The organism is Pseudomonas orientalis (assembly GCF_022807995.1).
Classification (GTDB): domain Bacteria; phylum Pseudomonadota; class Gammaproteobacteria; order Pseudomonadales; family Pseudomonadaceae; genus Aquipseudomonas; species Aquipseudomonas orientalis_B.
This window is the reverse complement of sequence record NZ_CP094351.1, coordinates 4,153,462-4,209,460: the sequence shown is the minus strand read 5'-3', so window position 1 is coordinate 4,209,460 and position 55,999 is coordinate 4,153,462. Positions and strand designations below refer to the sequence as shown.

General features: G+C 59.6%; 56 protein-coding genes and 1 pseudogene (2 of these 57 running past the window's edge). 23 read left to right on the top strand and 34 right to left on the bottom strand.

The window, feature by feature from the left end; genetic code table 11:
* The 4 genes from dnaX to recR all read left to right on the top strand — a co-directional run.
* Positions 1-661, top strand: partial view of a DNA polymerase III subunit gamma/tau gene (dnaX, locus tag MRY17_RS18660; RefSeq protein ID WP_243352670.1) — the 3' end only. The gene continues 1,394 nt to the left of window position 1, outside the view; the window shows 661 of its 2,055 coding nt (coding positions 1,395-2,055); the start codon falls outside the window, past its left edge; the stop codon is at positions 659-661.
* A 42-nt stretch (positions 662-703) separates the two neighbouring features.
* Positions 704-1,042: a YbaB/EbfC family nucleoid-associated protein gene (locus MRY17_RS18655; protein ID WP_057721228.1), complete on the top strand. Its 339-nt coding sequence runs from the start codon at positions 704-706 to the stop codon at positions 1,040-1,042.
* Between the two features lie 131 nt (positions 1,043-1,173).
* On the top strand, positions 1,174-2,208 hold the full coding sequence (locus MRY17_RS18650) for an NADP-dependent oxidoreductase (RefSeq protein ID WP_181283340.1): 1,035 nt from the start codon (positions 1,174-1,176) through the stop codon (positions 2,206-2,208).
* A 66-nt stretch (positions 2,209-2,274) separates the two neighbouring features.
* Positions 2,275-2,877, top strand: a complete 603-nt coding sequence (gene recR, locus MRY17_RS18645) for a recombination mediator RecR (protein WP_057721230.1) — start codon at positions 2,275-2,277, stop codon at positions 2,875-2,877.
* 185 nt (positions 2,878-3,062) lie between these two features.
* Here the strand turns inward: recR and MRY17_RS18640 are convergent, their stop codons facing one another.
* Entirely contained in the window at positions 3,063-3,611 is a 549-nt protein-coding gene (locus tag MRY17_RS18640; protein WP_065887882.1) for an adenine phosphoribosyltransferase, read from the bottom strand.
* 78 nt (positions 3,612-3,689) lie between these two features.
* Complete coding sequence (fnr, locus tag MRY17_RS18635; protein WP_124387697.1) at positions 3,690-4,424, bottom strand: fumarate/nitrate reduction transcriptional regulator Fnr; 735 nt, start codon at positions 4,422-4,424, stop codon at positions 3,690-3,692.
* 156 nt (positions 4,425-4,580) lie between these two features.
* Here fnr and MRY17_RS18630 point away from each other — a divergent pair, with 156 nt between their 5' ends.
* Positions 4,581-5,075 (top strand): hypothetical protein, encoded by a 495-nt coding sequence (locus MRY17_RS18630; RefSeq protein WP_191952192.1) that lies wholly within the window; start codon positions 4,581-4,583, stop codon positions 5,073-5,075.
* A gap of 6 nt (positions 5,076-5,081) precedes the next feature.
* Here the strand turns inward: MRY17_RS18630 and hemN are convergent, their stop codons facing one another.
* The 16 genes from hemN to ccoN (MRY17_RS18550) form a co-directional block, all read right to left on the bottom strand.
* Positions 5,082-6,464 carry an oxygen-independent coproporphyrinogen III oxidase gene (gene hemN, locus MRY17_RS18625; protein WP_191952191.1) on the bottom strand — a complete coding sequence of 461 codons (1,383 nt, stop codon included), beginning with the start codon at positions 6,462-6,464 and terminating at the stop codon, positions 5,082-5,084.
* Positions 6,465-6,567: 103 nt separating this feature from the next.
* Positions 6,568-7,251, bottom strand: a complete 684-nt coding sequence (locus MRY17_RS18620) for a sulfite exporter TauE/SafE family protein (protein WP_181283343.1) — start codon at positions 7,249-7,251, stop codon at positions 6,568-6,570.
* Positions 7,244-7,456: a cbb3-type cytochrome oxidase assembly protein CcoS gene (gene ccoS / locus MRY17_RS18615; RefSeq protein WP_057721235.1), complete on the bottom strand. Its 213-nt coding sequence runs from the start codon at positions 7,454-7,456 to the stop codon at positions 7,244-7,246. Before ccoS ends, MRY17_RS18620 begins: the two co-directional genes overlap by 8 nt.
* A 22-nt stretch (positions 7,457-7,478) precedes the next feature.
* Positions 7,479-9,923, bottom strand: a complete 2,445-nt coding sequence (locus tag MRY17_RS18610; protein WP_243352669.1) for a heavy metal translocating P-type ATPase — start codon at positions 9,921-9,923, stop codon at positions 7,479-7,481.
* Between the two features lie 112 nt (positions 9,924-10,035).
* Positions 10,036-10,575 (bottom strand): FixH family protein, encoded by a 540-nt coding sequence (locus tag MRY17_RS18605; RefSeq protein WP_181283345.1) that lies wholly within the window; start codon positions 10,573-10,575, stop codon positions 10,036-10,038.
* A 15-nt stretch (positions 10,576-10,590) separates the two neighbouring features.
* The gene (gene ccoG / locus MRY17_RS18600) at positions 10,591-11,994 is read right to left on the bottom strand and encodes a cytochrome c oxidase accessory protein CcoG (protein ID WP_181283346.1); all 1,404 of its coding nucleotides are present in this window, start codon (positions 11,992-11,994) and stop codon (positions 10,591-10,593) included.
* A 207-nt stretch (positions 11,995-12,201) separates the two neighbouring features.
* Entirely contained in the window at positions 12,202-12,612 is a 411-nt protein-coding gene (locus tag MRY17_RS18595) for a type II toxin-antitoxin system VapC family toxin (protein WP_191952187.1), read from the bottom strand.
* Positions 12,612-12,866 carry a type II toxin-antitoxin system Phd/YefM family antitoxin gene (locus tag MRY17_RS18590; protein ID WP_043048997.1) on the bottom strand — a complete coding sequence of 85 codons (255 nt, stop codon included), beginning with the start codon at positions 12,864-12,866 and terminating at the stop codon, positions 12,612-12,614. The genes MRY17_RS18595 and MRY17_RS18590 overlap by 1 nt, the downstream gene beginning before the upstream one ends.
* Before the next feature lie 152 nt (positions 12,867-13,018).
* Positions 13,019-13,996, bottom strand: coding sequence for a cytochrome-c oxidase, cbb3-type subunit III (gene ccoP, locus MRY17_RS18585; protein WP_243352668.1), 978 nt, complete (start codon positions 13,994-13,996; stop codon positions 13,019-13,021).
* Entirely contained in the window at positions 13,993-14,178 is a 186-nt protein-coding gene (locus MRY17_RS18580; RefSeq protein WP_003193169.1) for a CcoQ/FixQ family Cbb3-type cytochrome c oxidase assembly chaperone, read from the bottom strand. Before MRY17_RS18580 ends, ccoP (MRY17_RS18585) begins: the two co-directional genes overlap by 4 nt.
* A 5-nt stretch (positions 14,179-14,183) precedes the next feature.
* A complete protein-coding gene (gene ccoO, locus MRY17_RS18575) occupies positions 14,184-14,792 on the bottom strand; it encodes a cytochrome-c oxidase, cbb3-type subunit II (protein ID WP_025854274.1) in 609 nt (202 codons plus the stop codon).
* On the bottom strand, positions 14,792-16,234 hold the full coding sequence (ccoN, locus tag MRY17_RS18570; protein WP_181283350.1) for a cytochrome-c oxidase, cbb3-type subunit I: 1,443 nt from the start codon (positions 16,232-16,234) through the stop codon (positions 14,792-14,794). The genes ccoO (MRY17_RS18575) and ccoN (MRY17_RS18570) overlap by 1 nt, the downstream gene beginning before the upstream one ends.
* 445 nt (positions 16,235-16,679) lie before the next feature.
* Positions 16,680-17,627 carry a cytochrome-c oxidase, cbb3-type subunit III gene (gene ccoP / locus MRY17_RS18565; protein WP_181283351.1) on the bottom strand — a complete coding sequence of 316 codons (948 nt, stop codon included), beginning with the start codon at positions 17,625-17,627 and terminating at the stop codon, positions 16,680-16,682.
* Positions 17,624-17,824 carry a cbb3-type cytochrome oxidase subunit 3 gene (locus tag MRY17_RS18560; protein WP_065894413.1) on the bottom strand — a complete coding sequence of 67 codons (201 nt, stop codon included), beginning with the start codon at positions 17,822-17,824 and terminating at the stop codon, positions 17,624-17,626. The genes ccoP (MRY17_RS18565) and MRY17_RS18560 overlap by 4 nt, the downstream gene beginning before the upstream one ends.
* A gap of 3 nt (positions 17,825-17,827) precedes the next feature.
* Complete coding sequence (ccoO, locus tag MRY17_RS18555) at positions 17,828-18,436, bottom strand: cytochrome-c oxidase, cbb3-type subunit II (RefSeq protein ID WP_076017220.1); 609 nt, start codon at positions 18,434-18,436, stop codon at positions 17,828-17,830.
* 10 nt (positions 18,437-18,446) lie between these two features.
* A complete protein-coding gene (ccoN, locus tag MRY17_RS18550; protein ID WP_065887897.1) occupies positions 18,447-19,871 on the bottom strand; it encodes a cytochrome-c oxidase, cbb3-type subunit I in 1,425 nt (474 codons plus the stop codon).
* A 79-nt stretch (positions 19,872-19,950) separates the two neighbouring features.
* Between ccoN (MRY17_RS18550) and MRY17_RS18545 the strand changes: the two genes are divergently transcribed.
* Positions 19,951-20,643, top strand: a complete 693-nt coding sequence (locus tag MRY17_RS18545) for an alpha/beta family hydrolase (RefSeq protein WP_243352667.1) — start codon at positions 19,951-19,953, stop codon at positions 20,641-20,643.
* Between the two features lie 110 nt (positions 20,644-20,753).
* Here the strand turns inward: MRY17_RS18545 and MRY17_RS18540 are convergent, their stop codons facing one another.
* On the bottom strand, positions 20,754-22,319 hold the full coding sequence (locus MRY17_RS18540) for a methyl-accepting chemotaxis protein (RefSeq protein ID WP_191952182.1): 1,566 nt from the start codon (positions 22,317-22,319) through the stop codon (positions 20,754-20,756).
* Positions 22,320-22,522: 203 nt separating this feature from the next.
* The gene (locus MRY17_RS18535) at positions 22,523-23,314 is read right to left on the bottom strand and encodes a CPBP family intramembrane glutamic endopeptidase (protein ID WP_243352666.1); all 792 of its coding nucleotides are present in this window, start codon (positions 23,312-23,314) and stop codon (positions 22,523-22,525) included.
* 421 nt (positions 23,315-23,735) lie between these two features.
* On the opposite strand from MRY17_RS18535, the gene MRY17_RS18530 reads away from it, so the two are divergent.
* Positions 23,736-24,587 (top strand): DMT family transporter, encoded by an 852-nt coding sequence (locus MRY17_RS18530; RefSeq protein WP_243352665.1) that lies wholly within the window; start codon positions 23,736-23,738, stop codon positions 24,585-24,587.
* Positions 24,588-24,633: 46 nt separating this feature from the next.
* Here the strand turns inward: MRY17_RS18530 and MRY17_RS18525 are convergent, their stop codons facing one another.
* Positions 24,634-25,518, bottom strand: coding sequence for a DMT family transporter (locus tag MRY17_RS18525; protein WP_181283356.1), 885 nt, complete (start codon positions 25,516-25,518; stop codon positions 24,634-24,636).
* A 153-nt stretch (positions 25,519-25,671) separates the two neighbouring features.
* Here MRY17_RS18525 and aceK point away from each other — a divergent pair, with 153 nt between their 5' ends.
* Positions 25,672-27,387 carry a bifunctional isocitrate dehydrogenase kinase/phosphatase gene (aceK, locus tag MRY17_RS18520; RefSeq protein ID WP_191952179.1) on the top strand — a complete coding sequence of 572 codons (1,716 nt, stop codon included), beginning with the start codon at positions 25,672-25,674 and terminating at the stop codon, positions 27,385-27,387.
* Positions 27,388-27,494: 107 nt separating this feature from the next.
* Here aceK and MRY17_RS18515 read toward each other — a convergent pair whose 3' ends face one another.
* A complete protein-coding gene (locus MRY17_RS18515) occupies positions 27,495-27,902 on the bottom strand; it encodes a hypothetical protein (RefSeq protein WP_181283358.1) in 408 nt (135 codons plus the stop codon).
* Between the two features lie 554 nt (positions 27,903-28,456).
* On the opposite strand from MRY17_RS18515, the gene hrpA reads away from it, so the two are divergent.
* The 4 genes from hrpA (at position 28,457) to MRY17_RS18495 (ending at position 34,793) form a co-directional block, all read left to right on the top strand.
* On the top strand, positions 28,457-32,368 hold the full coding sequence (hrpA, locus tag MRY17_RS18510; protein WP_243352664.1) for an ATP-dependent RNA helicase HrpA: 3,912 nt from the start codon (positions 28,457-28,459) through the stop codon (positions 32,366-32,368).
* Positions 32,369-32,791: 423 nt separating this feature from the next.
* Entirely contained in the window at positions 32,792-33,913 is a 1,122-nt protein-coding gene (locus MRY17_RS18505) for a beta-ketoacyl-ACP synthase III (RefSeq protein WP_243352663.1), read from the top strand.
* A gap of 38 nt (positions 33,914-33,951) precedes the next feature.
* Positions 33,952-34,566 carry an RNA polymerase sigma factor gene (locus tag MRY17_RS18500; RefSeq protein WP_181283361.1) on the top strand — a complete coding sequence of 205 codons (615 nt, stop codon included), beginning with the start codon at positions 33,952-33,954 and terminating at the stop codon, positions 34,564-34,566.
* Positions 34,560-34,793 (top strand): anti-sigma factor family protein, encoded by a 234-nt coding sequence (locus MRY17_RS18495; protein ID WP_181283362.1) that lies wholly within the window; start codon positions 34,560-34,562, stop codon positions 34,791-34,793. The genes MRY17_RS18500 and MRY17_RS18495 overlap by 7 nt, the downstream gene beginning before the upstream one ends.
* A gap of 104 nt (positions 34,794-34,897) precedes the next feature.
* Here MRY17_RS18495 and MRY17_RS18490 read toward each other — a convergent pair whose 3' ends face one another.
* Positions 34,898-36,220, bottom strand: coding sequence for a putative porin (locus MRY17_RS18490; protein ID WP_124424544.1), 1,323 nt, complete (start codon positions 36,218-36,220; stop codon positions 34,898-34,900).
* Between the two features lie 284 nt (positions 36,221-36,504).
* Between MRY17_RS18490 and MRY17_RS18485 the strand changes: the two genes are divergently transcribed.
* From MRY17_RS18485 to MRY17_RS18475, 3 genes are all read left to right on the top strand, one after another.
* Positions 36,505-37,629, top strand: a complete 1,125-nt coding sequence (locus tag MRY17_RS18485) for a GNAT family N-acetyltransferase (protein ID WP_243352662.1) — start codon at positions 36,505-36,507, stop codon at positions 37,627-37,629.
* Between the two features lie 77 nt (positions 37,630-37,706).
* Complete coding sequence (locus tag MRY17_RS18480; protein WP_191952176.1) at positions 37,707-37,985, top strand: BrnT family toxin; 279 nt, start codon at positions 37,707-37,709, stop codon at positions 37,983-37,985.
* Positions 37,963-38,211 (top strand): BrnA antitoxin family protein, encoded by a 249-nt coding sequence (locus MRY17_RS18475; protein ID WP_191952175.1) that lies wholly within the window; start codon positions 37,963-37,965, stop codon positions 38,209-38,211. Before MRY17_RS18480 ends, MRY17_RS18475 begins: the two co-directional genes overlap by 23 nt.
* Before the next feature lie 122 nt (positions 38,212-38,333).
* Here MRY17_RS18475 and MRY17_RS18470 read toward each other — a convergent pair whose 3' ends face one another.
* From MRY17_RS18470 to MRY17_RS18460, 3 genes are all read right to left on the bottom strand, one after another.
* Positions 38,334-40,166, bottom strand: a complete 1,833-nt coding sequence (locus MRY17_RS18470; protein WP_191952174.1) for an ABC transporter ATP-binding protein — start codon at positions 40,164-40,166, stop codon at positions 38,334-38,336.
* Between the two features lie 82 nt (positions 40,167-40,248).
* On the bottom strand, positions 40,249-40,812 hold the full coding sequence (locus MRY17_RS18465) for a peptidylprolyl isomerase (RefSeq protein ID WP_057721259.1): 564 nt from the start codon (positions 40,810-40,812) through the stop codon (positions 40,249-40,251).
* Between the two features lie 167 nt (positions 40,813-40,979).
* Complete coding sequence (locus tag MRY17_RS18460) at positions 40,980-41,903, bottom strand: LysR family transcriptional regulator (RefSeq protein ID WP_124359342.1); 924 nt, start codon at positions 41,901-41,903, stop codon at positions 40,980-40,982.
* 49 nt (positions 41,904-41,952) lie between these two features.
* Between MRY17_RS18460 and MRY17_RS18455 the strand changes: the two genes are divergently transcribed.
* The 4 genes from MRY17_RS18455 to MRY17_RS18440 all read left to right on the top strand — a co-directional run bounded on the left by MRY17_RS18455 (position 41,953) and on the right by MRY17_RS18440 (position 44,580).
* Positions 41,953-42,267: a 3-phosphoglycerate kinase gene (locus MRY17_RS18455; RefSeq protein ID WP_181283365.1), complete on the top strand. Its 315-nt coding sequence runs from the start codon at positions 41,953-41,955 to the stop codon at positions 42,265-42,267.
* A 150-nt stretch (positions 42,268-42,417) separates the two neighbouring features.
* Entirely contained in the window at positions 42,418-43,017 is a 600-nt protein-coding gene (locus MRY17_RS18450) for an FMN-dependent NADH-azoreductase (protein ID WP_181283366.1), read from the top strand.
* Positions 43,018-43,220: 203 nt separating this feature from the next.
* Positions 43,221-44,096: a carboxylate/amino acid/amine transporter gene (locus tag MRY17_RS18445; protein ID WP_243352661.1), complete on the top strand. Its 876-nt coding sequence runs from the start codon at positions 43,221-43,223 to the stop codon at positions 44,094-44,096.
* A gap of 67 nt (positions 44,097-44,163) precedes the next feature.
* Positions 44,164-44,580 carry an Lrp/AsnC family transcriptional regulator gene (locus MRY17_RS18440; RefSeq protein WP_057721264.1) on the top strand — a complete coding sequence of 139 codons (417 nt, stop codon included), beginning with the start codon at positions 44,164-44,166 and terminating at the stop codon, positions 44,578-44,580.
* A gap of 36 nt (positions 44,581-44,616) precedes the next feature.
* Here the strand turns inward: MRY17_RS18440 and MRY17_RS18435 are convergent, their stop codons facing one another.
* Genes MRY17_RS18435 through MRY17_RS18415 form a run of 5 tightly spaced genes read right to left on the bottom strand, consistent with a single transcriptional unit; the run spans position 44,617 to position 49,196 of the window.
* A complete protein-coding gene (locus tag MRY17_RS18435) occupies positions 44,617-45,300 on the bottom strand; it encodes a phenylalanine--tRNA ligase beta subunit-related protein (protein ID WP_181283368.1) in 684 nt (227 codons plus the stop codon).
* 4 nt (positions 45,301-45,304) lie between these two features.
* Positions 45,305-46,531 carry an ATP-grasp domain-containing protein gene (locus MRY17_RS18430; RefSeq protein ID WP_243352660.1) on the bottom strand — a complete coding sequence of 409 codons (1,227 nt, stop codon included), beginning with the start codon at positions 46,529-46,531 and terminating at the stop codon, positions 45,305-45,307.
* Positions 46,532-46,534: 3 nt separating this feature from the next.
* The gene (locus MRY17_RS18425; RefSeq protein ID WP_243352659.1) at positions 46,535-47,716 is read right to left on the bottom strand and encodes an MFS transporter; all 1,182 of its coding nucleotides are present in this window, start codon (positions 47,714-47,716) and stop codon (positions 46,535-46,537) included.
* 5 nt (positions 47,717-47,721) lie between these two features.
* Positions 47,722-48,036, bottom strand: coding sequence for a Rieske 2Fe-2S domain-containing protein (locus MRY17_RS18420; RefSeq protein WP_191952171.1), 315 nt, complete (start codon positions 48,034-48,036; stop codon positions 47,722-47,724).
* Positions 48,037-48,047: 11 nt separating this feature from the next.
* Positions 48,048-49,196: an iron-containing redox enzyme family protein gene (locus MRY17_RS18415; RefSeq protein ID WP_243352658.1), complete on the bottom strand. Its 1,149-nt coding sequence runs from the start codon at positions 49,194-49,196 to the stop codon at positions 48,048-48,050.
* Positions 49,197-49,651: 455 nt separating this feature from the next.
* Between MRY17_RS18415 and MRY17_RS18410 the strand changes: the two genes are divergently transcribed.
* On the top strand, positions 49,652-50,209 hold the full coding sequence (locus MRY17_RS18410; RefSeq protein ID WP_191952170.1) for an RBBP9/YdeN family alpha/beta hydrolase: 558 nt from the start codon (positions 49,652-49,654) through the stop codon (positions 50,207-50,209).
* Between the two features lie 43 nt (positions 50,210-50,252).
* Here the strand turns inward: MRY17_RS18410 and MRY17_RS18405 are convergent.
* Both MRY17_RS18405 and MRY17_RS18400 read right to left on the bottom strand, forming a co-directional pair.
* A pseudogene (locus MRY17_RS18405) lies at positions 50,253-50,849 on the bottom strand (mechanosensitive ion channel family protein); the annotation flags it as partial.
* An 834-nt stretch (positions 50,850-51,683) separates the two neighbouring features.
* Positions 51,684-51,968: a helix-turn-helix domain-containing protein gene (locus MRY17_RS18400; RefSeq protein WP_243352657.1), complete on the bottom strand. Its 285-nt coding sequence runs from the start codon at positions 51,966-51,968 to the stop codon at positions 51,684-51,686.
* A 439-nt stretch (positions 51,969-52,407) separates the two neighbouring features.
* Between MRY17_RS18400 and MRY17_RS18395 the strand changes: the two genes are divergently transcribed.
* The 3 genes from MRY17_RS18395 (at position 52,408) to MRY17_RS26700 (ending at position 54,941) form a co-directional block, all read left to right on the top strand.
* A complete protein-coding gene (locus MRY17_RS18395; protein ID WP_243352656.1) occupies positions 52,408-52,794 on the top strand; it encodes a hypothetical protein in 387 nt (128 codons plus the stop codon).
* Between the two features lie 53 nt (positions 52,795-52,847).
* Positions 52,848-53,537, top strand: a complete 690-nt coding sequence (locus tag MRY17_RS18390) for a hypothetical protein (RefSeq protein WP_243352655.1) — start codon at positions 52,848-52,850, stop codon at positions 53,535-53,537.
* Between the two features lie 999 nt (positions 53,538-54,536).
* Positions 54,537-54,941, top strand: coding sequence for a hypothetical protein (locus tag MRY17_RS26700; protein WP_243352654.1), 405 nt, complete (start codon positions 54,537-54,539; stop codon positions 54,939-54,941).
* 168 nt (positions 54,942-55,109) lie between these two features.
* Here the strand turns inward: MRY17_RS26700 and MRY17_RS18380 are convergent, their stop codons facing one another.
* A protein-coding gene (locus MRY17_RS18380; protein ID WP_243352653.1) for an AAA family ATPase crosses the window boundary here: on the bottom strand, positions 55,110-55,999 show its 3' portion. It continues 2,242 nt past the right edge of the window; only the last 890 of its 3,132 coding nucleotides appear in the window; the start codon falls outside the window, past its right edge; it ends in the stop codon at positions 55,110-55,112.

Below are 55,999 nucleotides of genomic sequence, written 5' to 3'. Positions count from 1 at the left end.
AATGCCCGCGCCGACCCCGGACAGCGTGGTGCCGGATGCGCCGGAGTGGGTGTCCGCGCCTGTGCCGGAGCCGACTGTCGCCCAGGTTGAGGCAGCCACGCCCGGCATCGACCTCGACGACGAACCGCCGCTGGACGAAGACTACATCGAGCCGGACATGGATTCGGCCTACAGCTACCTGGACGAACTCGCCAGCGAACACACCGCCGAGCCCGCCCCCGAGCCGGAAGTGGAGCCCGCCGCAGCCCCGGCCACCGGCCTGGCCCTGCAATGGCTGGAATTGTTTCCGAAATTGCCGATCTCCGGCATGACCGGCAGTATCGCCGCCAACTGCACATTGATTGCCATCGACGGCGACCACTGGCTGCTGCACCTGGACCCGGCCCACAGCGCCTTGTTCAACGCCACCCAGCAACGCCGGCTCAACGATGCGCTCAACCAGTACCATGGGCGCACGCTGACGATCGCCATCGAGCTGATCAAGCCCGAGCAGGAAACCCCGGCCCAGGCTGCGACGCGTCGCCGCCTGAACCGCCAGCGCGACGCCGAGGCGTCGATCCAGGCTGATCCGCTGATCCAGCAAATGATGCAACAGTTCGGTGCGGTCGTCCGTCACGATACTATTGAACCTGTCGAAGCCCCGGCGCCCCAGGCGTCATGAACCGGGCGACTTTTTGATCCACGTACTTTTGAGGTGATTCCCATGATGAAAGGTGGCATGGCCGGCCTGATGAAGCAGGCGCAGCAGATGCAGGAAAAAATGGCCAAGATGCAGGAAGAACTGGCCAACGCCGAAGTCACCGGTAAAGCCGGTGGCGATATGGTCAGCGTGGTGATGACCGGTCGTCACGACATCAAGCGCGTCAGCATCGACCCAAGTCTGCTCGAGGGCGTCAGCGATGACGACCGTGAAGTGCTGGAAGACCTGTTCGCCGCTGCCGTCAACGACGCAGTGCGCAAGATCGAAGCCAGCAGCCAGGAAAAAATGGGCGGTATGACCGCCGGCATGCAGCTGCCGCCGGGCATGAAGCTGCCGTTCTGATCGGCAGGCTTCAGTTGCACTCCAATGCCAGGCCTCGTGCCTGGCATTTTTGTTTGTGCCCATAAGATCTGAACCCTGGCACAGCAAGCAGGGTCTGCACCCTATACGCATGCATCGCCAAGGAGTCCCTGATGCCTCAAGAACCGACACTGAACCAACGCATCGTCCTGGTCTCACGCCCTCAAGGCGCGCCGACCCCGGAAAATTTTCGCCTCGAACGTGTGAACCTGCCAGAACTGGCGGACGGCCAGGTACTGCTCAAGACACTCTACCTGTCCCTCGACCCCTACATGCGCGGACGCATGAGCGACGCGCCATCGTACGCAGCGCCCGTGGAAATCGACGACGTGATGACCGGTGGCGCGGTCAGCCGTGTCGAGCAATCGCGTAACCCGAAATTCGAGGTGGGCGACCTGGTCGTGGGCTCCACCGGCTGGCAAAGCCACAGTATCTCCGATGGCCGCAACCTGATGCCGGTGCCCAACGGCCTGGCCAGCCCGTCGATGGCCCTGGGGGTGCTGGGCATGCCGGGCATGACCGCCTACATGGGTCTGATGGACATCGGTCAGCCCAAGGCCGGTGAAACCCTGGTCGTGGCGGCTGCCTCCGGTGCGGTGGGCTCGGTGGTGGGTCAGGTGGCCAAGCTTAAGGGCTTGCGTGTGGTGGGCATTGCCGGCGGTGCGGACAAGTGCCGCTACGTGGTCGATGAGCTGGGTTTCGATGCCTGTATCGACCACAAGAGCGAAAATTTTGCCGATGAGCTGGCCCAGGCCTGCTTCAATGGCGTGGACATTTATTTCGAGAACGTCGGCGGCAAGGTATTCGATGCCGTGATGCCATTGTTCAACCCCAAGGCGCGGGTGCCCCTGTGCGGGCTGATCGCCGGGTATAACGCCCATGAAGCGCCAACCGGCCCGGATCGTCTGCCGGCGCTGCAGCGCACCTTGCTGACCAAGCGCGTGCGCATCCAGGGCTTTATCGTGTTTGACGACTACGGTGATCGCCAGCCGGAGTTCCTCAGCGCCATGGCGCCGTGGGTCCGTGAGGGCAAGATCAAGTTCCGCGAAGACGTGGTCGACGGCCTGGAGCAGGCGCCCGAAGCCTTTATCGGCTTGCTCGAGGGGCGCAACTTCGGCAAGTTGGTCGTGCGCGTCGCACAGGATTGAGCATTTGACGCTAATCCGGGGCGCGGGTATAAACCGCGTCTCGTTGTTTTGTCGGACCCTTCGCCCATGAGCTTCAGCCCCCTGATTCGCCAACTGATCGACGCCTTGCGTACCTTGCCGGGCGTCGGCCAGAAAACTGCCCAGCGTATGGCGCTGCAACTGCTGGAGCGTGATCGCAGTGGTGGCACCCGCCTGGCCCAGGCCCTGAGCCAGGCCATGGACGGCGTCGGCCACTGCCGCCAGTGCCGCACGCTGACCGAAGAAGAACTCTGCCCGCAATGCGCCGACCCACGGCGCGACGATACCCTGCTATGCGTGGTGGAGGGGCCAATGGACGTGTACGCCGTGGAACAAACCGGTTATCGCGGGCGTTACTTCGTGCTCAAGGGCCATCTGTCGCCGTTGGATGGCCTGGGGCCGGAAGCCATCGGCATCCCGCAACTGGTGGCGCGGATTGAAGAGCAGGGCACGTTTACCGAGGTGATCCTGGCGACCAATCCTACGGTTGAAGGCGAAGCGACGGCGCATTACATCGCCCAATTGCTGATCAACAAGGGTTTGATCACTTCGCGCATCGCCCACGGCGTACCCCTGGGTGGCGAGCTTGAATTGGTCGACGGCGGCACGTTGGCGCACTCGTTCGCCGGCCGCAAGCCGATCGCCCTCTAACAGCCACTACAAAACAATGTGGGAGGGGGCTTGCCCCCGATCGCGGTGGATCAGCCGCGAATTTGTTGCCTGGCACTCCGCTATCGGGGGCAAGCCCCCTCCCACATTTTGACCACATTCCAAACTTGGAACTCGGTCGAATGTGGGAGGGAGCTTGGCCCCGATGGGGCCAGTCCTGACAAAGACTACCGTTCGGTCAACCCGAATTGCGTCAGGCAGAACGTGGGAATCCCCATATCTTCCAACCGCTGCGACCCACCCAGCTCCGGCAAATCAATAATCGCCGCCGCTTCAAAGATCTGCGCGCCCATGCGCCGTACCAGGTTCGCCGCAGCAATCAGGGTGCCGCCGGTGGCGATCAAGTCATCGAACATCAGCACCGAGTCGCCTTCGCAAAGGCTGTCGGCGTGAACCTCGAGGAGCGCTTCGCCATATTCGGTCTGGTAGGCCTCAGCCAGCACGTCAGCCGGCAATTTACCTTGCTTGCGAAACAGGATCAGTGGCTTGTTGAGCTGGTACGCCACGATCGAGCCGATCAGGAAGCCACGGGCATCCATCGCGCCGATATGGCTGAAGTCGGCTTCGACATAACGCTGGGCAAAGCTGTCGGCGACCAGGCGCAGGGCGCGGGGCGATTGGAACAAGGGCGTGATGTCACGAAAGATCACCCCAGGCTTGGGGAAGTCGATGACGGGGCGAATCAGGGATTTGATGTCGAACGAATCGAAAGTCATCGTCGAAGAGTCCTGGGCGGAAAACGGACCCGAAGTATACCTGCGGCCTTGCGGATTCGCTCGGCCGCAGCCGCCGGATCACACTTCCAGGGAACCACCGGCCAGCGCGCACAGCTGGATGGGGTCGAGGATATGCACTTCCTTGCCCTCGGCGGCAATCAACGCGTTCTGCTGGAAGCGGGTAAATACCCGGGACACGGTCTCCACCGCAAGGCCCAGGTAATTGCCGATTTCATTGCGCGACATGCTCAGGCGGAACTGGTTGGCCGAAAACCCACGGGCGCGAAAGCGCGCCGACAGGTTGACCAGGAACGTTGCGATGCGCTCGTCGGCGGTTTTCTTCGACAGCAGCAGCATCATCTGTTGATCGTCACGAATCTCGCGGCTCATGACCCGCATCAACTGACGGCGCAGCTGCGGCAGTTGCAGGGCCAGCTCATCGAGGCGCTCGAAAGGAATTTCGCACACCGATGTCGTCTCCAGGGCCTGGGCCGACACGGGGTGCATCTCGGTGTCCATGCCCGACAACCCCACCAGTTCACTGGGCAAGTGGAAGCCGGTGATTTGCTCTTCGCCGCCGTCGCTGAGGCTGAACGTCTTCAGCGCGCCCGAACGTACTGCATAGACGGAATCGAACTTGTCGCCCTGGCGAAACAGAAACTCGCCTTTCTTTAGCGGGCGGCCGCGTTTAACGATGTCGTCCAGCGCATCCATGTCTTCCAGATTCAGCGAAAGTGGCAGGCAGAGGGGGGCCAGGCTGCAATCCTTGCAATGAGCCTGGCTGTGAGCGCGCAGTTTGACTGGCTCGGACATTTCTTAAATCCTTGTGGGAAAACACACATAAGACGTAAGGGTAACGCACTGGGGGTAGCTGAGGCCAGCGTGTACAAAAAAGCCTCAGGGGTATAAAGGTTCGTGTGTCATGGCCGATACAAAGTAACGATCCTCTTTGAATACGGAGCCAGACCCATGATTTCCATCGGTGCCAATACCTCGGCAAGCCTCAGCGCGCTGCCTTTGCCGGAGCCGAAAGATCTGGTGGCGGAGGCCAAATCGGCTGCGGATGCCAAGGAACTCAAGGATGCCACGTCGGCGCCCCTCAGCACCAAGCCGGAGGAAGGCGTGAAAGTGACGTTTTCCGGCGCGGCCCTGCTGGCGATCAGTGACACCAAGAAATCCAACAGTGATATCGAGGAGAGCGGCCTGCCCAACGATGTTCAGGAAGTCTTGAAGATGATCCGCGAGATCAAGAAACAGATTGCAGAAAAGCAGGCCGAACTGGCTGCTGTCATGGCCGATAAATCCCTTTCGCCGGAGCAGGCCAGGGTCAAGGTCAATAACCTGCAGAGTGCACTGGCCGCGCTGAACGCGAGCCTCGTCACGGCGCAGGGCTCGTTGAGCAAGACCATGAAGGGGCTCAGCGGCGACGACGCAATGAAGGCCGCCTCCCTGGCGATGGCGTAGGTAGTTTCAGATCACCCGCGAGAAACGCTGCCGGTTCTGGTGCTCGAGGTAGGCATCGAACACCATGCACACCGAACGCACCAGCAAGCGCCCTGCCGGCAGTACGCGGATGCCCTGGGCGTCCAACTCGATCAGGCCGTCGCCGGCCATCGTTTCCAGCTGCGGCCACAGCTCGGCAAAATAGCCGCGAAAGTCGATGTTGTACGCCTGTTCGATGCCCTGGAATCCCAGGCTGAAATTGCAGATCAACTGCTGGATCACATCCCGTCGCAAGCGGTCATCCGTGGTGCAGATCAAACCACGGCTGGTCGCCAGTTGCGCGCCCGCCAAGGCATTCTGGTAGCCGTTGAGATCGCTGCTGTTCTGGCAGTACAGGTCGCCGATCTGGCTGATCGCCGATACGCCCAATCCAATCAGATCGCAGTGCCCGTGGGTGGTATAGCCCTGGAAGTTGCGCTGCAGGGTGCCTTCTTCCTGGGCGATGGCCAGTTCGTCGTCCGGCAGGGCGAAGTGGTCCATGCCGATATAGCGGTAGCCGGCCTGGGTCAGCTGTTCGATGGTGGTTTGCAGCATCAACAGTTTTTCTGCCGGTGAGGGCAGATCATCGGTGTTGATCCGCCGTTGGGGCATGAAGCGCTCCGGCAGGTGTGCGTAGTTGAATACCGACAGGCGGTCGGGTTGCAGACGGATGACTTCCTCCACCGTGCGCGCAAAATTCAGCGGCGACTGCTTGGGCAGGCCGTAGATCAGGTCGATATTGATCGAGCGAAATTGCAGGGTGCGCGCCGCTTCGATCACTGCACGGGTTTCTTCCAGGCTTTGCAGGCGATTGACCGCCCGTTGCACCTCGGGGTCAAGGTCCTGCAGGCCGATGCTGACGCGGTTGAAGCCCAGTTCGCGCAGCAGGCCCATGGTCGCCCAGTCGGCTTCGCGAGGGTCGATCTCGATGCCGTAGTCGCCCGAATCGTCGTCGAGCAAATGGAAGTGCTGACGCAAGTGTGTCATCACCTGGCGCAATTCGTCGTGACTGAGAAAGGTCGGCGTGCCGCCGCCCAGATGCAGTTGCTCCACCGGCTGTTTCGGGTCGAGGTGGCAGGCCACCTGCTGGATCTCCTGCATCAGCCGCTGCAAGTAGGCCTGGGCGCGGCCACGGTCCTTGGTGATCACCTTGTTGCAGGCGCAGTAGTAGCAGATGTTCGCGCAGAACGGCACGTGCACATACAGCGACAACGGCCGACTGGCTTTGCGGCTGTCGCGCAGTGCATGGAGCAGGTCGAAGGTGCCGACCTGGCTGTCGAATTGTACGGCGGTGGGGTAGGACGTGTAGCGCGGCCCCGCCAGGTCGTAGCGGTGAATCAGATCGGTGTCCCAACGAATGGCGTCGAGCATGCGGGCGGTCCCCGGGTTTGGCTGGTGGGCCGAGTCTAGGGGCAGGGTGGGGAGGGCATGTTGATTTGCATCAACGGGGAGCGGCGCTATGCCACAGGGCCGGTCAATGCCCCATCAGCCAGTGCTGGTGCGGCCCGGGGAGGGTCCAGATCCCGAAGACAATGACCAGCAAGCCACCGGCCATGCGCACGCTGCGCTTGCGCAACAACGCGGTGACACGCTCGGCGGCCAGCCCGGTCGCCAGCAGTACCGGCCATGTGCCCAGGCCGAACGCCAGCATCAGCAGCGCGCTGTCCAGCGCATTGCCCTGGCTCGCGGCCCATAGCAGGGTGCTGTAGACCAAGCCGCACGGCAACCAGCCCCACAGCGCGCCCAGCAGTAAGGCGCGGGGCAGGCTGGAGACCGGCAGCAACCGGCTGGCAATCGGCTGGATATGCCGCCACAGGCCGCGACCCAGGCTTTCGATACGGGTCAGGCCGCTCCACCAGCCGCCCAGGTACAGGCCCATGCTGATCAGCAGCAGCCCGGCGAGCACCCGCATGAACATCGCCGCCGGGCTGTTGGCCACGGCCCAGCCGGCCAGGCCGATGAGCAACCCCGCCACGGCATAACTGAGGATGCGCCCCAGGTTGTACGCCAGCAGCAGGCGAAAACGGCGGCTGCGCTGTTCCCTGGGAATCGCCAGGGTCAGCGCCCCCATCAACCCGCCGCACATGCCCAGGCAATGGCCGCCGCCGAGCAGGCCGAGGATCAGCGCAGAGGCCAGCAAAGGCGCCAACTCAAGCATGCGGTGGTTCCTTGGGCGGCTGTTCGGCGCGGTTGGCTTCGTCGATGGCGGCCAGGTGGTTCGGGTCCTGGTCGTCGAACAGCACGCTGTGGGCCGGGCCGTCGAGGTCTTCGTACTGGCCGCTGTCCACGGCCCAGAAGAAGATATAGATGGCCACACCCACCAACAGCAGCGCCGCCGGAATCATCACGTATAGAGCTGGCATTTGCACTCCATGCCCGCGCGGCTCAAGCCGGCAGCGGGCGATTGATCAAGGGCGCGCCAACGGCCGGCGGACTCGGCAGACGAGTCAGGCGCAGGGCATTGAGCACCACCGTCAACGAACTGAGGGACATGCCGATCGCCGCCCAGATGGGGGTGATCCACCCCAGGGCCGCGAACGGCAGCATCAGGCCATTGTACAACCCGGCCCACAGCAGGTTTTCGATGATAACCCGGCGTGTGCGGCGCGCCAGGGTAAACGCCTGTACCAATGCCTCAAGGCGGTTGGACAGCAGCACCGCATCGGCGCTGGTCTTTGCCAGGTCGGTGGCCGAACCCATCGCCACGCTGATATCCGCAGCGGCCAGTACGGGCACATCGTTGACGCCGTCGCCGAGCATCAGCACTGTGCGGCCTTCTCGATGCAGGCGTTGCAGCACCTGCAGCTTGTCGTCGGGACGCAGGCCGCCGTGGGCTTCATCGATGCCCAGCTCAGCCGCGACACTGGCGACCATCGGCGAGCTGTCTCCCGACAGCAGCAGCGTGCGCCAGCCGCGCGCCTTGCACGCCGCCAGCAGGGCCGGCGCATCGCTGCGCAGGCGGTCGTCGAGCACAAACCAGGCGAGCGCGCCGCGTTGATCGCCCAGCAGCAGCCATTGGCCGGCTTCGTCCGGTGACGCCGGGATCGGGCAGGCGCTGAGTTCACAGACAAAAGCAGATTGGCCGATGCGCAACAGGTGTTCGCCCACACGTCCTTCCAGGCCGAGGCCGGGGCTGCTGGATACGTCATGGGCCGCCAGGGGCGCACGGCCAAAGGCGCGGGCAATCGGGTGTTCGGAGCGGTTTTCCAGCGCGGCGGCGAGGCCCAGGCACTGCTCGCTGTCCAGTTCGCCCAGGGGCCGGATGGCGCGCAACGCCAGGCGCCCTTCGGTGAGCGTTCCGGTCTTGTCGAAAATCACCGTGTCGATCTGGTTCAGGCCTTCCAGCACATGGCCGCGGGTCAGCAGCAACCCAAGGCTGTGCAGCGTGCCGGTGGCAGCGGTGAGGGCGGTGGGGGTCGCCAGGGACAGCGCGCACGGGCAGGTAGCGACCAGCATCGCCAGGACTATCCAGAACGCCCGTGATGCATCCAGCTGCCACCACACCAGGCCGATCACCGCAGCCGCCAGCAGGGAACCCAGCAAAAACCATTGCGCGGCGCGGTCGGCGATCTGTGCCAGGCGCGGTTTTTCGGCCTGGGCGCGCTCCAGCAGGCGCACGATGGCAGACAGGCGCGTGTCGTGACCCAGGGCGCGCACCTGGACGCTCAGCGCGCCTTCCACATTTAGGGTGCCGGCAGTGACCGGGTCGCCGACGTGCCGGGGCTGCGGCAGGTATTCGCCGGTAAGCAGGGATTCGTCGACGCTGGACTGGCCTTCGACAATCACGCCGTCCGCCGGCAGCACCGCGCCAGGGTGCACCAGTACACGGTCGCCCACGACCAGCTCGCCCAGCAGGATGCGTTCGCTCTGGCCGTCCGCGCCCAGGCGCAGGCACGAGGCGGGCAGCAGGTTGACCAACTGCGCGGTGGCCGCGGCGGTGCGCTCGCGGGCACGCCGCTCCAGGTAGCGTCCGGCCAGCAGGAACAGCGCGAACATGCCGACCGCGTCGAAGTACAGCTCACCCACGCCGGTGATCGCCGTCCAGATGCCCGCCAGATAAGCCCCGCCAATGGCCAGGGACACCGACACGTCCATGGTCAGGTGACGCGTGCGCAGATCGCGCAGCGCGCCTTTGAAAAACGGTGCGCAGCTGTAGAACACGATAGGAGTTGTCAGAAACATCGCAACCCAGCGCAGGATCACATGCAGTTCGGGGCTGAGGTCGATATTGAATTCCGGCCAGGTGGCCATGGTCGCCATCATGGCCTGGAACCACAACAACCCGGCAACACCCAGCTGGCGCAGGGCCAGGCGGTTCTCGCCGGCCAGTTGTTCGGCGGCACGGTCCGCTTGATAGGGGTGGGCGGCATAACCGATATGGCGCAGTTCACTGAGCACCTGGCTCAACGGTAACTGCCCGTCGGCCCAGCGCACATGCAGGCGGTGGTTGGACAGGTTCAGCCGTGCCTCGGCCACGGCGGGCAGGCCGCGCAGGTGTTTCTCGATCAACCAGCCACAGGCCGCGCAACTGATGCCTTCCATGAGCAGGGTGATTTCAGCGAGTTCGCCTGTGTGGCGCACGAATGGCTTTTGCACGTCGGCGCGGTCGTACAGCGCCAATTCATCGAGCAGTTGCACCGGCAGTGCTTCGGGGTTGGCCGAGGCTTCGCTGCGGTGTTGGTAATAGCCTTCCAGCCCGCCCGCCACAATCGCCTCGGCCACCGCCTGGCAGCCCGGGCAGCAGAGCTCGCGGCGTTCGCCGAGGATTTGGGCGGTGAACCGACTGCCGGCGGGGACGGGCAGGGCGCAGTGGTAGCAGGGGGTGGTCATGGTCGGGATCTTTGGTGGCTGGAAGGGCCTCATCGCGGGCATGCCCACTCCCACAGGGGTACGCGTTCCAATGTGGGAGTGGGCTTGCCCGCGATGCGCGAAGCGCGATCTTTTACTTTTTCAGGTCTTCGGCACCCTGCAACGGTTCGTCTCCGAGCAGCAAGTCCTTGTCGTGGCTGACCTCTTCTTCTTCGAACAGACGCCAGGTCTGGTCGCCTTCCACGCCGAGCAATTCCACGAAGCGCCGGCCTTCGACCTTGTCGGTAACCTGGCCGATATAGCGGCCAGGTTCGCTGTCGCTGCGGGTCAGGTTGATCTTGCGGTCCTTCTGCGGCTGGGTCGGGGAGATCAGGTTCAGTTCCAGCGTGTTCGGGTTGCTGTAGCCGGTCAGGCGCAGTTCGACTTCACCGGTCAGTTCGTCCAGGTGCAGCTTGCCGCGCAACTGGAGGGTCTGGGCCAGGCGTTCGCGGTCCAGGGAGCGGTTGATGCCTTTGCCGGCCTCGTAATAGTTGTCATTGACCAGGTTGTCCGGGTTATTCACCGCGATGGTCACCATGGACAAGGTCAGCGTCACCGAGCAGGCGAGGATGGCGATGATGATCCAGGGCCAGAGGTGCTTGTACCAAGGGCTTGCGGCAGTGGTTACGGGCATTCGTGTATTCCCTGTCTAACGAACTTGTGGGCCGATGAATCGGCTCTTGGCTTCAATGTGAACGCTGGTGTCGTCGGCATCCTCGAGGATGAACGTCACCTCGTTGGTGCTCGACGGCAACTGCTCGGGTGCACTCGACAACTCCACCGGCATGCTGACGATATCGCCGGCGGCCACCTTGATTTCGCGCCGGCCTTGCAGCTTGAGATCGGGCAGGCCGGCGGCGTCGAGCACGTAGGTGTGGTCGCGCTGGTCCTTGTTCATGATCTTCAGGCTGTAGACGTTCTCGATGCGGCCTTCGGCGTTTTCGCGGTACAGCACACGGTCCTTGCTCACGTCAAAGCCCACCAGCGAACGCATGAAGAACGCGGCCACCAGCAGGCTGATCATCGCCAGCAATACCAGGGCGTAACCGATCAGGCGCGGACGCAATTTATGGGTTTTCTGCCCGGACAGATTGTGCTCGGTGGTGTAGCTGATCAGGCCGCGTGGATAGTCCATCTTGTCCATGATGGTGTCGCAGGCGTCGATGCAGGCGGCGCAGCCGATGCACTCGATCTGCAGGCCGTCGCGGATGTCGATACCGGTGGGGCACACTTGCACGCACATCGTGCAGTCGATGCAATCGCCCAGGCCCTGGGCCTTGTAGTCGACCCCTTTCTTGCGCGGGCCGCGCACTTCGCCACGGCGTGGGTCGTAGGACACGATCAGCGTGTCCTTGTCGAACATCACGCTCTGGAAACGCGCGTAAGGGCACATGTAGATGCACACCTGTTCACGCAGCCAGCCGGCGTTGCCGTAGGTAGCAAGGGTGAAGAAGCCCACCCAGAAGTACGACCAGCCGTCGGCCTGTCCGGTGAAGAAATCCAATACCAGCTCGCGGATCGGCGAGAAGTAGCCGACGAAGGTCATGCCGGTGACAAAACCGATCAGCAGCCACAGCGTGTGCTTGCTGAACTTGCGCAGGAACTTGTTGGCGCCCATGGGCGCCTTGTCGAGCTTGATGCGCTGGTTGCGGTCGCCTTCGGTGACCTTCTCGCACCACATGAAGATCCACGTCCACACGCTTTGCGGGCAGGTATAACCGCACCACACGCGCCCGGCGTACACGGTGATAAAGAACAGGCCGAACGCCGCGACGATAAGGATGCCCGAGAGCAGGATGAAATCCTGGGGCCAGAACGTCGCGCCAAAAATAAAGAACTTACGCTCCGGCAGGTTCCACCATACCGCCTGATGACCGCCCCAGTTCAGCCACACCGTACCGAAGTACAGCAGGAACAGACCGGCACCGCCGAGCATGCGCAGATTGCGGAACAGGCCGGTGAAGGCGCGGGTATAAATCTTCTCTCGCGACGCGTAGAGGTCGACGCTTTTGGCAGGCGGGGTAACGTCGTGTACCGGTATCTGGTCGCTCATCATTGCATCCCACGGCGGTGGAGATTTGCCTCGGCCAGTACGTGCCAACCGGGGTCAAATTAAGGGTGTTGCAGTGGCTTAATGATACGCCCCCGATGGTGCGCAAAGGGTGCGACCTTTGGTCGCGTTGGGGTGAATCAATTGATGGTGTAAGTGATCTGGATCAATTGACTTGGGAAGTATGGTCGGTTTTTGCTCGCAGAGCGGTCATTCGTCCCATGGATTGATCAGCGCAACGCCGCTGGATTTGAAATCGCTGACGTTACGCGTGACCACAGTAAGCCCATGAACCAGAGCGGTTGCGGCGATCAGCGAGTCACTCTCGTTGGCCCGGTCTGGAACATGCAAGTGCGCACAACGCAACGCGACGGCCGCGTCGACGGGCAGGATTCTGGCATCAAAAGCGGGCATCACATGGCGCCTGAGCCAGGTCCTCAATACCTTCCCCTGAGCCGGGTCTCGCCGCTCGATGCGCAGAACTCCGGTTTCCAGTTCCTTCAGCGTGATCGCCGAGATAAACATACGCGGCGCTATCACGCTCTTGGCCCAGGCAACGACCTTTGCATCAGCCTGAGGTTTACGCAGTTCAGAGATTACGTTGGTGTCGAGTAGATACATCAAGAAAGGTCCACGGGTCGATGAATGATCACGGCACGTTCGGTTTCGAAGTCGATATCGGCCGCTTCCGGCATCACCAGCAGGTCAACGATGTCGGCATTCAGACCTGTGAGTTTCTGGTAGTCCTCAATGCTTAGCAGTACATGGGCAGGCTTGCCGCGATCGGTGATAAAAACCGGGCCGTTGCGGGCGGCTTTTTTGGCACCACTTGTGTCCTGGTTGAATTCGCGGCTGGAAATGGTCGTGATGGTCATGGGGTATTCCCCTTTGTCGGGCTCGATGTAGTTACGTTACTACTTGATGGTTGCGCGTGGCAAGTCATGAGGCCCTGGGAGCCGGAAACAAACAAGCCCCGCCAGTTTTCGCTGGGCGGGGCTTAGTTGTATTCGAAGCTGTATTCGAGGGCCTAATGCTCCTCGGCCTTCTTCTCCCCATGGGACAAGCTGTACACATACGCCGCCAGCAAGTGCACCTTGTCATTGCCCTGCAGTTGCTCCTGCGCCGGCATCTGGCCCTGGCGGCCATAGCGGATGGTCTGCTGCAACTGGGCGAAGCTCGAACCGTAGATGAACGCGCCTGGATGCGTCAGGTCCGGCGCGCCCATGGCGGGGGTGCCTTTACCCGCCGGGCCGTGGCAGGCCACGCAGTTGGCGGCGAAGAGTTTCTCGCCGTTGGCCACGTCGGCCTTGGCGCCTTCCGGCAGTTTGCGGCCGTCGAGGTTGGTCACCACGAAGGCCGCTACGTCCGCCACGCCTTGTTCGCCGATCACTTCAGCCCAGCCTGGCATGACCGCGTGGCGGCCTTGCATGATGGTTTGCTTGATGGTTGCCGGGTCGCCGCCCCAACGCCAGTCGGCGTCGGTGAGGTTGGGGAAACCGTAGGCGCCCTTGGCGTCGGAACCGTGGCACACCGAGCAGTTGGAGGCGAACAGCCGACCGCCCATCTTCAGGGCTTGCGGGTCCTTGGCGACTTCTTCAATCGGCATCGAGGCGAATTTGGCGAAGATCGGCCCGAATCTGGCCTCCGACCTGGCCATTTCCTTTTCCCACTCATGCACGCCGGTCCAGCCGGTCTGGCCGTTGGCAAACGGGGTTTGCTTGTCGTTGTCGAGGTAGTTGTAGCCCGGCAGCACGCCTTTCCAATTGCCCAGGCCCGGGTACAGCACCAGATAACCGAGGGCAAAGATGATGGTGCCGACAAACAGCATGAACCACCATTTGGGCAGCGGGTTGTCGTATTCCTCGATGCCGTCGAACGAGTGGCCGACGGTCTCGTCCGTCTGCTCGGCGCGCTGGCCCTTGCGGGTCGACAGCAGCAGCCAGGTCAGGGCGAAGATGGTACCCAGACTGAGGACTGTGACGTACAGACTCCAGAACGTAGTCATTCTTTGTTACTCCTAGACGCTTGCTCGACGTGCTTGATGGCTTCGGGATCATCTGCAAAGGGCAGCATGGTCGCGTCGTCGAATTCCGATTTGCGCCGGGGGCTGAACACCCACAGCGCCAGGCCGATAAAGGCCACCATCACCACAACAGTGCCCAGGCCGCGAATCATCCCGATATCCATGCCGGTCACCGTTTGCTTTTGATAAGGGTGCCAAGGCCTTGCAGGTAGGCCACCAATGCGTCCATTTCGGTCTTGCCCTTCACGGCTGCAGCCGCGCCGGCGATGTCTTCGTCGGTGTAGGGCACGCCCAGGGTGCGCAGGACTTCCATTTTTTTCGCGGTGTCCTTGCCGTCGAGCTTGTTTTCCACCAGGAACGGGTACGCCGGCATTTTCGACTCGGGCACCACGTTGCGCGGGTTGTACAGGTGCGCACGCTGCCAGTCATCGGAGTAACGCCCGCCAACGCGGGCCAGGTCCGGGCCGGTACGCTTGGAACCCCACAGGAACGGGTGATCCCACACGCTTTCACCGGCCACCGAGTAGTGGCCGTAACGTTCGGTCTCGGCACGGAACGGGCGGATCATCTGCGAATGGCAGCCCACGCAACCGTTGGCGATGTAGACGTCGCGGCCTTCCAGTTCGAGGGCGGTGCGCGGCTTCATGCCTTCGACCGGCTTGTTGGTCACGTCCTGGAAAAACAGCGGCACGATCTGGGTCAGGCCGCCGATGCTCACGGCGATGACCATGAAGAAGGCCAGTAGGCCGATATTCTTCTCGACAACTTCATGCTTCATCAGTGGGCTCCCACAACGGCGATCTTGGCGGCGGCTTCAGCTTGCGCCGGGTCGGAGGCACGCACGGTGCGCCAGACGTTGTAAGCCATGAACAGCATGCCGGCGGCAAAGAACGCACCGCCCAGGGCGCGGACGATATAGCCCGGGTGGCTGGCTTGCAGCGCTTCGACGAAGGAATACGTGAGGGTGCCGTCATCGTTGATCGCACGCCACATCAGGCCCTGGGTGATGCCGTTGACCCACATCGAGGCGATATAGAGCACGGTGCCGATAGTGGCCAGCCAGAAGTGCGTATTGATCAGCCCGACGCTGTGCATCTGCGCGCGGCCGAACAGCTTGGGAATCATGTGGTACAGCGCGCCGATGGAGATCATTGCCACCCAACCCAGGGCCCCGGCGTGTACGTGACCGATTGTCCAGTCGGTGTAGTGGGACAGCGAGTTGACGGTCTTGATCGCCATCATCGGCCCTTCGAAGGTCGACATGCCGTAGAACGCCAGGGACACCACCAGAAAGCGCAGGATCGGGTCGGTACGCAGCTTATGCCAGGCGCCCGACAGGGTCATCATGCCGTTGATCATGCCGCCCCAGCTGGGTGCCAGCAGGATGATCGACATGGCCATGCCCAGTGACTGCGCCCAGTCCGGCAGCGCGGTGTAGTGCAGGTGGTGGGGGCCGGCCCAGATGTACAGGGTGATCAGCGCCCAGAAGTGCACGATGGACAGGCGATAGGAATAGATCGGACGTTCGGCCTGTTTCGGCACGAAGTAATACATCATTCCCAGGAAGCCGGTGGTGAGGAAGAAACCTACGGCGTTATGCCCGTACCACCACTGGATCATCGCATCCGTCGCGCCGGAGTAGGCCGAATAGGACTTGAACAGGCTGACCGGCAGGGACGCGTGGTTGACGATGTGCAGCATCGCCGTGACCAGGATGAACGCCCCGTAGAACCAGTTTCCGACATAGATGTGCTTGGTCTTGCGCTTGACGATGGTGCCGAAGAACACCAAGGCGTAGGTCACCCACACGATGGCAAGCAAAATGGCGATCGGCCATTCCAGCTCGGCGTATTCCTTGGTGGTGGTGTAGCCCAGCGGCAGGCTGATGATGGCGCCGACGATGACCGCCTGCCAGCCCCAGAAGGTGAAGGCGGCCAGGCCATCGGAGATCAGGCGCGTCTGGCAGGTGCGCTGCACGACATAGTAGGAGGTGGCAAATAACGCGCAGCCGCCGAAGGCAAAGATCACCAGGTTGGTGTGCAGCGGGCGCAGGCGGCCGAAGGTCGTCCAGGGCAGGTCGAAATTCAATTGCGGCCAGACCAGTTGCGAGGCAATGAACACCCCGAGCCCCATGCCAAGGATCCCCCAGACCACCGTCATGATGGCGAACTGGCGAACCACCTTATAGTTATAAGCAGTCGGACTGATTGCTGTGCTCATTCTAAGGTTCCACGGTTTAGGTTTTTTTATAGGTAAAATCGGCCGCAAGTATGTAGAAAGCGAGGGGCCATTGCAACGCAATGACTGACCTGTATCAAGGCGTTCCACGCCAGATTCTGCGCCCTTTCCCTGTTTTGTGTAAGGACAAAGTCAGAAATCGAAAGCTGATCGAGTGGACAGGAAATTTAGAGGGCGCAACGGATACCGTCGCGTATGCCAGGATTGGCCCACTGTGGGAACAAGCGTAGACCCGAATATGAGGGGGGGAAAGCTGGGCTATGGCAGGGTGTGACACTTGGTCGCGCAAATGAAAACAACATCGGATCCCTGTAGGAGCGAGCTTGCTCGCGAAGAACTTCAGAACGCCGCGTTTATGCTGGATAAGCGTGGTGTCCTCAGGTTCTTCGCGAGCAAGCTCGCTCCTACAGTTAAACGGGTTGCAGCCCTACTTGATCGCGCTGTCTGGCGTTGCGCCTTCAGCGTTATGGGACAGGCTGTACACGTAAGCCGCCAGCAGATGCACCTTGTCATTGCCTTGCAGCACGTCCTGCGCCGGCATCTGGCCCTGGCGACCATGGCGAATGGTCTGCTGCAACTGCGCCAGGCTGGTGCCGTAGATGAATCCTGCGGGCTCGGTCAGGTTCGGCGCGCCCATGGCTTCAACGCCGTGACCCTGTGGACCGTGGCAGGCGACGCAGGTGGTGTTGAAGGCGGCCTGGCCCGCGGCGAGGTCAGCGGTGCTGTCGGCCGGCAGTGGCAGTTTGGCCAGATCGTGACGTACATACGCGGCGACATTCTTCACGCCGTCCTCGCCCAGCACTTCACCCCAGGCCGGCATCGCCGCGTGGCGACCGTTCAGGATGGTGGCCTTGATCGCCTCGGCCGAACCGCCCCAGCGCCAGTTGTTGTCCGCAAGATTCGGGAAGCCATACGCGCCCTTGGCGTCCGAGCCGTGGCACACCGCGCAGTTGGAGGCGAACAGGCGACCGCCCATCTTCAAGGCTTGCGGGTCCTTGGCCACCTCTTCCACCGGCATGGCCGAGAATTTGGCGAAGATCGGCCCGAACCTGGTGTCGGCCCTGGCCATTTCCTTGTCCCACTCCTTGGCCGACGTCCAGCCGTCTTCATAGCCCGGCAGTATGCCTTTCCAGTTGCCCAGGCCCGGGTAGAGGATCAGGTAGCCGACGGCAAATACCAGGGTGCCGACGAACAGCATGAACCACCACTGGGGCAGCGGGTTGTCGTATTCCTCGATACCGTCGAAGGCGTGGCCCATGGTCTGGTCCACGCTGCCGCGGGTTTCGCCCTTGCGGGTGCCGATCAACAGCCAGGTCAGGCCGATCAGGCTGCCCAGGGTCAATACGCAGATCCATGTACTCCAAAACAGGGTCATGGCTGGTTGCTCCTTGTTGCAGGCTCTTCTTGAGCATTGTGTGGAGAAGGTTCATCGGCGAACGGCAGCAGGCGCGCCTGCTCGAACTCTGCATTGCGCCGGTTGTTGAAGACCCACAGCGACAGGCCGATAAAGGCGATGGCCACCACCAGCGTGCCGAGGCCGCGGATGGTGCCCGCATCGAATTCAAATCCCATGGCTCACCTCTTGCTCTTGATGGCAGTGCCGAGCACTTGCAGGTAGGAAACCAGCGCGTCCATTTCGGTCTTGCCCTTGAGGCTGGCGACCGCGCCCGCGATGTCGTCATCGGTGTAGGGCACGCCGAGGGTGCGCATCACCTTCAACTTGGTCTCGGTGTGGCTGCTGTCGACGGCGGCGGTGACCAGCCACGGATAAGCCGGCATTTTCGACTCCGGCACCACGTTGCGCGGGTTGTACAGGTGCGCGCGGTGCCAGTCGTCCGAGTAGCGTGCGCCAACGCGGGCCAGGTCCGGCCCGGTGCGCTTGGAACCCCACAGGAAAGGATGGTCCCATACGCTTTCGCCGGCCACCGAATAGTGGCCGTAGCGTTCGGTTTCGGCGCGGAACGGGCGGATCATCTGCGAGTGGCACTGCACGCAGCCTTCGCGGATGTAGATGTCGCGGCCTTCCAGTTGCAGCGCGGTATAGGGCTTCATGCCTTCCACCGGCTTGTTGGTCACGTCCTGGAAGAACAGCGGGACGATCTGGGTCAGGCCGCCGATGCTCACGGCCAGCACCATGAGCAGCATCAACAGGCCGACGTTCTTTTCAATCGTTTCGTGTTTCATCATCGACTCCTCAGGCCAGCTGCGCGACAGGGACGGCTTCGACAGGCTGCACCGAACGCACGGTGCGCCAGGTGTTGTAAGCCATCAGCAACATGCCGCTGAGGAACACCGCACCGCCCACCAGCCGCACGATGAAGCCCGGGTGACTGGCCACCAGGGTTTCGACGAAGGAATAGGTCAAGGTGCCGTCTTCGTTGACCGCACGCCACATCAGGCCTTGGGCGATGCCGTTGACCCACATCGAGGCGATGTAGAGCACGGTGCCGATGGTGGCCAGCCAGAAATGCGCGTTGATCAGGCCGAGGCTGTACATTTGCTCGCGACCGAAGACTTTCGGGATCATGTGGTACAGCGCGCCGATGGAAATCATCGCCACCCAACCCAGTGCGCCGGCGTGTACGTGGCCGATGGTCCAGTCGGTGTAGTGGGAGAGGGCGTTGACGGTCTTGATCGCCATCATCGGGCCTTCGAAGGTCGACATGCCGTAGAACGCCAGGGATACCACCAGAAAGCGCAGGATCGGGTCGCTGCGCAACTTATGCCAGGCGCCCGACAGGGTCATCATGCCGTTGATCATGCCGCCCCAGCTGGGTGCCAGCAGCACCAGCGACATCACCATGCCCAGCGACTGCGCCCAGTCCGGCAGCGCGGTGTAGTGCAGGTGGTGGGGGCCGGCCCAGATATACAGGGTGATCAGCGCCCAGAAGTGCACGATGGACAAACGATAGGAATACACCGGGCGTTCGGCCTGCTTGGGCACGAAGTAGTACATCATCCCGAGAAAGCCTGCGGTGAGGAAAAAGCCTACTGCGTTATGGCCGTACCACCACTGCACCATGGCATCCGTCGCACCGCCGTACAGCGAGTAGGACTTGGTCAGGCTGACCGGGATTTCCAGGTTGTTGACGATATGCAGGATCGCCACGGTGATGATGAAGGCACCGAAGAACCAATTGCCGACGTAGATGTGCTTGGTGTTGCGCTTCATGATCGTGCCGAAGAACACGATGGCATAGGCGACCCAGACGATGGTGATCAAGATGTCGATCGGCCATTCCAGTTCGGCGTATTCCTTGGAGCTGGTGTAGCCCAGCGGCAATGTGATTGCGGCCAGCAGGATCACCAGTTGCCAGCCCCAGAAGCAGAACGCGGCGATTTTCGGCGCGAACAGCGTTGTCTGGCAGGTGCGCTGCACCGAGTAGAAGGAGCTGGCGAACAGCGCACAGCCGCCGAAGGCGAAGATGACCGCGTTGGTGTGCAACGGGCGCAGGCGACCGAAGCTGGTCCAGGGCAGATCGAAGTTGAGCGCAGGCCAGACCAATTGGGCCGCGAGAAAAACCCCGAGCCCCATGCCGACGATGCCCCACACCACCGTCATAATGGCGAATTGGCGGACCACCTTGTAGTTATAGGCGGTACTTAAAGTAGTGTTCATGGTTCCCCATCCACGGTTCAACCCAAGCAGATGCGGCACTTGGGCTGGAGTTATAGGCAGACTAAAAAGCGAGGCAAGCATGGGCAAAGAGCACAAGGCCAGTATTGACGGGGATCAATGGGCACAGTGTGTGCACGAGCGCGGCTGGTTATGGGATGTCGCGGCGCAGGCACCTTCAGGCCAGCCTGTCACGCTGATCCTGGCCCACGGCGCCGGTGCGCCGATGGACTCGGCGTTCATGAACGACATGGCTGCGCGCCTTGCCGGGCATGGTGTGAGCGTATTGCGCTTCGAGTTTCCCTACATGGCCCAGCGCCGTGCGGACGGCGGCAAGCGCCCGCCGAATCCGGCGCCGAAACTGCTGGAATGCTGGCGTGAGGTGTATGCGCAGGTGCGACGTCATGTCGCTGGGAAACTGGCGATTGGCGGCAAATCCATGGGTGGGCGCATGGCCAGTTTATTGGCCGATGAGCTGGGCGCCGATGGGCTGGTGTGCCTGGGGTATCCGTTCTATGCGGTGGGCAAGCCGGAGAAACCCCGGGTTGAGCATCTGGCCGCGCTGAAAACGCCGACACTGATTGTGCAGGGTGAGCGGGATGCACTGGGTAATCGGGCGGCGGTGGAGGGGTATGCGTTGTCGCCGAGCATCGAGGTGATGTGGTTGGTGGCGGGGGATCATGACTTGAAGCCGCTGAAGGCTTCGGGGTTTACCCATGAACAGCATCTGGAGGCTGCTGCAGCGCGCGTGGCTGGGTTTCTGAGTGCCTGTTAGGGCCCTATCGGGGGCAAGCCCCCTCCCACATGTTGACCTTATTCCAACTTTGGAACGCGGTCGAGTGTGGGAGGGGCGGTGCGACGATTCGACTTGCCCCCGATAGCGGTCTACCGGTTAAAACGCTCTACCAGCGAATACTGGGTATTGGCGGTATGCGTCAGCTCTTCACTCAACTGCGCCGAGTTCATCGCCTGTTCCGACGTCTGGTCCGCCAACAGCGCAATGGTGCTGATATTGCGGCTGATCTCTTCGGCAACCGCGCTTTGCTCTTCCGTAGCGGCGGCGATCTGGGTCGTCATGTCGGTGATATTGGCAACCGCCTCACTGATGCCCACCAACGCCTGATCCGCTTCCATCACCCGTGCCACACCTTCTTCGGCCTGGCGATGCCCGGCGTCCATGGTTTGCACAGCTGCGGCCGCAGTGCTTTGCAGCTTGGCGATCAGGGTATGGATCTGCCCGGTCGATTCGGCGGTGCGTTGCGCCAACTGGCGCACTTCATCAGCCACCACCGCAAAGCCACGGCCCATCTCACCGGCGCGCGCCGCTTCGATGGCGGCGTTCAATGCCAGCAGGTTGGTCTGGTCGGCAATGCCTTTGATCACATCGACCACGCCGCCGATTTCATCGCTGTCCTTGGCCAACTGCGTGACGGTGACACCGGTTTCCCCCACGGCAACCGACAGGCGCTGAATCGCCTCACGGGTTTCCCCGGCGATATCGCGGCCGCGACCGGTCAGGCGATTGGCTTCCTGGGTGGCATCCGCCGTGCGCTGCACATGGCTGGCGACTTCCTGGGTAGTCGCCGCCATCTGGTTGACCGCCGTGGCGACTTGTTCGGTCTCCACGCGTTGGCGCTCCAGCCCGCTGGAGCTGTTGTGCGCGAGGGTGTTGGACTGCGCCGCCTGGTCGTTGAGGTGTTCGGCGGTGTCCTGCAGGCGGGTGAGGCAGGTCTTCAGACGCGCTTCCTGGCTGAGGATCGACATCTCCAGGCGCGCCTGGGCGCCACGGCTGTCGGTATACATCTGGGCGATCAGCGGGTCCGACGTGGTCTGCTCGGCCAGGCGCAGCAAGCGCTTGAGGCCGCGCTGCTGCCAGCTCAGGCCCAGCAGGCCCAATGGCACCGACAACCCGGCCGCCAGGGCAAAGCCCCATTGGGAGGTGAGGGTGGCGCCGATCATGAAGCTCAGCTGGCTGACCAGAATAAACGGCAGCCAGTCTTGCAGAACCGGCAGCCACTTGTCGCGCTGGGGAACGGCCGACTTGCCCTGGTTGATGCGTTGATAGAGCGCTTCGGCCCGGCGAATCTGCTCGGCGGTGGGCTTGATGCGCACCGATTCGTAGCCTATCACCTGGTTGCCGTCGAAGACGGGTGTCACGTAGGCGTTAACCCAGTAGTGATCACCGGTCTTGCAGCGATTCTTGACAATGCCCATCCATGGCAAGCCTTGTTTGAGCGTCGACCACATGTGCGCGAACACCGCCGCCGGAACGTCCGGATGACGCACCAGATTGTGCGGGGCACGGATCAGTTCGTCGCGGGTGAACCCACTGATTTCGACAAAGGCGTCGTTGCAGTAGGTGATCACACCCTTGGCGTCTGTGGTGGAGATCAACCGTTGCTGAGCGGGGAAGGTACGTTCGCGCTGGGTAACGGGTTGGTTATTACGCATGATTGTTCAATCCGCAAGGCTTTCAGGGGGTATCGGCCATGCGGGGCATTTATTTAACTTATTTTTGCAACAATCCTGCGAGCAGCGTTGCCCCTGTAGGAGCGAGCTTGCTCGCGAAGCACTCAAGGGCAACGCGTTCATCCAGGATGCCCGCGAGCGTTGAAGTCCTTCGCGAGCAAGCTCGCTCCTACAGTAAGGCAGGTTTAGCCGGCGAGCATCGGGTAGGTGAACAACCCGAAGTGCAGCAGATTCAAGCCAAAATGCGTGGCAATCGCCGCGCCCAAACCGCCAAAGCGATAGGCCAGGCCGTAACCCACGCCGGCAATACTCGCCAGCAGCATCCACTGCCAACCCGCAGCAAAATGCACCAGGCCGAATAACAGCGAGGCCAGCAGCAGCGCGAGGTTCTCGCCGTAGGGCAGGTGTTTGAAGCGCCGACTTAGGCCGCCCTGGATATACCCGCGAAACAGCGCTTCTTCGACCAGCGTCACCAACAGCAGATTATTCAACACCCACAGCCACGCCTCGTCCGGCCATTTCGGCACCCAACTGATCATCCCTAGCAGCGCTGCACCACCCAGGGCGGCGATGGCGGCCAGGGTCAGGGCCACGGCCGTGACGCAGATCGACAGGCGCAATGAGCGTCGCGCCACAATCCATGGGCAGGCCAGCAGCAGCCAGAAGCCAATCAGCGGTTTGTCCTGGTTCAGGTACATCGAGAACGGCACTGAGTCCGGAGTAAAACGCTGGGGCGCAATACCGCGGCCGTTATAGAACCCCGGCAACCAATGCATCGCCAGGCCCAGGGCCAGGACGATAAACAAGCCGTGGCCAAGGTAGCGGGCCCAAGGGTTGCGTTGCTGGCGTACGGCATACCCGGCCAGCAGCAGCAGTGCGATGGAGACCGCCGCCAGTACGCCCAGTTGGCCGTAAATCAACGCCACGACATAGCCAATGGATAGTAGGGTGAGGTACAGCCAGGGCAAAGCAATCATGTGAAATCCTTCGAAAAAACCGGGCGGCATTATAGCGAGTGGCCAGGTTCTAGGGCATGAAAACGCCTCCACGTACAAGGCAAGGGGGAAAGGATTGCAAAGTATGTTTGCGGCTGGTTATAGTCGTCGCGTCTTTATCCCTTCAAAAAGATCAGCACATGCCAGCTTCCCAGCGCATAGCGGTAGTCGATTCAGCGGTCAACGCTGTGGTCGTGCCGTGCCGTGGCAAGCAGCCTGCGCAGATCAGTCACTACCCCCCACCTGTCAGTAGCACGCTGGTGTACGCAGTCGTATCACCGCCGGGTGTTGGCATTTCGGGCTGAACAGCTATTCGCTGTTGCCCCGTGCCTGCCTGAAAAAACCTACTGAAATTCAGTTTTTTTACTGAGTCGGCTTTTTTGCCTGATAACAGGTGGTAACCATGTCTGTGCTTTCGAAACAATCCGTGGCCGCGGCGGCCTCGACGAGCTTGTTTGTCTTGCTGTGGAGCAGCGGGGCGATCTTCTCCAAGTTGGGCCTGGCCCATGCTTCGCCCTTTGCCTTTCTGTTGATCCGCTTTGCCATCGCCCTGATGGGGTTGGTACTGCTGGTACCGCTCCTCAAGTTGACGCTGCCACGTCCCGGCAAGCCCATGCTGTATGCGGCGGCGACGGGCCTGGTGTTGTTGGGGGCCTATCAGATTTTCTATCTGCTGGCCCTGGACCTCAAAGTCACCCCCGGGGTGATGGCGACCATCATGGGCGTCCAGCCGATCCTCACCGTGGTGCTGATGGAGCGCCAGCGCTCCTGGCGCCGGCTGTTCGGCCTCGGGTTAGGGCTGGCCGGCTTGATCATGGTGGTGTACCAGGGCATCGGGCTGGCCGGCATGTCCCTGGCCGGGATGCTGTTCGGGCTGCTGGCGCTGGCGAGCATGACGTTTGGCTCGATCATGCAAAAGCGCATCACCGACAACCCGTTGGGCACATTGCCGTTGCAATACCTGGCCGGGATGCTGTTGTGCGCAGTGTTCGTGCCGTTCCAGCCATTTCACTTTGAACACGAGGCGGGCTTTTACCTGCCGGTACTGTGGATGGGGTTGGTGGTGTCAGTGCTGGCGACGCTGTTGCTGTATCGGCTGATCGCCCGCGGCAACCTGGTGAATGTCACCAGTTTGTTCTATCTGGTGACGGCGGTGATGGACTACCTGATCTTCGGCAACCGGCTGGCCCTGTTGAGCCTGTTGGGGATGGCGTTGATCATCGTTGGTTTGGTGTTTGTATTCCGTAAGTACTAAAACGCACCCCTGTAGGAGCGAGCTGCCTCGCCATAGGAGGTCGCTCCTACAGTTTTTGCGGGCGCAACACCAACCACAACGCCCCGGCAATCAACACCCCGCCATACAGGTGAGCCATGGACAGTGGCTCCTCCAACAGCAACGCACCCCACAACACGCCGAACGGCGGAATCATGAAGGTCACGGTCATCGACTTGACCGGGCCAATGGATGACAGCAGGCGGAAATACAGGATGTAGGCGAACGCCGTACACACCAACCCCAATCCCAGCAGCGACGCCCACACCTGCCAGCCGCCCCAGCTCGCCGGTGGCTGGCTGATGGCGCTGTAGGCAAAGAACGGCAGCAAAAACAACGTAGCGCCCAACATACTGCCCAAGGCTGATAAGCGACTGTCCAATCCGCCACGCCTATCCAGCCAGCGCCGCGCCAGGAAACCGGCAAAGCCGTAGCAGGTCGTTGCCAATAGGCACGCCAACGCGCCCATCAACAATTGCAGGTCAAATGCCACCGGCCCCGCACGCGTGAGCACGGCAACGCCAAACAGCCCCAAGGCAACGCCTGCTATTTTCGACGGCGTCAGGCGCTCGCTGAAAAACAACCCGCCAATTAACACACCCATCAGCGGCGTGGTGGCGTTGAAAATCGCTGAATAACCCGCCGGCAACACCTGTGCTGCTACTGAATACATGGTCGCCGGAATCCCGGAGTTGATCACGCCCAGCAGTAAAATGGTCTTGAACTTGCCCTGGAAATCCCAGCTCACGCGCATCATCGCAAGAATCACCAACAAGCCGGCGGCAGCGATCGATACGCGGAAAAACGCGGTCGGCACCGTACCGATTTCCGGCGCGATGATGCGCATGAACAGAAAACTCGCCCCCCAGATGGCGGCCAGTCCCAGCAAGTACAGGGTATCGACGGGTCTCACGGAAAATTCCTACGCAATCGGGCGGGGGAGTGTTGCCCAGCGTTCCGGTCGGCACAATCGTTAAGTATCGCCGTCGATGAAAAAATCCTCCTTTTCCTGCCTTGGTTCACTGGCTAAGCTCAGGGCTTCCAGCTACCCGTTCGAGGTTTCCGCATGTCGCAGTCCGCCCTCGCTATCGCCCGAATGATCCTCGACGGTTTCGACGACTACCGTGAGCACTTTCGCCAGATCACCGATGGCGCGCGCGAACGTTTCGAAAAGGCCCAGTGGCAGCAAGGGCAGGCGGCTTCGGCGGCGCGCATCAACCTCTACGAAGATAAGGTGGGGGAGGTCACGATGCGTCTGCGCGCTGCTTTCGATGCGGGCGTGTTGCAAGACATCGACCTGTGGCCGCTGGTAAAAAGTGCCTACATCGGCCTGATCGACCTGCGCTTTGACGATGAGCTGTCGGAAACCTGGTACAACTCGGTGTTCTGCAGCCTGTTCAGCCATGACCTGATCAGCGATAACTGCATGTTCATCCAGACCACGCGGCCCAGCCAGCGTCGGGCGCGGGCGGCGCAAACCCGCACCTACACGCCCGCCGGCAACCTGGCGCAGACGCTCGCGCAGATTTTCGCGGACTACCGCTTCAGTGAGCCCTACGCCGACTTGCCTGCCGACCTGCGCCGCCTGGAAGCCCAACTGCGGGAAAACCTGCCGGATTGGGTATGCAAGGATCCGGACCTGAACGTTGAGCTGTTTTCCTCGGTGCTCTACCGCAATAAAGGCGCCTACCTTGTCGGACGTATCTACACCCGCGACGAACAATGGCCATTGGTGATTCCATTGCTGCACCGCGAAGGGCAGGGGATTCAGATCGATGCGTTGATCACTGACGAAGCTGACGTGTCGATCATCTTTTCCTTCACCCGTTCGTACTTCATGGTCGATGTGCCGGTACCTGCGGAGTTCATCGACTTTCTCAAGCGCATCCTGCCCGGCAAGCACATTGCCGAGCTGTACACCTCCATCGGCTTTTATAAGCACGGCAAGTCGGAGTTCTATCGCGCCCTGATCAACCACCTGGCCACTACCGATGATCAATTCATCATGGCGCCGGGGGTGCGGGGCATGGTCATGAGCGTGTTTACCCTGCCGGGTTTCAACACCGTGTTCAAGATCATCAAGGACCGTTTCTCACCGTCGAAAAACGTCAACCGCGCCACGGTGATCGAGAAGTACCGCCTGGTCAAAAGTGTCGACCGGGTAGGGCGCATGGCCGATACCCAGGAGTTCGCCGACTTCCGTTTCCCCTTGAGCAAGTTCGAGCCCGACTGCCTCGCCGAGTTGCTGGAAGTGGCCGCCGGCACCGTCCAAGTGGAGGGCGATACCGTTTTGATCCGCCATTGCTGGACCGAGCGGCGCATGACCCCGCTCAACCTCTACCTCGAAAACGCCAACCCCGCCCAGGTACGTGAAGCCCTTGAAGACTATGGCCTGGCAATCAAGCAACTGGCGGCGGCCAATATCTTCCCCGGTGACATGCTGCTCAAGAACTTCGGCGTCACCCGTCACGGCCGGGTGGTGTTCTACGATTACGATGAAATCTGTTTTCTCACCGAAGCCAACTTCCGCCACATTCCCGCGCCGCGCACTCCTGAGGATGAGATGGCCTCCGAGCCCTGGTATTCCATCGGCCCGCTGGACGTATTTCCGGAAGAATTTCCGCCGTTCCTGTTTGCCGACGCCGGCCAGCGCAGGTTGTTCGATGAGTTGCATGGCGAGTTGTACAACGCCGATTACTGGAAGGGCCTGCAGGAGGCGATTCGTGCAGGGAAGGTGATTGATGTGTTTCCCTACCGGCGCAGGTGGGAAGACGTGTCCTGAGTCACTGAGTCGGCGTGACTGCGTAATTCTCAGCGAGCCCAAACTACCGGGAGTGGCTGAACGTGCGGTAGTTTGGGAAGAACGTATTGTTTGGCGTGAGGGTTGGTTTACAGGAACGGGGTGTCCTTGTTGGTTTCCAATATTTTATCGCTCCGGTTGATCAGGCGGTTTCGGGTCGTTTCGTCCGCAGCCTGGCTCTGAGCGGTCGAATTTTTCTGGTAGAGGGTATTCATCGATTCCTTATAGGCCTTATCGACGTTTTCAGTCGGCCGACCTTTGTCCTGCAATTCTATTTTTCGCTGCAGTAACCCTATGGGTTTATCAAGATGATTTTGGCTGACGGCGGAAGTCGGAAAATCCTTGGGCAGACTTCTCAGCGTTTCAATCGTCTTCCATGAGCTGGACGAGGCGCTTGAGGCCCCTGGGGTCGTGTATTCCGGAGTGCGTTGATGCTTTTCGGCAAAGGAATGGCCGTAGCCGCCGGCGCGTGAGTAAGACATACGATCTATTGGCATAGAAACTCCTGACAGCGTTGTGAGGGTTGAAGGTGAGCGCTGGATTTCAAACTCTGGACAGGGCACTCATCAGCATTCGCATTGCCATCGACGCTGGAGCGCTTTGAGTGATTCGATGGGCAGTCAGGCTGGTCGCTTGCGGCGTAGCAGCCTTGGGTATCTGCGGTGCGCGCGTACTCATCGCCTGGCTGTAGGTCGGTGGGTGCTCATAAGGGGGTGGATTATCTCTACGGGTGGTTTCAGCGAAAGTGGGCAGGCCATGTCTGGGCATAATCGTAATCATAAATGCAGGTTCCTTAGCTGATGAGCGTGACAGGCACGTTTGGCTCATTGAATCGGTTACACCGCATTCACCCAATCGGATTTCTGCTATTCAATGGTCCGAATGGTTTATCGATTTATGTAGGCAATTTCGATAAGACATCCAAGCCCGCACGGCTCATTTTTGATTGACCGTCTCAAGGCCGGAAGAAATCTGCGACAATCTTTCCCCATTCCATCGATCCACGCTGCGCAGGGCAGACCTGCCTCACCAAAAGACCCTTGCCACCCAGATGACTGACCAAGCACCCACCATAGATCAACTGCTCAAGACCCTCGATCACGCCATGCTCGCCGACCGTCACCGCTTGCGGCGCCAGTTGCTCGAGCTGCGCAAGAAACCCGACGAGGAGAAGCTGGCGCAGTGGGTGGCGCGCATGCAGGCGTCCTGTGCCCAGGTCACGGCGCGGCATGCGAGCCTGCCGGTGATCCGTTACGACGACAGCCTGCCGATTGCGGCCAAGCGTGACGAGATCAAGGCTGCGCTGAACAAGCATCAGGTGCTGATCATTGCCGGCGAGACCGGCTCGGGTAAAACCACCCAGTTGCCGAAGATCTGCCTGGAAATCGGCCGTGGCCAATACGGCCTGATCGGTCACACCCAGCCGCGTCGGATCGCTGCGCGCAGCGTTGCCAGCCGCGTCGCCGAAGAGCTGGCCACGCCGCTGGGCGCGTTGGTCGGCTATCAGGTGCGCTTCGAGGACCAGAGCGATTCCAATACGCTGATCAAGCTGATGACCGACGGTATCCTGCTGGCGGAAACCCAGAACGACCGCTATCTGGAGCGCTATGACACGATCATCGTCGACGAGGCCCACGAGCGCAGCCTGAACATCGACTTTCTGCTCGGTTACCTCAAGACGCTGTTGCCGCGCCGGCCCGACCTGAAAGTCATCATCACCTCGGCCACCATCGACCTTGAACGTTTCTCCAAGCACTTCGACGATGCGCCGATTGTCGAAGTCTCGGGCCGCACGTTCCCGGTCGACACCTGGTACCGCCCGTTGACCCTGGAACAGGACGAGGAGGGCAACCGCGTCGAGGACGACCTCACCGTCGACCAGGCGATCCTCGCCACCCTCGATGAAATCGCCGCCTATGAGCGCAGCGAACGGCGCAGCCCCGGCGATGTGCTGGTGTTCCTGCCTGGCGAGCGCGAGATTCGCGACGCCGCCGAGATGCTGCGCAAGGCCCAGCTCAAGCACACAGAGATCCTGCCGTTGTATGCGCGCCTGTCACCGGCCGAGCAACAGCGTATTTTCCAATCGCACCCGGGCCGCCGCGTGGTACTGGCGACCAACGTCGCGGAAACCTCGTTGACGGTGCCTGGCATTCGTTATGTGATCGACAGCGGCACCGCGCGCATCAGCCGCTACAGCTACCGCGCCAAGGTGCAGCGCCTGCCGATCGAGGCGATCTCCCAGGCCAGCGCCAACCAGCGTAAAGGCCGTTGCGGCCGGGTCGAGCCGGGCATCTGCATTCGGTTGTACAGCGAAGAAGACTTTATCGGGCGCCCGGAATTTACCGACCCGGAAATCCTGCGCACCAACCTCGCCGCAGTGATCCTGCAGATGCTGCACCTGCGCCTGGGTGAAATCACCGACTTCCCGTTTATCGAACCGCCGGACGGCAAGGCCATCAGCGACGGTTTCAACCTGCTGCAAGAGCTGTCGGCCGTGGACCGCAACAGTCAGCTCACACCGTTGGGCCGCCAGCTGGCGCGCCTGCCGGTGGACCCGCGCATGGGCCGCATGCTGCTCGAAGCGGCCAAACTGGGCAGCTTGCAGGAAGTGCTGATCGTGGCCAGCGCCATGTCGATCCAGGACCCGCGCGAGCGCCCGCCGGAGCGCCAGCAGGCCGCCGACCAGGCCCATGCGCAGTGGAAAGACGCGGATTCGGACTTCGCCGGGCTGGTCAGTCTGTGGCGCGGCTTTGAAGAACAGCGCCAGGAGCTGACCGCCAGCCCGCTGCGCAATTGGTGTCGGAAGAACTTTCTCAACTACCTGCGCCTGCGCGAATGGCGCGATTCCCATCGCCAGTTGAGCCTGATCTGCCGCGACATGCAGTTGACGATCAACAAGGAACCGGCGGATTTCCCGAAACTGCACAAGGCGGTGCTGTCCGGCTTGCTCAGCCAGATCGGCCAGAAGACCGAGGACGGCGACTACCTGGGGGCGCGTCAGCGGCGCTTCTGGATTCACCCTTCCTCGGGTATCGGCAAGAAGCGCCCGCAATGGCTGATGACCGCCGAACTGGTGGAAACCACCAAGCTGTATGCGCGCATGGTGGCCAAGATCGACGCCGACTGGATCGAACCGCTGGCCGGGCATCTGATCAAGAAAAACCACTTTGAACCGCATTGGGAGAAAAAGCGCGGCCAGGTGGTGGCGTTTGAACAGATCACCTTGTTCGGGTTGATCGTGGTCGGACGCCGGCCGGTGCATTACGGGCCGATCGATCCGGTGGTGTCGCGCGAGCTGTTTATTCGCGAAGGCCTGGTGCGCGGGGAAATCCAGTCCCGGGCCAAGTGCCTGGCGGCCAACCAGCAACTGCTGGAGCAGCTCGACGAACTGGAAGCCAAGGCGCGCCGCCGCGACATCCTGGCCGACGAGGAGACCCTCTACGCCTTCTACGATGCGCGCCTGCCGGCCGAGATCCATCAGACGGCGACCTTCGACAGCTGGTACAAGGCCAACAGCCAGAAAGACCCGCAACTGCTGATCATGCGCGAAGAAGACGTGCTGGCCCGCGAAGCCAGTGAAGTCACCGCCGCGCATTACCCGGACACCTTGCACCTGGGCGACCTGGCCCTGGCCTTGAGTTACCACTTCGAACCCAACCATCCGCGCGACGGCGTCACCCTGCGCGTGCCGGCGCCGTTGCTGCCGGCCTTGCCGGCCGAGCGCCTGGAATGGCTGGTGCCGGGGGTGATCGAAGCCAAGTGCATCGCCCTGGTGCGTAACTTGCCCAAAACGCTGCGCAAAAACTTTGTGCCGGTGCCGGACTTCGTCAAGGCGGCGCTGCAGCGCATCGAGTTTGGCCAGGGCTCGCTGCCTCAGGCGCTCGGCCGCGAATTGCTGCGCATGACCGGTGCGCGGGTCAGCGACGAGGCCTGGGCCGAGGCCGCGCAGCAGGTGGAAAACCATCTGAAGATGAACCTGGAAGTGGTCGACGGCCAAGGCAAGTTCCTCGGCGAAGGCCGGGATCTGGCGGAGCTGACGGCGCGTTTCGCCGAGGCCAGCCAGGCGGCGCTGGCGGTTCCGCAAACTGCAAAAAGCCAGCAGCCGGTGGAAGCCAAGGTGTTCGCTCCCGTGGCTGAGAAAACCCAGCAAAACATCGCCGGCCTATCGATGACCGTATACCCGGCGCTGGTGGAAGAAAACGGCACGGTCAGGGAGGGGCGTTTCTCCACGGCCGCCGAGGCCGAATTCCAGCATCGCCGTGCCTTGCAGCGCCTGCTGCTGCAGCAACTGGCGGAACCGGCGAAATTTTTGCGCGGCAAATTGCCGGGGCTGACCGAGTTGGGCCTGATGTACCGCGAACTGGGGCGCATCGATGCGCTGGTGGAAGACATCCTGCTTGCCAGTCTCGACACCTGCGTACTGGAAGGCGAAGCCACTCTACCGCGCGATGGTGCCGGGCTGGCCGCGCTGGCCGAGCGCAAGCGCGGCGGCTGGACCGAACACGCCGAGCGTCTGGCGCGCCTGACCCTGGACGTGCTGAAACTCTGGCATGGCCTGCAAAAACGCTTCAAGGGCAAGATCGACCTGGCCCAGGCGGTAGCCTTGAACGATATCAAGCAGCAGTTGAGCAACCTGGTCTACCCAGGGTTTGTGCGCGAGACGCCGGCGCAATGGTTCAAGGAGCTGCCGCGTTACCTCAAGGCCATCGAGCTGCGCCTGGAAAAACTGCCGAGCCAGGTGCAGAAGGATCGTGTGTGGAGCACCGAGCTCAGCGGCCTGTGGGCGCAGTACCAGAACCGCCTGAACAAACACACCCAGGAAGGCAAGCGCGACCCGCAGCTGGAGCTCTATCGCTGGTGGCTGGAGGAATATCGAGTGTCGTTGTTTGGCCAGCAGTTGGGGACCAAGGTGCCCATATCCGACAAGCGATTGAGCAAGCAATGGAGCCAGGTAGAGCCCTGAAGCATTCCCGGTTTCCTGAACTGAACAGGGTCAACTGTGGGAGGGGGCTGTGTGCAGCCGGACTATCGAGGAAATTTCCGACAAGGATCTGAGTCCAGTACCGCAGCAAGCAACTGGTAACACGGTCCCACTGTGGGAGGGGGCTTGCCCCCGATGACTGAGTGTCAGCCACTGATGCCTTGACTGATACGCCGCTATCGGGGGAAAGCCCCCTCCCACATTTAAACGGTGTTTGTCCGGGAAGTGGCGCCAAACCCCAGTGTTTGTGGCAAACTTCGCGCCCATAAATGCCGGGATCGTCGTAGCAGCGACGCGATGGAATAAAGCGTTGCCAGTTTGATGCCCGCTGGACGGAATCAAACGACCTACAGTTTGGTACGACGGTACCAATATCTTCTGCCTGACAGATTTAGAGGAACGACCGTGCATAACGTCGTCATCAGCGGCACTGGCCTGTACACCCCGGCCAACAGCATCTCCAACGAAGAGCTGGTGCAGTCTTTCAATGCCTATGTGCAGCAGTTCAACAGCGAAAACGCCGCGGCCATCGAGCGCGGCGACGTGCAGGCGCTGACTGAGTCCAGTGCGGCGTTCATCGAAAAGGCTTCGGGCATCAAGAGCCGTTTCGTGATGGACAAGGACGGCATCCTTGACCCGCAGCGCATGGCCCCACGCTTGCCCGAGCGCAGCAACGACGAATGGTCGGTGCTCTGCCAGATGGCCGTCGGCGCCGCCGAACAGGCCCTGCAACGCGCCGGCAAGACCGCCGCCGATATCGATGGCGTGATCGTCGCCTGTTCCAACCTGCAGCGTGCCTACCCGGCCATCGCCATCGAGGTGCAGGAAGCGCTGGGTATCCAGGGCTTCGGTTTTGATATGAACGTGGCGTGCTCCTCGGCCACCTTCGGTATCCAGAATGCCGCCAACAGCATCCAGCTGGGCCAGGCCCGGGCGATCCTGATGGTCAACCCGGAAGTCTGCACCGGCCACCTGAATTTTCGTGACCGCGACAGCCACTTCATCTTTGGTGATGCCGCCACGGCGGTGATCCTCGAGCGTGCCGACCTGGCCACCTCCGAGCACCAGTTCGACGTGGTGAGCACCAAGCTGCTGACCAAGTTCTCCAACAACATTCGCAACAACTTTGGCTTTCTCAACCGCACCGCCGAAGAAGGCATCGGCGCGCCGGACAAATTGTTCGTGCAGGAAGGCCGCAAGGTGTTCCGCGACGTCTGCCCGATGGTGGCCGAGTTGATTGGCGCCCACCTGGCAGAGAACCAGCTGAGCGTCACGGATGTGAAGCGCTTCTGGCTGCACCAGGCCAACCTGAGCATGAACCATCTGATCGTGAAGAAACTGCTGGGGCGCGATGCGTCGGTGGAAGAAGCGCCGGTGATCCTCGATACCTACGCCAATACCAGCTCGGCGGGCTCGGTGATTGCCTTTCACACTTATCAGGATGATTTGCCCAAAGGCGCCGTGGCCGTGCTCAGCTCGTTTGGTGCCGGCTACTCCATCGGCAGCGTGATCCTGCGCAAACGCTGATGGCGGAGCGGATTTGCACGTTTATATCGAGGTGTTGAATGGCAGCAGCGGACGACGCGCATCTGCTTGAACGCCTGCTCAAGGGTGAGCAGCGGGCCTACAAGGAACTGGTCACCACGTACCAGAGTGCGATGCGGGCGGTGGCCTATGCCATCGTTGGCCAGCGGCATGCCGATGAGGTGGTGCAGGATGCCTGGTTGTCGGTGGTACGCAACCTCTCAAGGTTCGAAGCGCGCTCCAGCCTGAAGACCTGGTTGCTGACCATCACCGCGAACGCCGCCAAGGGCCGCTACAAGCAGAACCGTCGGGAGGTGTTGCTCGACGACCTGCCTTCTCCCCATGGGACCATTGGTGATGAACGCTTCACGCCTGACGATGGGCACTGGGCGGTAGCCCCGTATGCCTGGCACCAGGACACGCCGGAAGCCCTGCTGACCGAGGAGGAATTGCGCAAATGCCTGGAGCATACGATTCTGAGCCTGTCCCAATTGCAAGGCAGCGTGCTGGTGCTGCGTGAACGTCAGGGCCTGGAGCTGGAAGAAATTTGTAATCTTCTGACGCTCTCGCTCTCGAATGTGCGTGTACTGCTGCATCGGGCGCGGCTTAAAGTCTTTGCCACAGTGGAGCACTTTGAGGAAACGGGCGAATGTTGACCTGTAAAGAACAAGTGGCACGGTCCAGTGACTATCTCGATGGGCAATTGACCTTTCGTGAGCGTCTGCTGGTGCGTCATCACTTGCTGTTCTGCCCGAACTGCCGGCGGTTTATCCGTCAGATGCGCCTGATGCAGGCGACGTTGCGGATCATGCCGGACGAGCCGGTCAAGGATGCGGATGTGCTGGCGGAGCGACTCGCTGCCGAGCGGCGTAAAGACTTGTAGGAGCGAGCTCGCTCGCGAAAAACGTCAACGATAACGCGGGTATCCAGGATAAACGCGCTGCCTGTTCGTTCTTCGCGAGCGAGCTCGCTCCTACAGTGGTGAGGTTAGAACTTGGCTTCAGCATCCAGCTGCAGGGTGTTGGTGTTGGCATCACGCTGGGTACGGCTGGCGTAGTCTGCCTTGGTCAGGAAGTACGTGGCGCCCAGAGCGAAGTTCTTGTCGATGTCGTAGCTGACCTTCATCTTGTGACCGCGCGAACCGGTGGTGCCGTTGGCGAAGTCCGAATCGGTGAAGGCGCCCACAACTGCGTCACGTTGCGTATCGCGGTAGTTATAGTCGAGGTTGAAACCGAACACCTTGGACTTGGCACCCACCAACCAGGCGGTATCCTGATCGGTCACGGCATCGTTGTTTTTCACGTACTGGCCATAGAACGCCAGCGGCACTGCCAGGCCACCGATGTCGGCTTGCGCAAAGCCTTCATACAAGCGGAATTCGTTATTGGCCGAGTTGCCGTTGACCGCCAGTGCGCAAGGCGTGGTGGTGGTCGTGCAGCGGCTGTCCTTGTCGTTCTGGTAGGCGTAGACACTGCCGCCCAGGGTCATTTTCAGGTTGTCGGTCAGCGAGAAACGCGTGCCCAACTGGCCGGACGTCAGACGCAGGTCATGGCGAAATTGCACGCCGTCGCCGTCGACGTTGTCCTTGAGGTTGTAGTTACCCAGGCTGCCGAACAGTTCGGCACTGCTGCCCAGCGGGTATTTGTAGGTGACAGCCAGGCCTTCGGGGTTGATGTCGCTATCCCAGATCACATCGCCCATGCTCACCCACGGCTGCAGCATCTTGCCGCCGATCACGTGCAGGTTCTTGATCTGGTCCGGGTGGTAGTCGATATAGCCGAGGTCCAACCAGATCGATTTCTTATCGAAGTAACCATCCTGGTCCTGGTTGGTGGAACGCGCATCGTCGCCGCCACCTGTGGCGATACGGATACCGGTGTCCACTTGCGGGTTGATCTCGGTGTAGGCACCCAGACGGGCGCGGATACGCTGACGGTCCTTGTCACGCCCACCGTTGTTGGGTTCGCCATCGATCTTGATGGTTTCCTGGCGGAAGCGCACATCGCCCTTGAACTGAGTCTTGGCGGCCCACGCCAGCTTCTGGTCGAAGCTGCTCAGCTCGTTGGTCTTTTTCGCGGTGGCCGCGATCTGTTCGTTGGTTTCCTGTTGAGCCTGCCGTGCGATCTGCTGTTCTTTCTGATCCTTGGCCAGTTCGTTCTGCAATTCGGTGTACTGCGAAGCAGTGATCTGGCCGTTGGCCTTGAGCATGTCGAGCAACTTAGCGTCGACTGCAGCGCTGGCCGGAACGCTCAGGGCCAGCAACAGGCCGCCACACAGGGCCGCCGCAGTTTTAGTGGAAGCAAGACGCATATCAATCTCCGAAAGTGAGGAGGGGTAACAAACCCTCCAGGACACAACCGACCGCTGACGGACGGAAAAAAGGCCACCTGGCAAACCCGGGTGCTCTAAAAACAGGCGTCAGTATCGCGGCGGTTTATGACGCAGTAGTGGCTAAGTGATTTCATCTATATGACAATTCGTTTGCCCACGGAACTATTGATTTCGAGTTGTGTCAGGCGATTTTTCCGGGTGTGCGCCGGGCTGCGATAGGCGATACTCGCCAGGCTTTCACGCCCCAGACAGAGAAGATGCCGATGCCGTTGCAACGCCTGGACAGCCTGTCCCAAATCGCCCCGCAGGCCTGGGATGCCCTGGCGTCACAGGCTCAGCCGTTCGTGCGGCATGCGTTCCTGAGCGCGCTGGAAGACAGTGGCAGCCTGGGGGCCCACTCGGGCTGGCAACCGGAGCATTTGCTGCATTGGGAAGGCGAGCGGCTGATGGCGGCATTGCCCGGTTATCGCAAGTGGCATTCCTACGGCGAGTATGTGTTCGATCACGGCTGGGCCGACGCCTGCGCGCGTGCGGGCATCGACTACTACCCCAAGCTGCTGACGGCGGTGCCGTTCAGTCCGGTCAGCGGCCCGCGGCTGCTGGCCGCCAACGCCGAGGACGGTTTCGAGCTGCTGAACAGCCTGCCCGGTTACCTGGAAATCGAAGGGCTCTCCAGTGCCCATATCAACTTCACCGATCCGTTGGCTGACGACGCGCTGGCTCGGCAACCTGGCTGGTTGCAGCGCCTGGGCTGTCAATTCCATTGGCAGAACCGTGGCTACCGCGACTTCCAGGATTTTCTCGACGCCCTGAGTTCACGCAAGCGCAAACAGATGCGCAAAGAGCGCGAGCAGGTGGCGGGGCAGGGTATCGAGTTCGAGTGGCTGCAGGGCCATGAGCTGAGCGAGGCCCAGTGGGATTTTGTCTACGCCTGCTACGCCAACACCTACGCGATACGTAGGCAATCGCCGTACCTGACCCGGGCGTTTTTCAGCCTGCTGGCCGAGCGCATGCCCGAGGCGATCCGCGTGGTATTGGCCAAACAGGGCTCACGCCCAGTGGCCATGGCGTTCAGCCTGATCGGCGGTGACAGCTTTTACGGCCGCTATTGGGGCTGCCTGGCCGAATTCGACCGGCTGCATTTCGAGACCTGTTTCTACCAGGGCATGGACTACGCCATCGCCCACGGCCTGCAACGCTTCGACGCCGGCGCTCAAGGCGAGCACAAGCTGATTCGTGGCTTCGAACCGGTGATTACCCATTCGTGGCATTACCTGCGCCATTCGGGGCTGAAAAACGCCGTGGAGGATTTCCTCGAGCGCGAGCGAGTGGGCGTGTTGGCGTATGCCGAAGAGGCGAGGTCGGCGCTGCCCTATCGGCAGGCCTGAGCCACCGGTCTGGCAGACCTGGTCAAAGAAGCCGAAATAGCTATTCTGTATGTACAAAAGTACATACAGGGCGTGCCATGCATTTTGAGTGGGATGATTCAAAAAATAAGGCCAACATTGCTAAGCACGGCATCGATTTCAACGACGTTCCGGATATCTTCAGACATCCAATGCTGGCCTTGCGCGATGATCGAGCGGATTATAACGAAGAGCGTTGGATCAGTATTGGCTGGATCAAATTATTGATTGGTGTTGTCGTATACACCGAACGGCGTGGCGATGTAATCCGTATCATTTCCGCCCGAAAAGCAACCAAGAAGGAGGCCAAATATTATGACGCAAACATCGAAAACTGATTGGGAGCGCCTGGCCAAGATGAGTGACAAAGATATTGATACCAGTGAAATTCCTGAACTGGATGCTGAGTTTTTTCGACGTGCTGAACTGCGTGTTCCTGTGAAGCAGGCGGTCACCATTCGACTTGATGCCGATGTTTTAGAGTGGTTCAAAGGTCAAGGCACTGGCTACCAGACCCGTATTAACCAGCTTTTGCGCCAATACATGCGGGCTCATCAAGGCTGATCAACACGTTAAAAAGGTCGGCGCTGCCCTATCGGCCGGCCTGACCGTAAGATCGCTCCCACGCGCAGCGTGGGAACGATCAAGGCCCGCTCTCATTTTGAGTCGTGTGGGTCTCGGTACCTTTAATCGATGCCGACAAACCCACCCGTCTGGTGCTGCCACAACCGCGCATACAGTCCGCCATGGGCCAGTAATTGGGCGTGGCTGCCGCTTTCGGCAATCCGGCCTTTCTCCAGTACGACCAGGCGGTCCATCCGCGCGATGGTCGACAGCCGGTGCGCGATCGCGATTACGGTCTTGCCCTGCATCAGGGTTTCCAGACTCTCCTGGATCGCCGCTTCCACCTCGGAGTCCAGCGCTGAGGTGGCTTCGTCCATGATCAGGATCGGCGCGTCCTTGAGCAGCACGCGGGCGATGGCGATCCGTTGGCGCTGGCCACCGGAAAGTTTTACCCCGCGTTCACCCACATGGGCATCCAGCCCGGTACGGCCCTCGGAGTCCGACAGCAGCGGGATAAACTCGTCGGCGCGCGCCTTGTGCACGGCGGCCCAGAGTTCTTCGTCGGTGGCCTGCGGCTTGCCATACAGCAAGTTGTCGCGGATCGAGCGGTGCAGCAGCGAGGTGTCCTGGGTGATCATGCCGATCTGCGCACGCAGGCTTTCCTGGGCAACTTCGGCGATGTCCTGGCCGTCGATCAGGATGCGGCCACCTTGCAGGTCGTACAGGCGTAGCAGCAGGTTCACCAGAGTCGACTTGCCCGCGCCGGACGGCCCGATCAGGCCGATCTTCTCCCCTGCCTTGATCTCAAGATTCAGGCCGCCAATGATCCCGCTCTGCTTGCCGTAGTGGAAATCCACCTGCTCGAAACGCACCAGGCCATGGGGCACTGCCAGGCGCGGGGCGTCGGCGCGGTCGACCACCGCGAGCGGCTGGGCGATGGTCTTGAGGCCGTCCTGCACGATGCCGATGTTTTCGAAAATGCCGTTGACCACCCACATGATCCAGCCGGACATATTGACGATGCGAATCACCAGGCCGGTGGCCAGGGCAATGGCGCCGACGGAAATCAGCGACTGCGTCCACAGCCACAGGGCGAGACCGGTGGTGGTGACGATCAGCAGGCCGTTCAGGACGGTGATGACCGCGTCCATGCTGGTGAGCACGCGCGCCGCCAGTTGGGTTTTTTCGGTTTGCTCGACAATCGCTTCCTTGGCGTATTCCTGCTCATTCTGCGTATGGGCAAACAGCTTCAAGGTGGTGATGTTGGTGTAGCCGTCGACGATGCGGCCCATGAGTTTGGAGCGTGCTTCGGAAGAGATCACCGACCGCTCCTTGACCCGCGGCACGAAGTAACGCAATGCCAGGCAGTAGCAGATGATCCAGATGATCAACGGAATCATCAGGCGCCAGTCGGCCTCGGCAAACAACACCAGCGAGGTGATGGCATAGATCGACACATGCCAGATGGCTTCCGCTGTTGCCACCGCTGAGTCACGCAACGAGTTGCCGGTTTGCATGATGCGTTGGGCGATGCGCCCGGCGAAATCATTCTGGAAGAAATTCAGGCTCTGCTTGAGCACATAGCTGTGGTTCTGCCAGCGGATCAGGCTGGTCATGCCGGGGTTGATGGTCTGGTGCACCAGCAAGTCATGCAGGCTGTTGAAAATCGGCCGCAGCAGCAGGGCGACCACTGCCATCCAGATCAGCTCGGTGCTGTGCACCTGGAAGAAATTCGCGGGCGGCGTGCCCTGGGCCAGGTCGATGATGCGGCTCAGGTAGCTGAACAGCGCAACCTCGATCAGCGCACCGATCAGGCCCACCACCAACAGCGCGGCAAAACACGGCCACACCTGGCGCAGGTAGTAGAGGTAGAAGGGCAGGACTTTATCGGGCGGGGCCGCGCTGGGAGCATCGCGGAAGATGTCGATCAGTTGTTCAAAACGACGATAGAGCATTAGGCTTGACGCCCGCCGTGCGGGCTCTCCTTTCAAGTGCGCACGTCGCCTTGCGGGCAACGTGCGGAAGTTCCCGCGGACCTCAGTCGATGCGCTTGGCCGACTTGATCAGGACAGGATCGATTGGCACGTTCTGCATGCCTTGCTTGGTGGTGGTCTGGGAGTTGACGATCACATCAACCACGTCCATGCCCTTGACCACTTTGGCGAATACCGCGTAACCGGCATCGCGCCCCGGGTCGAGGAAGGCATTGTCGGCCACGTTGATGAAGAACTGGCTGGTGGCCGAGTTCGGGTCATTGGTGCGCGCCATGGACAAGGTGCCGCGCACGTTATGCAGGCCGTTGCTGGCTTCGTTCTTGATCGGTGCTTCGGTCGGCTTCTGCGACATTTGCTGGGTGAACCCGCCGCCCTGGACCATGAAACCCGGGATCACACGGTGAAAGATCGTGTTGGTGTAGAAGCCCTTGTCCACATAGGCGAGGAAATTCTTGGTGCTGATCGGCGCCTTGACCGGGTCGAGTTCGATTTCAATGTCGCCATTGGTGGTGGAGATCAATACGTGGGGCGCCTTGGCGGGCTCGGCCGCCATCAGGTTGGCAGCGAACAGAACGGAACCGGCAAAGAAGGCGATTTTTTTCAGCATGGGTCAGTGATCCTGGGTAGTGGGGTCGACGGTCTTTGGAGAATCGAGCAGAGTAGCGTTGATGACCCCGGTTGGACAGGTGATTCTGGAACGTTGTTCCTGTCGCCGCAGCCCACAATCGGGTCCAGGCTTGCGCGATTGAACCCAGGTCATGGGTGCACTCCATTTCAGGCTTGACGAGGCGCCGCGAAGGGCGCGTCCAGCGGAGCAGTATCAAAGGTGCGCAGCAACTCCACGAGGATCTGCGTTGCCGGCCCCAGGGGTTTGTCCTTGTTCGAGTACAAATAGAACGTGGGGTGTCGGCTGCCGCCCTGTTCCAACGGCAATTGCTTGAGCACGCCTTCGGCGAGTTCGCGCTCTATCATGTGCCGGGGCAACCAGGCAAAACCCAGGCCGCTGCCCACGAACGAGGCGGCGGTGGCCAGGCTGCCGACGGTCCAGCGTTGTTCGGCGCCGAGCCAACCCACATCACGCGGTTGCTGGCGCCCGGAGTCGCGGATGACCACCTGCATCTGGCTTTCCAGGTCCTGGAAGCTCAACTCGCGTTGCATGCGGTGCAAAGCATGGTCGGGATGGGCCACGGCAACGAATTCCACATCGCTCATTTCGGTGCCCAGGTAACCGGGAATGCTGAAGCCGCAGATCGCCAGGTCGGCCACGCCTTCTATCAAAAGCTCTTCGACACCGGACAATACCTCCTCACGCAAGCGCACCCGGCAGCCTCGGCTCTGCGGCATGAAGGCGGTCAGGGCGCGTACCAGGCGTGCATTGGGATAGGCTGCATCCACGACCAGGCGCACTTCGGCCTCCCAGCCTTGTTCCATATGATGGGCAAGATCTTCCAACTGGCTGGCGTTTTTCACCAGTTGCCGGGAGCGGCGCAGCAGCACTTCACCCGCATCGGTGAGTACCGCCTTGCGCCCGTCGATGCGCAGCAGCGGCACGCCGAGCTGGTCTTGCATGCGCGCCACGGTGTAGCTCACCGAGGACTGCGAACGGTGCAGCGCTTCGGCCGCCTGGGCGAAGCCGCCATGGTCGACCACGGCCTGCAATGTGCGCCATTGATCAAGGGTAACGCGGGGCGCTTTCAAGATGAGCTCCTCTTGTCCTAAGCTGGCGGTCCTTATTGGAGACTGCCGAATGAGAAAATTGTGTTGTGTGTTGCTGGCGCTGCTGCCGATGAGCGCGTTTGCCTACCCCATCGACGTGAGCAAAAAGATCGACGGCGTCAGCATCGACTACACCGCCTCCGATGTGGACGGCGATATCAGCTCGATTCAGCTGAATAACTACGGCACTCGAGATGCTGTCTGTTCTGTAACCTTTACCAACGGCCCTGAAGCGCCGCGTCGGCGCACCGTCACCGTACCCGCCGGCAAAAGCACCCACACCACGGCCAAGTTCAACCGCGCGATCATCAAGATGCGCATCGCTCTGGCGTGCGCGCCGAAATAAAGCGAAGCGGAGCATGCCTATAGGAATACACCGCTTATAAACAAATTTATAGATGGGTTATAGCAGTTTTTTGCGCTTTTTAATCGAAGTGGCCATGTTTAATCTTTTCTCTATCGACTTACAGCATTTACCGATGGAGCCTACATAACCATGTCCAACGTTCTGATCATCGAAAGCAGCGCCCGCCAGCAGGATTCGATTTCCCGCCAACTGACTCGGCAGTTCGTCAGCCAATGGCAGGCCACCCACCCGGCCGATCAGATCAACGTGCGCGACGTGGCGCTCAACCCGGTGCCTCACCTGGACGCCCATTTGCTGGGCGGCTGGATGAAACCTGCCGAACAGCGCAGCCCGGTCGAACAGGCCTCCCTGGAGCGCTCCAACGAATTGACCGACGAACTGCTCGCCGCCGACGTCCTGGTGATGGCGGCGCCGATGTACAACTTCGCCATCCCCAGTACCCTCAAGGCCTGGCTGGACCACGTGCTGCGCGCGGGGGTGACCTTCAAGTACACCGCCACCGGGCCGCAGGGTTTGCTGACCGGCAAGCGCGCCATCGTGCTCACCGCCCGTGGCGGCATTCACACCGGCGCCACCTCGGACCACCAGGAACCGTATCTGCGCCAGGTCATGGCCTTTATCGGGATTCACGACGTCACCTTCATTCATGCCGAAGGGGTGAACCTGAGCGGTGATTTCCAGGAAAAAGGCATCAACCATGCCAAGGCACTGCTCGCACAGGTGGCTTGATCCTTTAATCGCCAGATAATCCACCAGTGTTTATCTAGCGCCACGCAATCCCTTCAAGTACGCGTACCGAACCTCCCTTTGCACTTGTTGCTCCTGAGTGCTCCTGCCCGACTGCCGCTTCAGCGAGGTCGGGTTTTTTTTGCCTCGAGTTTCTTCAACCGTCGAAAAGCTTTAATGTCGCGCCCATTCGAAACGAGGCGCACATGGGCTATCTACTGGTTGTCACCCTGATTCAGGCATTTTCCTTCAGCTTGATCGGCGAATACCTCGCCGGCCATGTCGACAGCTACTTCGCGGTACTGGTGCGCGTGGTACTGGCCGGGCTGATCTTTATCCCACTGACCCGCTGGCGCTCGGTGCCACCGGCATTCATGCGTGGCATGCTGGTCATCGGTGCGCTGCAGTTCGGCGTGACCTACGTGTGCCTGTACCTGAGCTTCCGGGTACTGACGGTGCCGGAGGTGCTGCTGTTCACCATCCTCACGCCGTTGCACGTGACCCTGATCGAAGACGCGCTCAACCGGCGGTTCAACCCCTGGGCACTGGTCGCCGCACTGGTGGCGGTGGCGGGCGCGGCGGTGATTCGTTTCGACCAGATCACCCCGAACTTCCTGATGGGCTTCCTGTTGCTGCAACTGGCCAATTTCACCTACGCCGCCGGGCAAGTCCTGTACAAGCATCTGGTGGCACGCTATCCGAGTGATCAGCCGCACTACCGGCGCTTCGGTTATTTCTACCTGGGCGCCTTGCTGGTGGTGTTGCCCGCGTTCCTGTTGTTCGGTAAGGCGGATTTCCTGCCCCAGGCGCCGCTGCAATGGGGCGTGCTGGTGTTCCTGGGGCTGATCAGTACCGCACTGGGTATGTACTGGTGGAACAAGGGGGCCTGCCTGGTCAATGGCGGCACCCTCGCGGTGATGAATAACCTGCATGTACCGGTGGGGCTGCTGTTGAACCTGCTGATCTGGAACCAGCATGAGCCGCTGGGAAGGCTTGCCCTGGGCGGCCTGGTGATTCTGACGGCGGTGGCGGTCAGTCGATTGGGTATCAAACCCGCCGCTGGCGTAAAGTCTGCGACCTGAGGGTGCCAGCGATGTGTGAGCGGTAATGAAAGTGTGTTATCGAAAGGAACGGTGTGGGGGTGGCAGAGTGGACAAGGTTGATGAACTGATAATAGCTGCCTTGAAGGATGACTCCCGCGTCAGCCTGGCGGAACTGGCGCGCCAGGTTCACAAGTCTCGAACCGCCGTTGAGTCGCGGGTTCAAAAACTGATCGAAAAGGGCATTATCCTGGGCTTTACCATCAACGTCGCTGAGGACGATCAAACCCTGCAATCGGCATTCTTGATGCTCAAGCTCAACGGTAGCAGCTGCCACCTGGTGTTCCCCAAAATCTACCAGTATCGCGAGGTGGTGCAGGCCTATTCATTGTTTGGCGACGTGGACATGATGCTCGAGGTGCGCTACCGCAATTTTGAAGAATTGATGGTGTTCAAGGAAAACCTGCTCAAGATCGAGCATGTGAATGAGGTGGTGGTCAACCCGGTGCTCAAGGCCTGGCGCTAGCCGGTGCCGTCCGCGACGGCAGCGGCTGACGCCCGATCAGGCTGGCGCGTGGTCGTGGAAGGTTTCGAGAAAGTAATGATTCAAGGCCGGCATTGTCTGGCGCAGGGTGTCCACGAATTCTGCGATGACCGTCTGGTTGAACGCCAGCGTCGTGTCCTCATGCCCCAATACCACCACCAGCAGGCTGGATGATGCGTCGGTCAGTCTGAAGTCATGGGCATCGGCATCGACTTTGCCGATGCTCGCCAGGGGCACGTCGCCGCAGGTATAGACGATGTCGCCCGCGGGGATCATCACGTCCTTCTTGGCAAACAACGGGCGAAAGGCCCGCGGTTCCGGGGAACGCATGACGTGGATATCGTCCCGCTGATGATAGGTGTGTACGCCTATGCTGACGCCGTGCCGGATTGCCACGGCGTTATAGGCATCGACGACGTTATTGATGGGGCGCACACCGTTGGCGATGAAGCGCCGCAGCAGTTTTTCGTTGGCACTGACCGTGTTGGTGTAGCCGAGCTTTTCAAGCTGACGGGCAAAGCCTTCGTAAACGGGATTCGAATCCAGTTCGTTGAGGTGTGAGGCCACGTGGTTCAAGTTGCTCTGCAGGAGACTGACGAAACTCTGGTCGTCAGACACGCTGATGTTTTCGACAACGGCGGCGCAAGCATTATTGAGGCCCAGGTCAAGGGCTGACTGTTGAATGATCAAACGACTTTTCATGCCCTTAGCTCCATAGCTTCTTGCGCAGAAGATCGGTGCTGGCATCCAGCTGTTGCAGGCTTGGGTGCTGCAACCAGAACAGCCCGGGGCAGGTGGCGAAGTCGATTGTGACCGGCGTGGTGTCTCCCGGGCTGATAAAGAAGCGATGGCCGCAATAGGCTTCATCCAGCATGGCGCTCTGCAACGCCTGTGGGGAAGGCGCGGTAAAGGTGCGGCGCTCGTCGGAACAGAAAAAGCCGATACGACCATGGCTGATTTCACGTGCAGTGCCGGCCGGCGGGCGAGGCCGGCCGAGGTAGCTGTCGATGGCCAGCGACAGCAGGTCCGGCTGGTACACCTGCTGAAACAGCAGTGGGGCGATCCCGCCATGCAAGCGGCCGCCCGCTTCAATCATCACCGGGCCCGTGTCCGACCAGATGATTTCCATATGAATCGGGCCGACCTCGATGCTCAAGGCCGCCGCTGCCAGGCGGGCGTAGTCGAGCAGCGGTTGCAGCGCTTGTGCCTGGGGATCGAGGGTGTCCAGGCTTTCGTAGACAAACTTGCTGCCGTTTTTGTGGATCTTGGTGTATCTGCATACCGTGGCGATGGTGTATTCGCCATCAAAGGCGACCATGTCCACCACGTACTCCGGCCCCGATACGAACGGCTGCACGATAAACCCGAGGTTGAACTCCCCAAGGTCGTTTTTCTGCCGCCAGGCTGCGTTGTTCAAGGCGGTTTCCACTTCGTGCCTGCCCTGAGCGAACACCACGCCTTCGGTGGCGGCCGAATTCAGTGGCTTGACCACATAGGTGGCCGCTTCCTCCAACGAGTCGACCACTTCCCGAATGCGGCTTGGCGAACTCAGCAGTTGGGAGGCAATGTTCGCCAATCCCTTGTTCTTGAGCGCTTGCTGCATGGAAAACTTGTTGCGCCGCAGGTCGCTGGTAATGCGGCTGTTGCCTGCAATACGCAGCACTTCGGTGAGGTAATCGGTGAGGTAGATTGCGGTTTCGCAGCCTGCGATCACCGCGCTCAACGACAGTTTCTCCAGGGTTTCCAGCAAGCTCTCTTCCCAGTGGTAAACCTCTTCGAAATCTTCCCTGACCAGGTCATCGGTGAAGTGCCTGGGCAAGGTGTCGGTGGAAATCACCGCGATACATTTCACGCCCTGGGCCCGGAGCAACGGGGCGTAGAGTTTGCCGGTGGAGAACGGATCGACGATCAGTACGGTTTGCAATTGAGGCATTCCTTATTCAAGGGTCGCGGTGGCCGGGACCGCCGGCGTGAGGTTCCACGCCAGCACGGCGGCAGCCAAGAGGCCGGCGGAGACGATCATCAGCAGGCGCGCACCTTCCAGCCCGAGGAATCCCGCAGTGGTAAAAAACGTCAGGATCATTGGCGCCGAACCGCTGACCAGCAGGTAGTAGAGCGAACTTTTTGCGGCGATCACGTCGGCCACCCGAGCGTTGGGCGCCGACTCGATCAGGTTTTTACGCAATTGGATGCGCAGGCTGTTGATGCAAAAGCCCAGCAAGAACGCGGCCGCCATCATCACGTAGAGGTTCTGCCAATACACGATTGCCACGTCGGCCAGCAGCACCAGCACGATGGCGCCATAGCTGTTGAGCTTGATACGTGGCAGCACTGCCGCACTGAAGGCACCCAGGCCTGCCAGACCGCTGGCCACGCCGAACAGGGTGGCGTTCCACTCATTGAGTTTTTGAAACACGATCGGCACCAGGCTGTTGAAGGCGCCGATATGGAACCCGATCATGCTTAATACGATGATCAGCACGTAAAGGTTGCGCGGCAGGTTCAGCGCCTGGGCGACAGGGCTGTCATTGGCCTGCTCGGCCGTGTCGGCGCCGGGCGTGGCCTGCACGAACAGGATTGCCACCAGCGAGACAATCGCCGCCAGGCTGATGATCTGTAGGGTCTGGCTGACCGAAAATACATCCACGATCACCCCGCCCAGCAGCGCGCCGCCAAAGGCGCCGATCTGGATGGACGTTTGCATCAGCCGCGCCGAGGTGTCGCTGTCGGTCGCACCGGCCAGCACCAGCTTGGTGTTTTTCGACTCGAGGGTGCTGATGGTGAAGTAGTCGGTGACACCGACCACAAAGGCGATGACCAAAAAGCCGATGGGCAACACGGCGGCGTCGGTGAGCGACAGGCCAAGCACGGCGGCGAACGCGGTCAGGCGGATGTACAGCAGGCGTTTCATGCTCAGTTCAAGGGTGAAAAATTTGCCGATGTATTGTTCGCACACATACGGCACCACGGTCGCCACGCATAGCGTGGCCCCCACCAGAAATGTCGAGCCGGTGGTTTCCAGGCCGAACCAGACCATGGCAATCACAATCGCCATGTCCAGGCCGGTAAACAGGGTCACGATCGAGTAGAACGCTGTCAGTGTTGATTTAGTGGTCATAGGGTTCAGTCGTAACGAGAGAGTTTGAGTAAAGGCACGCACCGTTCGGTGTCACCCACGACGGTACTGAACTGGTTTCTCACGCGAACGGTGGGAGGCGATTTCTTTTCCAGGTTGCACACCTTGTAAGCGTTGTCGTGCCACGGGCAGATCACGCTTTGCCCGTCGCCCGTGGTTTCACCCATGTGCAAAGGGCCGCCGCGATGGGGGCAACTGGTGGGCAGCAACTGCGTCGAATAGGTATGGCGCTTGAGAAAATAGGTTTTGTCTTCCACGGCCACGTAGTGGGCGTCGGTAAGGTTCAGGCGGATAGCTTTCATGGGATGCCTGCTCAAAGGGCCGTGACGGTATAGGTGCAGGACGGGCTGACAACGCGGGTGCCATGCAGCATGCCCTTGGGAATCACCACGCCTTCCCCGGCCTTCAGCCGCACGCTTAGGTCCGGGCTTGCGACAAAATCCAGCTCGCCGGTTTCAACCCAGAACAACTCGTCGTTGGGGTGGGTGTGGGGCACCGAGAGTTCGTGCTCGGTCTCGGTAATTCGCAGGTCCACCGGCTTCGTGCCCTGCTGGGCGGCAGCCAGTGCACGGTGTTCATCCAGCTCGTCGTGCCATTTGATATGGGCGTAGAGCTCTTCGTCGGCGATGTCCTGCAGCAACCTGAATTCCTCGAAACCGCGGACGAGATCAGGAATGATCTTGCTGCCAAATTGCTTGATCATGGGCAGGATGAGGCGCTGCAGGGCCATCCTTCCGTGATGGACATCGATGTGTGAATGCTCATCGAAATAGTCGGTGGAGACGCTGTCGCCGAAAATGGCCTTGATGGCGCTCGACTGGTGTTTGGTGGTGAGCGCCAGGGTGGCCTCGGTGTAATACATCGCGCCTATGTAGCGGAACAGCTCGCCATGGTTGGCCGACACATAATGGAAGTAGTTGGTCAGCGACAAGGAACCTGCGGTGTAGAACTGCCAGTAATGGTGCACATGATGAGACATGCCCATGTCTTTGAGCATGTCTTCAAAAATGGTGCTGTGCTTCTTTTTATCGACACCGTAGCCATATTCGTCGATCAGGATCTTGAACAACTCGCTGGTGTACACGCCGCAATTGCCCAGCACATTGCGCGCCATCGCGGAGGCCTCACTGAGGAAATCGCCGGCGCATTGGGTCATGAAAAAGCGCGCGGCACGTTCAGGGTTGCGGCTGGTGGTCAGCACCTTGTGCAGCTTGGACTCCGACTGCGCGACATCCTCCAGGACCTTGTCGGTGTGGGCGACAAACGATTCCAGGCACCACGAACCGTTGATATGCACTTCTTGCTTGAGCCAGTCATACAAGTACTGTTCGAGCAGCGGACGGATCTTCTTGCCGCTGGCGGCGTGTTCAGGGTCGTAGAACTGTTTGAACGCCTTGAGATCAAGTTCCATGGGCGGCTTGGGCAGAAATACCAGGTCCTGCTCGTAGATATTCAGTAACAACCGTTGTGCCAATAAATGATGGCTGTCGGAAAGTTGATCGCTTGTTAGACGAGTACTGATAATTACGTCTGATATGTCCTGCGGCCGGGAAGGGCGCTGAAAGGGACTGTTGGTATAAAAGCTGCGCGGCTGGGCAAAAGCACTGGCGCTACCGTAGTGGGTAAGCGCCTCGGCATCCGAGCTGAGTGTGAAGTGGGGCGCATCATCTGACAGCTTAGTTGTCCATAACATAAGAAATGCCTTCTGGCTGATTTGTTCGATGGCCAGATGCTATAGATTTGGTTTTTCTAAAAACAGATTGAAAATCGGGCGCGTAGATAGTGAATTTCACTAAATCAATAGGTGGAGTCTGCTTTTGTCATTTGGATGAGTTGATTTATTACAGAGCGACGACTAGACATGTTCGTCGGCTTTTTTCAGGCGTGCTGGCTTGAAGGTCTTGAAGAGGAAGGAAGATGACAGTCAGCGTTTTGATCCTGCCGGGCCTGTTCAACTCCGGTGAAGCCCATTGGCAATCGCAATGGCAGCGTCAGTTCCACGGGTTGCAGCGGGTGGAGCAGCAGGACTGGGAAACACCGGTCGCTGCCGATTGGGTGGCGCGCCTGAATCAGGCGATAGAGGCGGCTGACAGCGAGGTTGTGCTGGTCGCGCACAGCCTGGCGATTACCCTGATTACGCGCTGGGCGGCGCAGTATCCGCAGTCGAACAAGGTGAAGGGCGCCTTGCTGGTGGCGCCAAGCGATACCGAGGCGGACTCGTATCCGTCGGGCACCACCGGTTTTACTCCGATGTCGATGCAGCGCCTGCCTTTTCGCACCATCCTGGTGGCGAGCACCAATGATCCCTACGTCACCCAGGAACGGGCGAAAGCGTTCGGCCAGGCATGGGGCAGTGAACTGGTGTGGGAGCAGGACGCCGGCCATATCAGCGGCGACGCGGGGTACGGGCCTTGGCCAAAGGGTGTGGAACACCTTTACCAATTGACCGGTGACCCGCAGTTCCAGCTTAAGTAGCGCCACTGCGAGGGGCCGCTCAAGCCCCTCGCAGCTCAGTTGCTCAATGCTCCAGGGCTTCCGCGGCCCTGGCATTCTGCGTCATCGCAAACAGCCCGCCGCGCAGGTCCGTGCCGCTCGGCTGCTGGTACAGGCTCAAGCCGAACTCCGGCAACACCGCCAATAGATAATCGAAAATATCCCCCTGGATCCGCTCATAGTCCGCCCACGCCGTGGTGCGCGTGAAGCAGTAGATTTCCAGCGGCACGCCCTGGGCGGTGGTCTGCATCTGGCGCACCATGCAGGTCATGTTCGGCTGGATGTCCGGGTGACTTTGCAGGTAGGCCAGGGCATAGGCGCGAAAGGTCCCCAGGTTGGTCATGCGCCGGCGGTTGGCCGACAGTTGCGCGCTGTGGCCCTGGGCCTCGTTCCAGGCCTTGAGTTCGGCCTGCTTGCGGCCGATGTAACCGGTGAGCAGGTGCACCTGGGTCATGCGTTCTTCTTCGTCATCGCGCAAAAAGCGCACGCCGCTGGCGTCGATGAACAGGCTGCGCTTGATGCGCCGTCCGCCGGATTGCTGCATGCCGCGCCAGTTCTTGAACGACTCGGACATCAGGCGCCAGGTGGGAATGGAGACGATGGTCTTGTCGAAGTTCTGTATTAGTGAGTGAGGAGGGAGACATGGACATAGAGTTTTTATATAAATCATACAGTTAGAGAAAAAATCAGAATGTCTATTTTTTCCACCTTTGCATGGACACCCTTTGAGCTAAACACCTCATTCCTCGCTGCAAAAGTCGCATAATAAGCTCGGTGAATTTCTCTAAGGAAGGTCTGAAGTAGGCCTCGATTTTGATGCCTTCATGGCCTGGGCTTCAAAAAGCCTCGCCCGATCAGACGTTTTTGCGCTGTTAACTCATCGATTTTCCTTTAAACAGCAACTTTTCCAAGGCGTTTTTCCGCATTACAGGCGCACCTCTCCCATCGCCAGCAGCCGTTTTCGTACCATCCCTAAGCGCAAACAGTGGTTGAGTGAATTCTTGTGAGCTTTTATAAGTGACAGAGGGCGCGCACGACATAAAGGGTTAACACCTAACTTGGTCTATCCTGATGGTTTTCAATATATTAATGCCCCGCCGTTGGCCCAGGTGGTTCATAGCAGAAGGCCCCGAGCATCGCGAATATCGGCATTGCTATTGGCTTTAAAACATATCTGTCACGCGGCATTAGAAATGATCACGCCCCTGCTGATGGGTTGGTGCCCTGGAAGCGTGCAAATGTCAGTGTGGTCAGCAGCAGTTTGCGTTTGCTGGCCAACCTTGGCTGCTACGTAATATTCACGGCAGGGTTGCGTTGAAAGCGGAGCGATGATTTTTTTGATCTCCCCAACAGATCTAATAAAACAAGATTTTGACCTTGAGCGCCAATGTATAAATCAGCTCCGTCTGATCGAACTGACGCGGATATGCCTGAAGTACTTGGATCAAGGGCGAAATCACAGGTCATCAATCAGCTTAGCCAGCGCTTGGGTCGCTCGTTTTGCAGTGTGTCCTACCGGCTTTTCGCTAACCTTGTCGTACGCCCACAGAATCAGCACCACAGCATCAACCCCCAGCACTTGGGCAATCTGCTCAACCCTATCGAGCGTAGGCGAGTGCTCCCCCTTCTCTAAGCGGTGAATGTACTGGCGCGACGCGGCAGTCCCGAAAGCATCTTGGGTTAGGCCTTGGTGCTCTCTAAGCTCCCGAAGCACTGCTCCGAAAGCCTCATCAATATTCAAACGGCTAGCTCCAGCTTTACTAAAACTGGCATTTAAACGCAAAGGAGGCTAGGATCTTCGAAATGACCACTATTGTGGTCATTTGTAAATGTCGAGTATGATAGGTTTTTGAAGTGCTTTGGTCGCTGCGCGGCCCAAACGGCTGTGCTGCAATCGGTTGTACAGGCATAGCCGGACGCGAAGGCAACGGCTCAGCAGACTTGCCAATCTAGAAGGTCCTGCGCGGCTTCGAGTCTGCTGAACTGCCTCTTGAAATAGGTGAGGGGATTCCGACACCCTGGTCCCTGCTCGGTCCATTGCCGCTGGACTCCTGAAAGAATCCAGTTGGGGCTGCTGTTTGATCAAATTGTGTGTATGCCTACCAGTGGTTGCAATCAAATAGTTTTAGCTATTTCGAACCACTAAAGTGTCAATATAATTGTCGTTACAGGAACTACAAGTGAACGAAAATCTTGAACGCACTCTACTGTCCAAATTTCCTAAAATCTTCGATATCAAAGAATCAGACCCTGACGACTACCTTTGGGGGATTCACTGCGGAGATGGCTGGGCTCCTCTGATAGCTGCCATGTGCAGGCAACTTCAGTTGCACGTAGAAACAACCGGCAAGCCACAGATCGTCGTTACACAAATTAAACAGAAGATGGGAATTCTGAGGTGCGTGTTTTCCGGCACTGATGACTACAGCAACGGCGTGATCGACACAGCTGTCGGCATGTCATTCGTGACGTGCGAGTTGTGTGGTAACAAGGGCGTGCTAGAACGCGGCACAAATGGCTGGGTCCGTGTGCTGTGTGAGCATTGCCGTATTGATAATCCTGGATGAGCAGTTTCGGTGAGGCAGCTAATCCCAACTTCTAAGCGATGAGGATCCATGTCGTGTTTCAAACCCACTTTAAAGTGCCCTCGGGCGGTGGTGTCTCTAGCGAAACTTTCTACAACTACGTCTTGCATTCTTTGGACTCCGAACTTTACTGCGCGAAAGCCTGCTACTTGGGCGCGCGCCTCACAGATTTCCCAGAGCATCGGATGATGATGACCTCAAGTCTAGCGCTGCTCGACCGAGTCTTGAGTGGGAAAGAGGAGGGCGTATCAATTGACACAATCCAAGTTTTGTCTCCAACTGATGCTGGTTCAGCGCATGAGGGAGCTTACGGCTTAGGGCGCGTAACTCGGATTACGCGGCTCAAACCTAAGCGAGGCCTCCCACGCTATCTGGTGGAGACCGTTGCTGGCAATATTTTGAGCGGAGATGTGGATGGACACTGGGGTAGTTATAAGCGGACTGTTTTGTTCGATTCCAACCCTTCGGAGCCTCGCCGTGCAGCCGTCGCGGAAAGTGAAGAGCGAGTGATCGCTGATATTCGAACAGATGTGATCGTCCGAGTCTTAGATCTCTACACCACACACAGGGAGATGACAGAGCGCTGGTGGCAGCAGAGGCACCCTGAGTTTGGCAACAAAGCACCCAGCGAACTTAGAACGCTAGCTGAGTACCAAAAGCTGATCGAACTGCTTCATGGGCTTGCTCGCGATTGGCTTGGCACAAGCGAACTCAAAAATGACTGACTGCTCAACCCTCATAATGGCTAATCACCCAGACCTTTTGCGACGACTGCTCCATCATTTCAGCGAGGAGTATACGTTGAATGACGGTCGAACCCCATGGCCGGTGCTTCGCTCGTGCGTTTCATCGCCGCGTCTCACCGATGTATATGTCAAGAACTTCGATCCGGAGGGTTGCGCTCAAGTGGGCGACAGTTTTTTGGACAAGCACACTATGCTCGCTGACCGACCTCAACGAACATATGGGGTTAGCCTTGAGCGCTGGGGTCAAATCTCGTCATCCATCATCGTAGTCGAGTCGTTCGCGTTTAGGGATGAGACCGTTAGTCGGATTCAAATTTGGCCTTTCGATCCAATGAGCTTGGCACTGGAGGCGATGAAGATTGCCGTTGCTGTGTCCTACACCACTCTGGAGTTGATCAGAGAGCCGAGGATTGTTGGCGCCATTAACGATTTACTGCGAGAGTACAACGTTCAGGTAGACCCGGATGAACGTTAAGACGTTAGGAATCGCAAAGAGCACACCCCCTCAAGCGCAGCATCAAAACGGCCTGACGTGGTTAGCCCTATGAAATGCCCGAATTTTTACGAAGTCTTAGATCGTTTACTGTTTCGCTGCTGGCTGCGGATGAGCTGCGATGGAATGAAATCCGATGGGTCAATGTTGACCTGCGATTGGGGCACGTTCAGTGCTCATGGAAGGAGTTCGCGGGTAGATACGGATCCCCAAAGTGGTCCACGTAGCAGCCTAGGCATAAAAAAGCAATATGCATAATTAGCACATTGCTTTCGAGAGTACCTGATGCAAGTGATCATGATAATCTCAAATGGGAGCCGGGCGATTGTATTACGGTCGGAAAGCAGCAACCGTTTGCGCTTTTTCATTGATTGGGATCGTTGGGCCTTGACCCAATACCGGGTCGGATTTCAAATTAACGTCGACGGAGTATTCAATTTCCTTAGCGGACGGCATTCTGAAGGCTCAAAAAGAGTAAGTTTAAGTTGTCGAGCTATTTGCAAGCATCGCGTGTAATCAGATACGTTCAGGCGCTTGAGCCAAAGGCAGAGGCCGTTGCGCTCCCATTACAAAATCTTCCCGCTGTTGCGGGATCTGTTGAGGAAAACGAAAAGTACCGGGTCGAACGCTGCCACTTTTATATCCAGCTTGACCAATGCGGAGAGGCCGTCGATGGATTTTCAGAAGTCCACGGGCTTGGGCTAGAGATAGACTTTTTCGATTTTGGCGTCGGCTCGCATCATCAGGTGCTGGCTCCTGAAAGGAATCAGGAGCACAGCATCGGGGATCAGTTGAGTGCTTTGAATGTGGGGTTTATGGAGCGCTTACGTTTAAAACATGCTTGGCATAGCCTCGGTCGCGGTATGAAATCAGCAGCTGCTCCTGATTGACAGCAACGAGGTGATCACCCGCAAGCGTAATTTCAAGATTTGGCGAGGAGGCTGACTCGCTTCTGCGCTAACAGTTATCTGCTAACGAAATATATGAAAAAACTTTACGTACACCGCCCAAGCAACCTGAGCGGCGTGTACAGTTAAGTTTCGGAGCGTTGTCAGGAGTTAATCGCTATTACCATCGGCATGCACAACTCCGAACGACTTAAACTTTATGAATTTTGATCCAAATTGTTCTTCTGGTACCTTGAGTTTAAGAAGTTCGTAGAAGTTTTCATCATGTGTCGAGAGGATTATTTGTCGATCAAAGTTAATGGATATGTTTCTTAATAAGTCTATGACCGAAAGGACGTTGATCGAGTCCATTGAATGAATGGGGTCGTCAATTAGTATCGCCCTTACCGGATCACCGTCATGCTCAATATGCAGCGCTTTTGCGAGAAAAATGCTGAGGCTAAGTATGTTTAACTGTGCGGAGCTGAAGTAAAGCGCTGGGGAGATTGGCTGGCTCAGCTCATCTTCATAAAGATATACCTCTAGTCTAGGTTTATCTTCATTTGGAAACATGCATTCAAATCTTACGATTTTGAAAAATGGATGAGGGTCTATTTTTCTATATATAGATGTGATTAGGTCGGTGTAAAAAAATTTGTCGATACGCTCCTTCAGTTTGCCCTCAACTTTTTTCAGTTCACGATCCAGCAAGATAGATAGAGTCTCGATTTGGTTTTTTGTGTCCCTGTCTGACTCAATCTTAGTCCTCAGCTCTCTATATTTAAAGAAAGGTAAGACATTCTCGATTTGAGCTTCAATAATGTTAGTGAGCATCAATGAGGCCGAAGCGTTAGATGTTTTTTTATCCAGATCAGCTTTTGTGATCTGCAATTCTTTGTGTAGTGATTCAGTAGGTGCGCTGAAGTCATTAACAAAAGGGCTAAGGAGCGCCTCTATTCGCGTCGCTGCATCTTCAACCTGACGTAACTCTTCAGTCAGCGAAACTAATTTTTCTAGAAGCGGAGGCTCAGATGAATATTCCTCTGACTTAGCCAGAGTAT

Bases quoted from the DNA above. Each gene is read 5' to 3' on its own strand.
- ccoO (WP_025854274.1), bottom strand. From the start codon at position 14,792: ATGAAGCATGAAGTTGTCGAGAAGAATATCGGCCTACTGGCCTTCTTC.
- MRY17_RS18530 (WP_243352665.1), top strand. From the start codon at position 23,736: ATGTCTGTGCTTTCGAAACAATCCGTGGCCGCGGCGGCCTCGACGAGC.
- MRY17_RS18435 (WP_181283368.1), bottom strand. From the start codon at position 45,300: ATGAAAAGTCGTTTGATCATTCAACAGTCAGCCCTTGACCTGGGCCTC.
- MRY17_RS18490 (WP_124424544.1), bottom strand. From the start codon at position 36,220: ATGCGTCTTGCTTCCACTAAAACTGCGGCGGCCCTGTGTGGCGGCCTG.
- aceK (WP_191952179.1), top strand. From the start codon at position 25,672: ATGTCGCAGTCCGCCCTCGCTATCGCCCGAATGATCCTCGACGGTTTC.
- MRY17_RS18650 (WP_181283340.1), top strand. From the start codon at position 1,174: ATGCCTCAAGAACCGACACTGAACCAACGCATCGTCCTGGTCTCACGC.
- MRY17_RS18455 (WP_181283365.1), top strand. From the start codon at position 41,953: ATGAGAAAATTGTGTTGTGTGTTGCTGGCGCTGCTGCCGATGAGCGCG.
- MRY17_RS18480 (WP_191952176.1), top strand. From the start codon at position 37,707: ATGCATTTTGAGTGGGATGATTCAAAAAATAAGGCCAACATTGCTAAG.
- ccoG (WP_181283346.1), bottom strand. From the start codon at position 11,994: ATGAGCGACCAGATACCGGTACACGACGTTACCCCGCCTGCCAAAAGC.
- MRY17_RS18540 (WP_191952182.1), bottom strand. From the start codon at position 22,319: ATGCGTAATAACCAACCCGTTACCCAGCGCGAACGTACCTTCCCCGCT.
- MRY17_RS18420 (WP_191952171.1), bottom strand. From the start codon at position 48,036: ATGAAAGCTATCCGCCTGAACCTTACCGACGCCCACTACGTGGCCGTG.
- MRY17_RS18430 (WP_243352660.1), bottom strand. From the start codon at position 46,531: ATGCCTCAATTGCAAACCGTACTGATCGTCGATCCGTTCTCCACCGGC.
- MRY17_RS18640 (WP_065887882.1), bottom strand. From the start codon at position 3,611: ATGACTTTCGATTCGTTCGACATCAAATCCCTGATTCGCCCCGTCATC.
- MRY17_RS18610 (WP_243352669.1), bottom strand. From the start codon at position 9,923: ATGACCACCCCCTGCTACCACTGCGCCCTGCCCGTCCCCGCCGGCAGT.
- MRY17_RS18545 (WP_243352667.1), top strand. From the start codon at position 19,951: ATGGGCAAAGAGCACAAGGCCAGTATTGACGGGGATCAATGGGCACAG.
- MRY17_RS18495 (WP_181283362.1), top strand. From the start codon at position 34,560: ATGTTGACCTGTAAAGAACAAGTGGCACGGTCCAGTGACTATCTCGAT.
- hemN (WP_191952191.1), bottom strand. From the start codon at position 6,464: ATGCTCGACGCCATTCGTTGGGACACCGATCTGATTCACCGCTACGAC.
- MRY17_RS18515 (WP_181283358.1), bottom strand. From the start codon at position 27,902: ATGCCAATAGATCGTATGTCTTACTCACGCGCCGGCGGCTACGGCCAT.
- MRY17_RS18425 (WP_243352659.1), bottom strand. From the start codon at position 47,716: ATGACCACTAAATCAACACTGACAGCGTTCTACTCGATCGTGACCCTG.
- MRY17_RS18580 (WP_003193169.1), bottom strand. From the start codon at position 14,178: ATGGATATCGGGATGATTCGCGGCCTGGGCACTGTTGTGGTGATGGTG.
- MRY17_RS18560 (WP_065894413.1), bottom strand. From the start codon at position 17,824: ATGGGATTTGAATTCGATGCGGGCACCATCCGCGGCCTCGGCACGCTG.
- MRY17_RS18655 (WP_057721228.1), top strand. From the start codon at position 704: ATGATGAAAGGTGGCATGGCCGGCCTGATGAAGCAGGCGCAGCAGATG.
- ccoP (WP_243352668.1), bottom strand. From the start codon at position 13,996: ATGACTACGTTCTGGAGTCTGTACGTCACAGTCCTCAGTCTGGGTACC.
- MRY17_RS18465 (WP_057721259.1), bottom strand. From the start codon at position 40,812: ATGCTGAAAAAAATCGCCTTCTTTGCCGGTTCCGTTCTGTTCGCTGCC.
- MRY17_RS18595 (WP_191952187.1), bottom strand. From the start codon at position 12,612: ATGTATCTACTCGACACCAACGTAATCTCTGAACTGCGTAAACCTCAG.
- MRY17_RS18445 (WP_243352661.1), top strand. From the start codon at position 43,221: ATGGGCTATCTACTGGTTGTCACCCTGATTCAGGCATTTTCCTTCAGC.
- ccoO (WP_076017220.1), bottom strand. From the start codon at position 18,436: ATGAAACACGAAACGATTGAAAAGAACGTCGGCCTGTTGATGCTGCTC.
- MRY17_RS18605 (WP_181283345.1), bottom strand. From the start codon at position 10,575: ATGCCCGTAACCACTGCCGCAAGCCCTTGGTACAAGCACCTCTGGCCC.
- MRY17_RS18450 (WP_181283366.1), top strand. From the start codon at position 42,418: ATGTCCAACGTTCTGATCATCGAAAGCAGCGCCCGCCAGCAGGATTCG.
- fnr (WP_124387697.1), bottom strand. From the start codon at position 4,424: ATGTCCGAGCCAGTCAAACTGCGCGCTCACAGCCAGGCTCATTGCAAG.
- MRY17_RS18410 (WP_191952170.1), top strand. From the start codon at position 49,652: ATGACAGTCAGCGTTTTGATCCTGCCGGGCCTGTTCAACTCCGGTGAA.
- MRY17_RS18475 (WP_191952175.1), top strand. From the start codon at position 37,963: ATGACGCAAACATCGAAAACTGATTGGGAGCGCCTGGCCAAGATGAGT.
- ccoP (WP_181283351.1), bottom strand. From the start codon at position 17,627: ATGACCCTGTTTTGGAGTACATGGATCTGCGTATTGACCCTGGGCAGC.
- ccoN (WP_065887897.1), bottom strand. From the start codon at position 19,871: ATGAACACTACTTTAAGTACCGCCTATAACTACAAGGTGGTCCGCCAA.
- MRY17_RS18500 (WP_181283361.1), top strand. From the start codon at position 33,952: ATGGCAGCAGCGGACGACGCGCATCTGCTTGAACGCCTGCTCAAGGGT.
- hrpA (WP_243352664.1), top strand. From the start codon at position 28,457: ATGACTGACCAAGCACCCACCATAGATCAACTGCTCAAGACCCTCGAT.
- recR (WP_057721230.1), top strand. From the start codon at position 2,275: ATGAGCTTCAGCCCCCTGATTCGCCAACTGATCGACGCCTTGCGTACC.
- MRY17_RS18535 (WP_243352666.1), bottom strand. From the start codon at position 23,314: ATGATTGCTTTGCCCTGGCTGTACCTCACCCTACTATCCATTGGCTAT.
- MRY17_RS18590 (WP_043048997.1), bottom strand. From the start codon at position 12,866: ATGACCATCACGACCATTTCCAGCCGCGAATTCAACCAGGACACAAGT.
- ccoS (WP_057721235.1), bottom strand. From the start codon at position 7,456: ATGCCAGCTCTATACGTGATGATTCCGGCGGCGCTGCTGTTGGTGGGT.
- MRY17_RS18630 (WP_191952192.1), top strand. From the start codon at position 4,581: ATGATTTCCATCGGTGCCAATACCTCGGCAAGCCTCAGCGCGCTGCCT.
- MRY17_RS18620 (WP_181283343.1), bottom strand. From the start codon at position 7,251: ATGCTTGAGTTGGCGCCTTTGCTGGCCTCTGCGCTGATCCTCGGCCTG.
- MRY17_RS18485 (WP_243352662.1), top strand. From the start codon at position 36,505: ATGCCGTTGCAACGCCTGGACAGCCTGTCCCAAATCGCCCCGCAGGCC.
- MRY17_RS18470 (WP_191952174.1), bottom strand. From the start codon at position 40,166: ATGCTCTATCGTCGTTTTGAACAACTGATCGACATCTTCCGCGATGCT.
- ccoN (WP_181283350.1), bottom strand. From the start codon at position 16,234: ATGAGCACAGCAATCAGTCCGACTGCTTATAACTATAAGGTGGTTCGC.